46 protein-coding genes and 1 other RNA gene (2 of these 47 only partly in view) are annotated in these 57,671 nt (G+C 43.3%); 20 read left to right on the top strand and 27 right to left on the bottom strand.

All coding sequences use genetic code 11. The features are described from left to right. Positions 1 to 897, bottom strand: the 5' portion of a protein-coding gene (gene fahA, locus JRG66_RS15330; protein WP_265163632.1) for a fumarylacetoacetase. The gene continues 393 nt to the left of window position 1, outside the view; only the first 897 of its 1,290 coding nucleotides appear in the window; the start codon lies at positions 895 to 897; its stop codon lies off the left edge, out of view. Positions 898 to 1,007: 110 nt separating this feature from the next. Here fahA and glyA point away from each other — a divergent pair, with 110 nt between their 5' ends. Beyond that, on the top strand, positions 1,008 to 2,282 hold the full coding sequence (gene glyA, locus JRG66_RS15325) for a serine hydroxymethyltransferase (RefSeq protein WP_265163631.1): 1,275 nt from the start codon (positions 1,008 to 1,010) through the stop codon (positions 2,280 to 2,282). Between the two features lie 422 nt (positions 2,283 to 2,704). Here glyA and JRG66_RS15320 read toward each other — a convergent pair whose 3' ends face one another. Together JRG66_RS15320 and JRG66_RS15315 are read right to left on the bottom strand one after the other, a co-directional pair. Further along, on the bottom strand, positions 2,705 to 3,115 hold the full coding sequence (locus tag JRG66_RS15320; RefSeq protein WP_265163630.1) for an acyl-CoA thioesterase: 411 nt from the start codon (positions 3,113 to 3,115) through the stop codon (positions 2,705 to 2,707). Continuing rightward, a complete protein-coding gene (locus JRG66_RS15315; RefSeq protein WP_265163629.1) occupies positions 3,115 to 4,176 on the bottom strand; it encodes a glutaminyl-peptide cyclotransferase in 1,062 nt (353 codons plus the stop codon). Before JRG66_RS15315 ends, JRG66_RS15320 begins: the two co-directional genes overlap by 1 nt. Before the next feature lie 87 nt (positions 4,177 to 4,263). Between JRG66_RS15315 and ffs the strand changes: the two genes are divergently transcribed. From ffs to fsa, 3 genes are all read left to right on the top strand, one after another. Then, positions 4,264 to 4,362: signal recognition particle sRNA small type (gene ffs, locus JRG66_RS15310), an RNA gene on the top strand. Between the two features lie 39 nt (positions 4,363 to 4,401). Continuing rightward, entirely contained in the window at positions 4,402 to 5,214 is an 813-nt protein-coding gene (locus JRG66_RS15305; protein ID WP_265163628.1) for an SDR family oxidoreductase, read from the top strand. A gap of 62 nt (positions 5,215 to 5,276) precedes the next feature. Next, positions 5,277 to 5,930, top strand: a complete 654-nt coding sequence (gene fsa, locus JRG66_RS15300) for a fructose-6-phosphate aldolase (RefSeq protein WP_265163627.1) — start codon at positions 5,277 to 5,279, stop codon at positions 5,928 to 5,930. 209 nt (positions 5,931 to 6,139) lie between these two features. Here fsa and JRG66_RS15295 read toward each other — a convergent pair whose 3' ends face one another. Continuing rightward, positions 6,140 to 7,582, bottom strand: coding sequence for a TlpA family protein disulfide reductase (locus JRG66_RS15295; RefSeq protein ID WP_265163626.1), 1,443 nt, complete (start codon positions 7,580 to 7,582; stop codon positions 6,140 to 6,142). 149 nt (positions 7,583 to 7,731) lie between these two features. On the opposite strand from JRG66_RS15295, the gene JRG66_RS15290 reads away from it, so the two are divergent. Next, positions 7,732 to 9,357 (top strand): ABC-F family ATP-binding cassette domain-containing protein, encoded by a 1,626-nt coding sequence (locus tag JRG66_RS15290; protein WP_265163625.1) that lies wholly within the window; start codon positions 7,732 to 7,734, stop codon positions 9,355 to 9,357. 112 nt (positions 9,358 to 9,469) lie between these two features. On the opposite strand, the gene JRG66_RS15285 is transcribed toward JRG66_RS15290, so the two are convergent. The 3 genes from JRG66_RS15285 to JRG66_RS15275 form a co-directional block, all read right to left on the bottom strand. Beyond that, entirely contained in the window at positions 9,470 to 9,664 is a 195-nt protein-coding gene (locus JRG66_RS15285; RefSeq protein ID WP_265163624.1) for a hypothetical protein, read from the bottom strand. A gap of 4 nt (positions 9,665 to 9,668) precedes the next feature. Continuing rightward, positions 9,669 to 9,911 (bottom strand): putative signal transducing protein, encoded by a 243-nt coding sequence (locus tag JRG66_RS15280; protein ID WP_265163623.1) that lies wholly within the window; start codon positions 9,909 to 9,911, stop codon positions 9,669 to 9,671. Between the two features lie 76 nt (positions 9,912 to 9,987). Next, positions 9,988 to 10,713: a hypothetical protein gene (locus tag JRG66_RS15275; protein WP_265163622.1), complete on the bottom strand. Its 726-nt coding sequence runs from the start codon at positions 10,711 to 10,713 to the stop codon at positions 9,988 to 9,990. 197 nt (positions 10,714 to 10,910) lie between these two features. On the opposite strand from JRG66_RS15275, the gene JRG66_RS15270 reads away from it, so the two are divergent. Further along, entirely contained in the window at positions 10,911 to 11,498 is a 588-nt protein-coding gene (locus JRG66_RS15270) for a DUF4136 domain-containing protein (protein ID WP_265163621.1), read from the top strand. Between the two features lie 65 nt (positions 11,499 to 11,563). Here JRG66_RS15270 and pheT read toward each other — a convergent pair whose 3' ends face one another. Next, positions 11,564 to 13,990: a phenylalanine--tRNA ligase subunit beta gene (pheT, locus tag JRG66_RS15265; protein WP_265163620.1), complete on the bottom strand. Its 2,427-nt coding sequence runs from the start codon at positions 13,988 to 13,990 to the stop codon at positions 11,564 to 11,566. Between the two features lie 169 nt (positions 13,991 to 14,159). After that, entirely contained in the window at positions 14,160 to 16,265 is a 2,106-nt protein-coding gene (gene recG, locus JRG66_RS15260) for an ATP-dependent DNA helicase RecG (protein ID WP_265163619.1), read from the bottom strand. Between the two features lie 76 nt (positions 16,266 to 16,341). On the opposite strand from recG, the gene JRG66_RS15255 reads away from it, so the two are divergent. Further along, complete coding sequence (locus JRG66_RS15255; protein ID WP_265163618.1) at positions 16,342 to 18,375, top strand: M1 family metallopeptidase; 2,034 nt, start codon at positions 16,342 to 16,344, stop codon at positions 18,373 to 18,375. A gap of 538 nt (positions 18,376 to 18,913) precedes the next feature. Here JRG66_RS15255 and JRG66_RS15250 read toward each other — a convergent pair. Together JRG66_RS15250 and JRG66_RS15245 are read right to left on the bottom strand one after the other, a co-directional pair. After that, positions 18,914 to 19,888 (bottom strand): DUF438 domain-containing protein, encoded by a 975-nt coding sequence (locus tag JRG66_RS15250; RefSeq protein WP_265163617.1) that lies wholly within the window; start codon positions 19,886 to 19,888, stop codon positions 18,914 to 18,916. Between the two features lie 199 nt (positions 19,889 to 20,087). Continuing rightward, positions 20,088 to 20,564 (bottom strand): glutathione peroxidase, encoded by a 477-nt coding sequence (locus tag JRG66_RS15245; protein WP_265163616.1) that lies wholly within the window; start codon positions 20,562 to 20,564, stop codon positions 20,088 to 20,090. Positions 20,565 to 20,751: 187 nt separating this feature from the next. Between JRG66_RS15245 and JRG66_RS15240 the strand changes: the two genes are divergently transcribed. Together JRG66_RS15240 and JRG66_RS15235 are read left to right on the top strand one after the other, a co-directional pair. Continuing rightward, on the top strand, positions 20,752 to 21,996 hold the full coding sequence (locus JRG66_RS15240; protein WP_265163615.1) for a peptidase U32 family protein: 1,245 nt from the start codon (positions 20,752 to 20,754) through the stop codon (positions 21,994 to 21,996). Further along, positions 21,996 to 22,226 (top strand): ferredoxin, encoded by a 231-nt coding sequence (locus JRG66_RS15235; RefSeq protein WP_265163614.1) that lies wholly within the window; start codon positions 21,996 to 21,998, stop codon positions 22,224 to 22,226. Before JRG66_RS15240 ends, JRG66_RS15235 begins: the two co-directional genes overlap by 1 nt. A 113-nt stretch (positions 22,227 to 22,339) precedes the next feature. Here JRG66_RS15235 and JRG66_RS15230 read toward each other — a convergent pair whose 3' ends face one another. Then, positions 22,340 to 25,021, bottom strand: a complete 2,682-nt coding sequence (locus JRG66_RS15230; protein WP_265163613.1) for a phosphoenolpyruvate carboxylase — start codon at positions 25,019 to 25,021, stop codon at positions 22,340 to 22,342. 214 nt (positions 25,022 to 25,235) lie between these two features. Between JRG66_RS15230 and JRG66_RS15225 the strand changes: the two genes are divergently transcribed. The 5 genes from JRG66_RS15225 (at position 25,236) to JRG66_RS15205 (ending at position 34,065) form a co-directional block, all read left to right on the top strand. Then, positions 25,236 to 25,739, top strand: coding sequence for a cupin domain-containing protein (locus JRG66_RS15225; protein WP_265163612.1), 504 nt, complete (start codon positions 25,236 to 25,238; stop codon positions 25,737 to 25,739). A gap of 199 nt (positions 25,740 to 25,938) precedes the next feature. Then, positions 25,939 to 27,498, top strand: a complete 1,560-nt coding sequence (locus JRG66_RS15220; RefSeq protein ID WP_265163611.1) for a glycogen synthase — start codon at positions 25,939 to 25,941, stop codon at positions 27,496 to 27,498. Positions 27,499 to 27,989: 491 nt separating this feature from the next. Beyond that, on the top strand, positions 27,990 to 29,528 hold the full coding sequence (locus JRG66_RS15215; protein WP_265163610.1) for a SulP family inorganic anion transporter: 1,539 nt from the start codon (positions 27,990 to 27,992) through the stop codon (positions 29,526 to 29,528). 291 nt (positions 29,529 to 29,819) lie between these two features. Continuing rightward, on the top strand, positions 29,820 to 31,256 hold the full coding sequence (locus tag JRG66_RS15210; protein WP_265163609.1) for a TonB-dependent receptor: 1,437 nt from the start codon (positions 29,820 to 29,822) through the stop codon (positions 31,254 to 31,256). Positions 31,257 to 31,569: 313 nt separating this feature from the next. After that, positions 31,570 to 34,065 carry a glycogen/starch/alpha-glucan phosphorylase gene (locus JRG66_RS15205; protein ID WP_265163608.1) on the top strand — a complete coding sequence of 832 codons (2,496 nt, stop codon included), beginning with the start codon at positions 31,570 to 31,572 and terminating at the stop codon, positions 34,063 to 34,065. 34 nt (positions 34,066 to 34,099) lie between these two features. Here JRG66_RS15205 and JRG66_RS15200 read toward each other — a convergent pair whose 3' ends face one another. The 4 genes from JRG66_RS15200 to JRG66_RS15185 form a co-directional block, all read right to left on the bottom strand. Further along, positions 34,100 to 34,888, bottom strand: a complete 789-nt coding sequence (locus JRG66_RS15200) for a PhzF family phenazine biosynthesis protein (RefSeq protein WP_265163607.1) — start codon at positions 34,886 to 34,888, stop codon at positions 34,100 to 34,102. A gap of 91 nt (positions 34,889 to 34,979) precedes the next feature. After that, a complete protein-coding gene (locus JRG66_RS15195) occupies positions 34,980 to 35,984 on the bottom strand; it encodes an LLM class flavin-dependent oxidoreductase (protein ID WP_265163606.1) in 1,005 nt (334 codons plus the stop codon). Between the two features lie 226 nt (positions 35,985 to 36,210). Next, positions 36,211 to 38,757 (bottom strand): ABC transporter permease, encoded by a 2,547-nt coding sequence (locus tag JRG66_RS15190; RefSeq protein WP_265163605.1) that lies wholly within the window; start codon positions 38,755 to 38,757, stop codon positions 36,211 to 36,213. After that, positions 38,744 to 39,427: an ABC transporter ATP-binding protein gene (locus JRG66_RS15185; protein WP_265163604.1), complete on the bottom strand. Its 684-nt coding sequence runs from the start codon at positions 39,425 to 39,427 to the stop codon at positions 38,744 to 38,746. The genes JRG66_RS15190 and JRG66_RS15185 overlap by 14 nt, the downstream gene beginning before the upstream one ends. A gap of 60 nt (positions 39,428 to 39,487) precedes the next feature. On the opposite strand from JRG66_RS15185, the gene JRG66_RS15180 reads away from it, so the two are divergent. Continuing rightward, a complete protein-coding gene (locus JRG66_RS15180) occupies positions 39,488 to 40,201 on the top strand; it encodes an arylesterase (RefSeq protein ID WP_265163603.1) in 714 nt (237 codons plus the stop codon). Positions 40,202 to 40,257: 56 nt separating this feature from the next. Here JRG66_RS15180 and JRG66_RS15175 read toward each other — a convergent pair whose 3' ends face one another. Together JRG66_RS15175 and JRG66_RS15170 are read right to left on the bottom strand one after the other, a co-directional pair. Next, a complete protein-coding gene (locus JRG66_RS15175; RefSeq protein ID WP_265163602.1) occupies positions 40,258 to 40,725 on the bottom strand; it encodes a DinB family protein in 468 nt (155 codons plus the stop codon). 198 nt (positions 40,726 to 40,923) lie between these two features. Continuing rightward, a complete protein-coding gene (locus JRG66_RS15170; protein ID WP_265163601.1) occupies positions 40,924 to 42,003 on the bottom strand; it encodes an endonuclease/exonuclease/phosphatase family protein in 1,080 nt (359 codons plus the stop codon). A gap of 251 nt (positions 42,004 to 42,254) precedes the next feature. Here JRG66_RS15170 and JRG66_RS15165 point away from each other — a divergent pair, with 251 nt between their 5' ends. Then, the gene (locus tag JRG66_RS15165) at positions 42,255 to 42,920 is read left to right on the top strand and encodes a DNA-binding response regulator (protein ID WP_265163600.1); all 666 of its coding nucleotides are present in this window, start codon (positions 42,255 to 42,257) and stop codon (positions 42,918 to 42,920) included. 193 nt (positions 42,921 to 43,113) lie between these two features. Here the strand turns inward: JRG66_RS15165 and JRG66_RS15160 are convergent, their stop codons facing one another. From JRG66_RS15160 to JRG66_RS15130, 7 genes are all read right to left on the bottom strand, one after another. Further along, on the bottom strand, positions 43,114 to 43,863 hold the full coding sequence (locus JRG66_RS15160; protein ID WP_265165469.1) for a LytR/AlgR family response regulator transcription factor: 750 nt from the start codon (positions 43,861 to 43,863) through the stop codon (positions 43,114 to 43,116). 31 nt (positions 43,864 to 43,894) lie between these two features. Continuing rightward, the gene (locus tag JRG66_RS15155) at positions 43,895 to 44,206 is read right to left on the bottom strand and encodes a 2TM domain-containing protein (RefSeq protein WP_265163599.1); all 312 of its coding nucleotides are present in this window, start codon (positions 44,204 to 44,206) and stop codon (positions 43,895 to 43,897) included. Continuing rightward, on the bottom strand, positions 44,206 to 45,531 hold the full coding sequence (locus tag JRG66_RS15150; RefSeq protein ID WP_265163598.1) for a 2TM domain-containing protein: 1,326 nt from the start codon (positions 45,529 to 45,531) through the stop codon (positions 44,206 to 44,208). Before JRG66_RS15150 ends, JRG66_RS15155 begins: the two co-directional genes overlap by 1 nt. 74 nt (positions 45,532 to 45,605) lie before the next feature. Continuing rightward, the gene (locus JRG66_RS15145) at positions 45,606 to 46,244 is read right to left on the bottom strand and encodes a hypothetical protein (RefSeq protein ID WP_265163597.1); all 639 of its coding nucleotides are present in this window, start codon (positions 46,242 to 46,244) and stop codon (positions 45,606 to 45,608) included. A 1,140-nt stretch (positions 46,245 to 47,384) separates the two neighbouring features. Beyond that, entirely contained in the window at positions 47,385 to 48,875 is a 1,491-nt protein-coding gene (locus JRG66_RS15140) for a GFO_1087 family putative carboxy terminal peptidase (RefSeq protein ID WP_265163596.1), read from the bottom strand. 415 nt (positions 48,876 to 49,290) lie between these two features. Continuing rightward, positions 49,291 to 50,013 (bottom strand): DUF3307 domain-containing protein, encoded by a 723-nt coding sequence (locus tag JRG66_RS15135; RefSeq protein ID WP_265163595.1) that lies wholly within the window; start codon positions 50,011 to 50,013, stop codon positions 49,291 to 49,293. After that, positions 50,010 to 50,609, bottom strand: a complete 600-nt coding sequence (locus JRG66_RS15130; protein WP_265163594.1) for a SatD family protein — start codon at positions 50,607 to 50,609, stop codon at positions 50,010 to 50,012. The genes JRG66_RS15135 and JRG66_RS15130 overlap by 4 nt, the downstream gene beginning before the upstream one ends. Before the next feature lie 199 nt (positions 50,610 to 50,808). Here JRG66_RS15130 and JRG66_RS15125 point away from each other — a divergent pair, with 199 nt between their 5' ends. Both JRG66_RS15125 and JRG66_RS15120 read left to right on the top strand, forming a co-directional pair. Next, complete coding sequence (locus JRG66_RS15125; protein WP_265163593.1) at positions 50,809 to 52,185, top strand: hypothetical protein; 1,377 nt, start codon at positions 50,809 to 50,811, stop codon at positions 52,183 to 52,185. A 355-nt stretch (positions 52,186 to 52,540) separates the two neighbouring features. Then, the gene (locus JRG66_RS15120) at positions 52,541 to 53,284 is read left to right on the top strand and encodes an energy transducer TonB (protein ID WP_265163592.1); all 744 of its coding nucleotides are present in this window, start codon (positions 52,541 to 52,543) and stop codon (positions 53,282 to 53,284) included. A gap of 109 nt (positions 53,285 to 53,393) precedes the next feature. Here JRG66_RS15120 and asnB read toward each other — a convergent pair whose 3' ends face one another. Together asnB and JRG66_RS15110 are read right to left on the bottom strand one after the other, a co-directional pair. After that, positions 53,394 to 55,085: an asparagine synthase B gene (asnB, locus tag JRG66_RS15115; RefSeq protein WP_265163591.1), complete on the bottom strand. Its 1,692-nt coding sequence runs from the start codon at positions 55,083 to 55,085 to the stop codon at positions 53,394 to 53,396. A gap of 191 nt (positions 55,086 to 55,276) precedes the next feature. Next, on the bottom strand, positions 55,277 to 56,263 hold the full coding sequence (locus JRG66_RS15110) for a GlxA family transcriptional regulator (RefSeq protein ID WP_265163590.1): 987 nt from the start codon (positions 56,261 to 56,263) through the stop codon (positions 55,277 to 55,279). Between the two features lie 157 nt (positions 56,264 to 56,420). Here JRG66_RS15110 and JRG66_RS15105 point away from each other — a divergent pair, with 157 nt between their 5' ends. Further along, complete coding sequence (locus JRG66_RS15105; protein WP_265163589.1) at positions 56,421 to 56,792, top strand: nuclear transport factor 2 family protein; 372 nt, start codon at positions 56,421 to 56,423, stop codon at positions 56,790 to 56,792. Continuing rightward, positions 56,789 to 57,671, top strand: the 5' portion of a protein-coding gene (locus JRG66_RS15100) for a VOC family protein (RefSeq protein ID WP_265163588.1). 38 nt of this gene lie beyond the right edge of the window; only the first 883 of its 921 coding nucleotides appear in the window; its start codon is at positions 56,789 to 56,791; its stop codon lies off the right edge, out of view. The genes JRG66_RS15105 and JRG66_RS15100 overlap by 4 nt, the downstream gene beginning before the upstream one ends.

The following is a 57,671-nucleotide window of genomic DNA, read 5'->3' as shown; positions in this document are numbered from 1 at the left end:
TGTAGATTGCAGGTAAGGCAATAGTTCCTTTTCGGGTTTCGGGCTTTCTACCCTAAATGGCTCCAGGGCGTCTAAAGTAACAATCCATGGAGAAATGGAAGAAGCAAAGTTCTTGGCCAGGAACGGCCCCAGGGGCACATATTCCCAGGTTTGAATATCGCGGGCGCTCCAGTCATTAAAGAGTACCATCCCAAAAATATAATCTTCGGCTTCTTCAATAGGAATGGGTTCTCCCAGGTGGTTGGCATCGGTTGTAATAAATGCCATTTCCAGTTCAAAATCTACTCGTTGTGACGGCCCGAATACAGGCTCGGGGGCATCTTTAGGTTTGGTTTGTCCCTGTGGGCGGTGAATGGGGATGCCACTGGGAACAATTGAAGAGCTTCTTCCGTGGTAACCCACAGGAATGTGAAGCCAGTTGGGCAGTAGTGCATTATCGGGATCACGGAACATGGTGCCCACATTGGTAGCGTGCTCTTTGCTCGAATAAAAATCGGTGTAATCGCCAACCTGTACCGGCATTTGCATTTCAATCTCATCTAGCGTGAAGAGAACCACCTGCCGGTGTTCTTCATTATCACGCAGGCTATCATTGCTACTGTCAAAAATTTCAGCAATACGGTTCCTTACAAGTCGCCAGGTCTTTTTTCCGTCAGAGATGAAATCGTTCAGCGTATCCTGAAGAAAAATATCATCAGTAAGGGGAATACCTTCAAAATAACCCAGCTGGTGCAGGGCACCAAGGTCTATAGCGGTATCTCCAATACGGGTTCCAATGGTGATAATATCATCTCTTGTAAGAAAAACTCCAAAGGGTATATTTTGTATGGGGAAATCAGAGTTTTCGGGTACTTCCAGCCAGGTTTTTCGTGTAGGGTCGTTAGCTGTAATGGACATAATAAATGTTGGTATTTTGTTAAAATCAATTCGAACCAAATATATTATTTTCTTTATAAGAACCGAATGTATTTGCTATTTTTGAGTATTATTTAACGTAAAAAATGCATATGCAACGGGATAACGAATTATTTGATTTAATTGACGCAGAAAAGGAAAGGCAACTAAATGGTTTAGAGCTAATTGCCAGTGAAAACTTTGTAAGTGAACAGGTGCTCGAAGCTGCCGGTTCTGTGCTTACCAATAAATACGCCGAGGGCTACCCCGGAAAAAGGTATTACGGGGGCTGTGACGTGGTAGATGAGGTAGAGAACCTGGCAATAGAGCGATTAAAAGAGCTTTTTAACGCCGAATATGCCAACGTACAGCCGCATTCCGGATCTCAGGCCAATACCGCCGTTTTCCATGCCTGTATGAAACCCGGCGATAAATTTCTTGGGTTTGACCTTTCTCACGGCGGACATTTAACTCACGGTTCTCCCGTTAATTTCTCCGGAAAACTTTACAATCCTGTCTTCTACGGAGTAGATAAAGAAACCGGACTTATAGATTATGATGAAGTTCAAAAAATAGCTGAAAAAGAAAAGCCTAAAATGATCATTGCCGGTGCCTCGGCCTATTCTCGTGAAATAGACTACAAGCGTTTTAGAGAAATCGCCGACAGTGTGGGGGCAATTCTTTTTGCAGATATCGCACACCCGGCCGGGCTTATAGCAAAAGGTTTGCTAAGTGATCCTATTCCTCATTGCCACATCGTTTCCTCAACCACTCATAAAACCCTGCGAGGGCCTCGCGGCGGGATTATTATGATGGGAAAAGATTTTGACAATCCTTTTGGTGAAACCCTTAAGAACGGAAGCCCTAAAAAGATGTCTATGCTGCTTAATAGCGGAGTGTTCCCCGGAAACCAGGGTGGGCCTTTAGAGCATATCATCGCAGCCAAGGCTGTGGCTTTTGGGGAAGCCCTTACCGATGAGTTCCTTCATTATACGGTACAGGTCAAGAAAAACGCCAAACGTATGGCCGAATCCTTTATGAAAAAAGATTACCAGGTGATCTCGGGAGGAACCGATAACCACATGATGCTTATCGACCTGCGCAATAAAAATATTTCAGGAAAAGAAGCCGAAGAAGCTCTTGGAAAAGCCGACATTACTGTAAATAAAAATATGGTGCCATTTGACGATAAGTCTCCTTTTGTAACTTCAGGAATAAGGATTGGAACCCCGGCGGTCACTACCCGCGGGCTCAAAGAAGCCGATATGGATACCATCGTTGACCTTATTGACCGCGTGATCACCAATTACCAGGATGACGAGAAGCTGGAAGCTGTAAGACAGGATGTGATTAACCTTATGCAGGGCAGGCCTCTCTTTCAAATGTAAGAATAAGCTGAAAAATTAAATATAACGCTGCCTTAGGTCTCAAAAATGGGATTTTTGGGCAGCGTTTTTTTATTTCTGAAGTAGTAGTGTTGTCCTATTAAATAATATACAGGAGCTAAGGCCACGAATACACTAATATTATGGCCTCATTTAAAGGTGTGGAAAGGTGGCTTTCAGTTTCTGAAATAGGGAAACTTAATTTCTGAACCAGAATTGAAAATTGTTTTAATCAATGGGGGCAAAGTTCTGGCTCTAGATCCTTGCAGCCTGCCTTCCGTTAGGCAGTCGAAGCGATTTTGACTCCTTCCCTAGATAACGTTGTTCCTGAAACTATAATATTTCCACGGAATTGCAGTTGGGAATAGTTAAAGACTTCCTTATTTCCTTCCGAAGCAGTCGTGAATAGCTGAAAATCGAGCGTGTTATTCTCTTTTATGGAAAACCGTGCGCAGGTCTTCGGTGATTTTGGTGGGTTTCTTCGAATTGGCATCAAGCAGGCACCACATGGATTTTGCGGCCACTAAGATCTCTCCGCTTTTAGCACTTTTGATGTTGACAAACCTTTCCGAAGTGACAAAAGTGGTCTCTCCCACGTAGGTTTCAATAATGAGTTCATCTCCCAAAAAAGCCTGTTTTTTGTAATCTATTTCATGGCGGATCACCACCCAGATAAAGTCCTTTTTTAACTGGTCTGTCGCTCTTACTTCCCAGTGCTCCTTGGCAATATCCTGTATCCACTGCACATAACGCACGTTGTTTACATGGTTGAGGTCGTCAAGGTCTTCTTCTGAAACCGTTCTTTTGTGGGTGTATATTTCTGCTGGTACTACCATTAGTTCTTAATTATTTTTACTTCAAAAAGGGTGTCCCAGTCTTTCCCGGTAACGTAAAGTTTCTTGCTCACCGGGTCATATGCAATGCCGTTGAGCACATCGTTCACCGGGTCAAGATCGGGAGTGTTGCCAAGCTGGTCGCGCAGACCAGAGAAGTTGATCACTCCTTCTATGGCGCCATTTTCAGGATTAATTATCGCAACCCCGTCTTTTTGATAGGTGTTGGCGTAGATCTTTCCTTCAACCCATTCCAGTTCGTTGAGCTGCGTGGCAATGGTACGATTTGTAACGGTTTGGATAAAATCTGTTTCGGGCAAGGAGGGGGAAGCAGGATCTAAAAACCATATTTTTTCGGTACCATCGCTTTTGTACAGCATACTGCCGTCATTTGCCAGCCCCCAGCCTTCTTTACTTTTTTCATATTTAAACTCGCCTGCCTTTTCAAAAGTATCAACATCATAAATAAAACCCACGCCTTCTTTCCAGGTAAGCTGGTAGATCTTATCGTTTAAGATGGTAATTCCTTCAGCAAAATATTGAGAAGGGATATCGATCTTACGCTGTACCTCGCCGGTTTCCAAATCAACCAGCCTTAGGGATGAACTCCCGTAGTGGCCGGTACTTTCGTAGAGTTTACTGTTATAGAACTCCAGGCCCTGGGTGTAGGCATCGGCCTGGTGTGGGTATTTGTTAATGATCTCGTAAGTATAAGTGGCAGGGGCAGCGTTGTTAAAAAGGGTAATTTCCTGTTGCTTTTCACTGGTCTCATTATTATGGTAGATACGGGCGGTAAGCTGCCATTTGCCCAGCTTTTCATCATTAAAAGTGTGGTTAAGGGGTTCTTCGCCCAGGGTTTTTGCCAGGCGTTGTTCTCCCAGAAAGTATACAACAGAATCTTTTTCGCCGTTTACCTGCGCCTGCAGGCTTTCTCCCAGCTTAAATTCTTTCTTGTTTTCTTCAATTTGTAACGAATAATTATTTTCTGATTCATTGGAGTCGCTTCCGCAGGAATGGAGGATTGCACTCAATGTCATCAAAAAGAGAGGGTTATATACCTTCATGTTTCACAGTAATTTTTATGGAAGCTAATTTAAAGAATTCGGCTTAAAAATTACTTGCAAAAAGCATGAAAGGTTGTATATTTGCCCCGGCAAGTCCCACACAACCAGCTCCTGCTGAATCCCCCAGGGCGGGAACGCAGCAAGGGTAAGCGGTCGTAGCGGTGTGATGTGGGTAGCTTGCCATTTTTTGTTTCCAATAGTCACGATTTATCGCATCTTTGCAGCATGACAGAAACAACTTCAAAAGTGGTGCTCGTAACAGGGGCATCTTCAGGAATTGGAAAAGCCATTGCCAATTTTCTTCAATCAAAGAACTATACCGTTTTTGGAACCAGCCGCAATCCGTCGGGGCGAGATTCTGCATTTCCTCTGGTCGCGTTGGATGTTACCAGACCTGAAACCATTACTGCTGCCGTTGCAGAGGTGATTGCTTCCGCAGGAAAAATTGATGTCCTTATTAATAATGCAGGCGTGGGAATTACCGGCCCTATTGAAGAAACGCCCGATGAGGAGATCAAAAAGGCCTTTAATACCAACCTTTTTGGGCCTATCAATGTCATTAAAGCCGTCTTACCTCATATGCGGGAAAACAACTCGGGACTCATTATAAATGTGACTTCCATCGCAGGTTATATGGGCCTGCCTTACCGCGGAATATATTCGGCTTCAAAAGGAGCGCTGGAGATCACTACCGAAGCTTTTAGAATGGAGCTGAAGGATTCAAATATCAAAATGACCAATATTGCCCCCGGAGATTTTGCTACTAATATTGCGGTAGGGAGGTATCATGCGCCGGTTATAAAAGGTTCCCCTTATGAAAAGCCGTATGGGGAGACCCTAAAGATTATGAATGAGCATGTAGACCACGGGAAAGACCCACAAATGATGGCTAAAGCGATCTATGCGATACTTCAGGAAAAAAATCCCAAAATCCATTATAAAGTAGGGGAGCCGCTGCAAAAGTTCTCTATTGCTCTCAAACGCATTCTCCCCGATAAAATTTATGAGCGCCTACTCTTAAAGCATTATAAATTGTAGTTTTGCAGGAGGTTGAAAAATGGCATTTTTCAGCAGTATTTAATCATTTATAACAACACACTATGAAATTTTTTATTGACACCGCGAACCTTGACCAGATAGGGGAAGCCCAGGACCTTGGGGTTCTTGACGGAGTGACCACCAACCCTTCTCTAATGGCGAAGGAAGGCATCACCGGCAAAAACAACATCATTGCCCACTACAAGAAAATTTGCGAGATCACTACCGGGGATGTTAGCGCCGAAGTGATCGCTACCGATTTTGAAAATATAGTAAAGGAAGGCGAGGAGCTGGCCGCTTTACACGAGCAGATCATTGTAAAAGTGCCTATGATCAAAGACGGTATTAAAGCTATTAAATACTTTAGCGATAAAGGCATCAAAACAAACTGTACTCTGGTATTTTCGGCAGGCCAGGCGCTTTTGGCAGCCAAAGCCGGGGCAACTTACGTTTCGCCTTTTATCGGGAGACTTGATGATATCTCAACCGATGGTTTGAACCTTATCATGGAAATTCGCCAGATTTATGATAACTACGGTTTTGAAACTGAAATCCTCGCTGCTTCGGTAAGGCACACCATGCACGTGATTGACTGTGCTAAAATTGGTGCCGATGTGATGACAGGCCCACTTTCGGCCATCACCGGGCTGCTCAACCACCCGCTTACCGATATTGGTCTTGAGAAATTCCTGGCCGATCACAAAAAGGGGAACTAAACTTCCAAAAATGACATTTTTCAAAGCCTTTTTTCTTCGGAAGAAAGGCTTTTAAATTTAAATATTCGGGAATCCTCAAATTTTAATCTGGAAAGAAAGAGGCCGGGGTTTTAAGTTTCTGTTCCTGAAAAACTCTCGTTAAAAGCCATCTGATGTGAAAATAAGGTCTAAAAAATGGCATTTCAGAGGCCTTTTTCTTCGGAATAACTTTAATTCAGGAATTCCAGAAGCCTGGATTCAAATTCGGGGGAAGAAAGGTAAACGTCGCCCACTTCTACTACCGAAGCATCGTTCACAAATAACATTTTACTCAGGAAATATTGAAAAACTTCTTTGTTGATCCTGGCCGGCGCCAGCTGAAATTCGGTGGCAGGGTCGTAGCCGTTTTGCCTTACGGCAACTCTCCAGGCGGGTTCTTCAGAAAGGTCGAGGTTGATTCCTATAAAATCTACTTCGGGATATTTTTTTCGGTATAGATCTATTACCTGGTGTTCATTCTGGTAACTTTCATCATAAACAGACCAGAGAAATATCACCGTGGGCCTTCTTATAATATCATCTGTAGAGACGAGCTCTCCCTCCATATTGAGCAGGGGAACTGCTGCCAGTGAGGTGCCGGGAAGATAAGCCAGTTGTACCGTGGCCAGGTTTTTCAGTTTTTCAAGATTTTTATCGGGGAATTTAAGAGCTTCCAGTTCGTCGAGAATCGAGGCTATATTTTCCTTGTTTTCTGCCATGATGATACCTCTTACGGCAATTTTTTCCAGTAACTGTTCCCTTATCTTTGGCACTCTAATGAGTTCACCGGCTTTGCGAAGGCGGGCTTTTACATTGGCAACATCGGTAAGGCTGTAGCAGTCGGCTCCGTCTAAATCACTGTCGGCACACCAGGCCAGGGAGTAGTTGATAAGGTAATTCTCCAGTAGCCTTTTATAACCGGGGCTGCACTGTATGTTCACACAGTTAAAATCAATCTCTTCCCTGTAATCGTGAAAATTGGAAGGGAATTGCCGGGAATAGTCTTTGTAATACTTGTTGACCAGATAGGTGTAGCGTTCCCGAAGGTCGTAATTCTCATAATTGATGACCTCCCGTGCCAGTTGGTTGAATTCGTCTGAAAAATTTTTCTTTTCTGAAATTGCGGCCAGGTAAGCAATTCGATCCTGCCTTATAGAATCGGCTTTTTCGAGAAAAACCTGAGGGGTGTATTCGTGAAAGTTCAGCAGGAGTTGAGAGTTGCCTTCATCTTTCAGGAACATTTCAGCCATAAAATTGTTCTTCGCATTGCCTTTTCCGCTGAAGTGGAGCGATTCATCAAAAGCCATTGTGTTAGCCCTAAGCAGCAGGCTGTCTCCCGGAGAAATATAAATATTCTGAACTTCGGGCTTATGCTGAAGGATATACAGGCCTTCTTCGGCATTTTCAATTTTATAGCTAAACCTGTTCTTTTCGTCCAGTTTTATGGTGTCAAGAATAAATCCTTTATGTTTTATAATGACGTGATCTATAGTTGGGTTCACTATTTCGCCACCCACATAGGCATAAGAAACTGTTGGGTTAAAATTCTGGCAACCGGAAATAAAAAAACTGAAGCCTATAAATGCCAGGGCTGGCAAGGCGTAACGGGAAATATTTAAACTATTTTTTTTCAAAATTCCTGGGGGACAAATAGCGGATAGCAAATGTAGACCCAGAGCGACAACAGGTATGTTAACTCCTCGTTAAATAGAGAATTATAAAAGTTAATCTTTTAAGGGATAAGCTTAAATACCTACTTTTGCAAAAATTTAGAAAAGACTATATGTTATCAGTTTCAAATTTATCTGTACAGTTTGGGAAAAGAGTGTTGTTTGATGAAGTAAACACCACCTTTACCCAGGGGAACTGTTATGGAATTATTGGTGCCAACGGTGCCGGGAAATCTACTTTCTTAAATATTCTTAGCGGCAAGACAGAACCTACTTCGGGGCATGTGCATCTCGAACCCGGGAAAAGGATGTCTGTACTTGAGCAGAACCACAATCTCTATGACGAATTTCCTGTTCTGGAAACGGTGATCATGGGCAATAAACCGCTCTATAACATCAAAAAAGAGATGGATGAGATCTATGCCAAAGAAGATTTTAGCGATGCCGATGGCGAAAGAGTAGGAGTGCTGCAGGTTGAATTTGAGGAAATGAACGGATGGAACGCCGATAGTGAGGCTGCTGCCCTGCTTTCAAACCTAGGCATCAAGGAAGATAGCCACTACACCCTGATGAGCGATCTTGACAATAAGCTTAAAGTAAGGGTTCTTTTGGCGCAGGCACTTTTTGGGAACCCTGATGTGTTGATCATGGATGAGCCTACCAACGACCTTGATTACGAGACCATCAACTGGCTGGAGAACTTCCTGGCCAATTACGATAACACGGTGATAGTGGTTTCGCACGACCGTCACTTCCTGGATGCGGTTTGTACCCATATATCCGACATTGACTTTGGAAAAATTAACCATTACAGCGGGAACTATACTTTCTGGTATGAGTCTTCACAACTGGCTGCACGTCAACGTTCTCAGCAGAACAAGAAAGCTGAAGAAAAGAAAAAGGAACTTGAGGAGTTCATTCGCAGGTTTAGTGCAAACGTAGCCAAATCTAAACAGGCTACTTCCAGGAAAAAGATGATCGCAAAGCTTAATATTGACGATATTAAGCCTTCAAGCCGAAGGTATCCTGCGATTATTTTTGAAAGAGAAAGAGAAGCCGGGGATCAAATTCTAAATGTAGAAGGCCTTGAAGCTTCGCTGGAAGGGGAAACTCTTTTTAAAGATGTAAATATTAATCTTGCGAAAGGAGATAAAGTAGTGGTGTATTCAAAAGATTCACGAGCCACTACAGCTTTCTACGAGATACTCAATGAAAAGGAAAAAGCAGTTTCGGGTAAATTCGGTTGGGGAATTACTACCAACCAGTCTTACCTGCCGCTAGATAACTCCGAGTATTTTGACAATGACCTTACTTTGGTAGACTGGTTGCGCCAGTGGGCTAAGACAGAAGAGGAAAGGGAAGAGGTGTATATTCGCGGTTTTCTTGGTAAAATGATCTTTAGCGGCGAAGAAGCCCTTAAAACTGCCCGGGTACTTTCTGGTGGGGAAAAAGTGCGCTGTATGTTAAGCCGTATGATGATGATGAGGGCGAACGTGCTCATGCTCGATGAACCCACAAACCACCTCGACCTGGAATCTATTACGGCCTTTAACAACTCCCTTAAAAACTTTAAGGGTACGGTGCTGTTCACCACTCACGATCATGAATTTGCCCAAACAGTTGCAAACAGGGTAATTGAATTAACTCCTAACGGCGCTATAGACCGTTACCTTACTTTTGATGAGTACATGAGCGATCCTAAGATTAGGGAGCAGCGGGAGAAAATGTATTCCAAATAATAGAATAAGCAAGAAGCTGTCTAAAAAGTTTACAACTTCCTTTAATATTTATTTCTGAAATAAACTTTGAAGAATAATACGTTAAGCTTTTTGGGCAGCTTTTTTATTTTTTTCAGACTTCTTTGTCTTTCCAGAAGAATTTGTACAGGTCAAAGCCCCCAAGCACAATAAAGCCAATGGCAATGATGATCCTGAAGGTGGTGTACTCTGCACCCGTAAGGAAGGTGTAGATGCGGTAGCCCCCATATCCTATAAAGGCAATACCAACAACGAGACTGAAATAATTTTTTCGGGGAGCAGCAGTCATTTAATTAATCACTATCTGGGAATGTTTCTTTAGTGATGCGCAGGGCCTTTTCATAATCTTTAGTTTTGGCAAAGAGCAAAACCTGACCGGGCAAACCACCTCCAAAACCGGCCCGTAAGCCCGAGTCAAAATCATTTCGTACCCGGGTGGCTATGCCTTCCTCTTCAAGCAGGTTTTGCAGGTGCTGTACATTTACTTCACTCCCGGTATAAACTCTTTTATATTCTTGTTGTTCTTCTTCGTTCATAAAGGTATATTTTCCTATAAATTTAATAATAGGCGAACGACTTCAGGAGGATTTAATTTGAGTTTAACATTTGGGATCAGGCATTGTAAAATTTGCTGTTCCAGTTGCCCGAACTAAAGTTTTTCCCGAGGCTTATTCCGTAGAAAAAAATAAGCGCAACGGTAGATTTGAACGAATACATGTAAAGGATGAGGAACTGCGAGCTCTCCCTGAACTGGGAGAAGAAAATTTCCCGAATGCCAAAGGTGAGCAAAAAACTGGCGAGGAAGCAAAAGATCAACAGGTTCTCAAGGTTTTTAAGCGGCCACATCATCAGTTTTCTTAGCGGATGCATGTCTGTGCCCCATTTGTGGAGCAGGTAGTGGTAGCCGTTGCCTAAAGGTGCAAAAAGCATGGGGTCATCGGCATTTTCTAGCCTGAAATATTTTGCGGGAGCAAGCATTTTAAAGCCTTTTAAAGAAGTTTGGTGCTTTTTTTCAGCTTCCTGTACCGCTTTAATGGCTTCAGCCGGTAGTTCTCCCTTAAAATAATGGGTGTCGAGAAAGCGCAGCCTAAAGTCAATACAAATCTTTTTGATCTGGTTTTCATGGAAGATCCTGTTGGTTTCCAGCAGGTCAAATTCCAGTTCATTCTCAAAATTATCTTCGGAATGGCCTTCAGAAATTCTTCGCAAAATCTCTTCTTCGGAATTTTCTTCTCTCGTTAATATCTTCCTTACTTCTTCCAGGACCTGCTGTTCTTTCATCTCTTTCCGGCGAAGCAGCTCCATCTTCCTCTGAAGGTTAACTCTCTCTAGCAGCATTATTTTCCGTTTTAGCGGCTAAAAATAGGGAATAACAGCATAAGATGCAAAAAATAGCCTTTTTGGCTATCTGTTAAGTAATTCTATTGTTAAAATTAAGAAGGGATGGTTAAAATCATTTTAAACCTGCGCTTCTTTTAATCTATTCCCCACAGATAGGCTAACTTGAAAGAAAACAACCCTAAAACCATTCAAAAATGAGATTTTTTCGACACTTTTTTAGCCTGAGTCTTTTAAGCGCAATTCTCCTTGTGGGCTGCGGTCCAAAAGTTGACACCAACAAAAGAACAGCTCAAAGCCTCGACAGTTTTGAAAGCTATGCCTTTTTGCCCAACCAGGATACCATACAAACTTCAAGTTATGACAATGCGCAGGTAAACGAAATTGTTATTGATGAAATCCGCCAGAATATGGACGATCTCAATTACAGGTTAGATCGCAATCAACCCGACCTCCTGGTGTACTATCACCTGATGTTAGATGAAGAAATGGCGGTAAATGCCAACCCTGTGTACACCAATTACAGCTATTACCGACCAGGGTTCTATGTTGGGCCGTACTACAGAAATTATGCGTACAACAATTATTTTACCGTTCCAAGAATTGCGGGAAACTCAGTTCAACAGGTGCCTTATAAGGAAGGTACGATCGTGATAGACCTCATTAACCGCCGAACCAACGAAATTGTGTGGCGCGGAAGGGCCGAAGATGTCATCACACCCGGTAATCTCGATGAAGAATTAAGGGCCTACGTAAATGCCATTTTTGAGAGGTTACCAAAATAAGGAAGCATATAAAACCTATTAAAACCTGAAATAAAAAAGGCTGTTCAACGAACAGCCTTTTTGTGTTACCTGAGCTCTGCACCCAGTTGTTTTTCCAGGTTTTGTTGCAGCTTACTCATTATTTTATCAATCTGTTTATCGGTAAGGGTTTTTCTTTCATCCTGAAGCATAAAACTCACCGCGTAACTTTTCTTTCCTTCCGGAAGCTTTGCGCCTTCGTAAACATCAAAGAGGCTGACTTCTTTAAGAAGGTCTTTTTCAGTCTTAAAAGCCAGCTCATAGAGCTCTTCAAACTTAACAGCCTTATCCAGAAGCAGGGCAAAATCACGCCTCACCGCCTGAAATTTTGAAATTTCCCTGAATTTGTTCTGCTGGCTTTTAGAAGTTTCCACCACCATATCCCAGTTAAAATCGGCGAACAGCACTTCCTGGCCGATGTCGAAATTCTTCAGGATCTTTCTTTTGACCACCCCAAATTCTACCAGTTTCACATTGTTAAAGCTGAAAGAAATTCCTTCAGAAAAAACATCATTTTTGACGGGTGAGGTTTTAAGGTTCCTTATTCCGAGTCTTTCAAGAACCGATGTAACCACACCTTTCAGGTAGAAAAATTCCCCTTTTTGAACCGCCCCGGTCCAGGTTTCCTTATTCCTGTTGCCTGAAATGAAGATAGAAAGGTGTTTCTTTTCTTCCCGGCCGCTCTTGTAGTTGTGGTAAGTCTTTCCGAATTCAAAGAACCTGAGATCAGACCTTTTGCGGTTCAGGTTGTAGCTTACAGCTTCAAGGCCCGAGAACAGTAAAGACTGGCGCAATACCGAGAGCTCCTGGCTAAGCGGATTCAGCATTTTTACAGCGTAATCTTCCTTCAACTGCTCGCTAAGGCCCAGGTGGGCAGGAGTAGTGAGGGAGTTTGCCATGGTCTCGAAAAAGCCCTGGCCTACAAGTTGCCCGGCGATCAGATTCTGAAGTTTATAATCTTCAAACCTCGTAGAATTGGCCACCGATGCATTGATCTTATCTCCAAATTCAATATTGTTGTACCCATAAACCCGAAGGATCTCTTCAATCACATCGGCTTCTCGCTTTACATCTACGCGGTATGGCGGGATTGTGAGCCCCATTCCGGTTTCGGTGACGTTGTTCACCCGTATTTCAAGAGAGGCGAGTATAGATTTGATAGTCTCTTTCGACAAGTTTTGCCCCACCAGAGAGTTGATCTTCTCAAAAGTGAGGAAAACAGGGAAGTCTTCTACTTTCTTTGGATAATAATCGTCAATATCACTGGAGACGCTCCCTCCAGCCAGCTCCTGAATGAGCAGCACGGCTCTCTTAAGAGCATATTCGGTGATGTTTGGGTCTATTCCTCTTTCATATCTAAAGGAGGCATCGGTGTTCAAGCCGTGACGCTTCGCAGTTTTTCTAACGGTTACCGGATTAAAATAAGCACTTTCAATAAAAAGATTGGTGGTGCCAGAAGTTACCCCACTGCTTATTCCGCCAAAAACCCCGGCTATGGCGAGGGGTTTTTCGGCATCACAAATCATAAGGTCTTCTTCGTGCAACTCCCTTTCAACTTCGTCTAGTGTGGTAAATTTTGTTCCTGCCGCTAAGGTTTGTACAATGATCTCGTTCCCCGAGATCCTGTCGGCATCAAAAGCGTGTAGGGGCTGTCCCAGTTCGTGCATCACGTAATTGGTAACGTCTACCACATTGTTTTTTGGAGCGATTCCAATTGCTTTCAACCTGTTTTGCAGCCATTGTGGCGATTCAGAAATCTCCACGCCGGTAATGGTGACCCCGCAATACCGGGGAGCAAGTTCGGGCTTGACAATTTTCACCGGAATCCTTCGGCTGCGGCTGTCTACATGAAAACTGCTTACCGATGGGGTGATCAATTCCTGGGGTTCTCCCTGTTGCTGCAGCCCGGCTTTAAGGTCGCGCGCTACTCCCCAGTGGCTCATGGCATCGGCGCGGTTTGGTGTTAAACCTATTTCGAACACGTGATCATCTTCAACTTCAAACAGGCTGGCCGCAGGGGTTCCCGGCTCAATCTCTGCATCGAGCACCATGATGCCGTCATGGCTTTGCCCAAGGCCCAGCTCATCTTCGGCACAAATCATTCCGTGGCTGCTTTCGCCCCTTATCTTGCTCTTCTTGATTTCCCAGGGAGTGCCTTTCTCGTCGTATAAAGTAGTGCCAACAGTGGCAACAGGTACTTTTTGGCCTGCGGCAACATTAGGTGCGCCGCATACAATTTGAACCGGTTCGCCGTTCCCCAAATTTACGCGGGTTACTTTGAGCCTGTCGGCGTTAGGGTGCTGTTCGCAGGTAAGCACTTCTCCCACCACGATGCCTTTAAGGCTGCCTTTTACACTTTCAAATTCATGAATACCTTCTACTTCAAGGCCGAGATCTGTGAGTAGTTCCCCTGTTTCTTCGGGAGTTCGATTAACTTTTATGAATTGTCTAAGCCAGTTATATGAAATCTTCATTGAACAAATTTTTCGAGCTGCAAAGATAGTATTACGATTGATTTTGGCATAATAAAAAAGGGAAGTCCGCCAGCATGAACCTGTAAAGTTTTATTTCTGAAAATTGAAACGCTCGCCGGGCTTTCATTTTTTCTTCGGAAGTATTCTCAAACTGGCTACAATTCTTTGATTAACTGATGTAATTCCAGATGTTTTTTTCTTTCACCAGCTGGGAATAAGTGTATTTCACCACTTTGTTTTTTTCCTGTTCCAGCCCCGGATCTTCTTTGAGGACTTGCAGGGCGTAATGCCGGGCAGTTTTAAGAATATCGTTATCTTTTACAATGTCGGCAATTTTAAGGTTGAGCACACCACTCTGCTGGGTGCCCATCAGGTCGCCGGGGCCTCGAAGCTTTAGGTCTACTTCAGCAATTTCAAAGCCGTCGGCAGTGCGCACCATGGTTTCAAGCCGGGTTTTGCTGTCGTTTGATAGTTTATGCCCCGTCATTAAAATGCAGAAGCTCTGTTCGGCGCCACGGCCCACACGCCCCCGTAGCTGGTGTAACTGGGAAAGCCCGAACCGCTCTGCACTTTCAATGATCATCACACTGGCATTGGGCACGTTTACACCCACTTCAATTACCGTGGTGGCAACCATGATCTGGGTTTCACCTTTAACAAACCTGTCCATCTCATAATCTTTATCGGCCGGTTTCATCTGGCCGTGCAAGATGGAGATCTGGAACTCGGGCATTGGAAATTCGCGGGCAATACTTTCATAACCGTCCATAAGGTCTTTGTAATCCATGGTTTCAGATTCCTGGATGAGCGGGTACACAATATAAACCTGCCGGCCTTTTCTGATCTCATCCCGAATAAAAGCAAAAACCTTCAGCCTGTTGCTGTCATAGCGGTGTACCGTTTTGATCTCCTTCCTGCCGGGCGGTAATTCATCAATGACCGAAATATCCAGGTCTCCGTAGAGGCTCATCGCGAGCGTTCGCGGTATTGGGGTGGCCGTCATTACCAGCACGTGTGGCGGCAGGTGGTTCTTCTTCCAGAGCCTTGCTCTTTGTGCCACGCCAAACCTGTGCTGCTCATCAATTATGGCCAGGCCAAGATTCTGAAATTTTACCTTTTCCTCTAGCAGTGCATGCGTGCCAATAAGGAGGTGTAGTTCTCCATTTTCCAGTGCGGCATGTATCTCTTTTCTTTCTGAAGTTTTTGTTGAACCTGTGAGTAGTTTTACACTGATTCCCAGATTAGTAACAAGTTCCGATATTCCATTAAAATGTTGGGTGGCAAGGATTTCGGTGGGGGCCATTAAACAGGCCTGGAAGCCATTGTCCAGCGCCAGCAGCACGCTCATCAAAGCGACAATTGTTTTGCCCGATCCCACATCCCCCTGCAGCAAGCGGTTCATTTGGGCACCGCTGCCCAGGTCTTTACGGATCTCCCTGATGACTCTTTTTTGTGCATTGGTGAGCTCAAACGGAAGATGATTTTCATAAAACTCACTAAAGTGCGAACCCACTTCTTCAAAAGGAAATCCTTTGATCTTTTTTTTCCGAATTAAATTTTTGATCAAAAGTTGCAGCTGTATGTAGAACAGCTCTTCAAATTTTAAGCGGAACTGCGCTTTTGACAGTAACTCCTGGCTCTTCGGAAAATGCGCGTTAAAAAGGGCTTCGGCTTTGGGCAGCAAATGCAGTTCTTCTATAATGTCCTGCGGAAGCGGATCAATAAACTTATTGCCGCCCTCCAAAAAAAGTTGCTGTACACAACGGCTAAAAACGCGGTTTGTAATGCCAGCTTTCCCAAGTCTTTCGGTAGATGGGTAAACAGGCTGCATGGCGGTGCGCAGGTTCTTTTTATAATCTTCCACCAGTTCCATTTCTGGGTGTGGCATGCTAAAAAGGCCGTTGTACCAGGAAGTTTTCCCAAAGATCACGTAAGGCGTGTTGAGCTTCAGGTTTTCACGAATCCATTTTTGGCCGCGAAACCACACCAGTTCCATTTTTCCGGTATCGTCAACAAAATCGGCTACCAGGCGTTTTCCTTTTTTTTGTTCCACCGTCCGCAGATGTACTATCTTTCCTACAACCTGCACTTCCGAAGAATTCCTTTCCAGCTGGCCAATCTTGTAAAACCGGGTTTTATCGAGGTAGCGGTTGGGGAAAAAGTTGAGCAGGTCGCCATAGGTGTGCACTCCAATCTCCTTCCGCAGAATTTCGGCCCGGTTTGGGCCTATGCCTTTTAGATAGTCAATGGGCGTATGCAGCAGTGATGGATTCATGGAAACGAAGATAAAAAAAAGCCTTTTAGGAAGGTAAGTTTTTAGAGGTTTGCGCCAGGTGGTGTATCTTTGAACAATGAAGAGTTCCCTTTTTTTCGTTTTGGCTGTACTTTTTAGTGCTGCGACCCATGCACAGCAGCCGGCGGCCGTAGATTTTAAACATCTCAATGCCGAAGTAAGTATTTACCCCTCAAAAAAGGCAGTTTCAGGAAAAATTCTTTTCAAATTTGACATTTTAGAGCCTGTAGATTCGATTTTTATTGATGCCCGAAAAATGGCATTTTCGGAGGTGCTTCTGAATGGGAAGAAATTCGACTTCGGAAGTGATCAAAAGAGGTTCTGGATCACCGGGAATTTCTCTCCCGCACAAGATCAGCAACTTCAGCTGAAGTATTCGGCCACACCGGCTCAAACCCTGTATTTTATTCCGAAGAAACCCGAAGGAGCAGGGCAGCAGGATTACCAGGTCTGGACGCAGGGCCAGGGAAAATACACTTCGCACTGGCTTCCCAGCTTTGATGACACTTCCGAAAAACTGGAATTTGACCTCACATACATTTATCCTTCAGGAAAAACGCTGATCTCTAATGGAAGTTTAGTGGCTTCAGAAAAGATCAGCGATACGCATACGCGTTGGCAGTTTGATATGAAAAAACCCATGAGCAGCTATCTGGTTGCAATGGCCGCCGGTGATTTTAAAGTGTCAGAACATATTAAAAATGATGTTCCCATGTTTTTTTATTATCCCGCAGGCATGGAAGAGAGGGTAGAGCCCACCTACAGGCATACCGGCTTTATGATGGACTTTTTTCAGAAGGAAACGGGCGTGGCATACCCGTGGCAGAATTACAAACAGGTGCCTGTTCGTGATTTTTTGTACTCCGGGATGGAGAATACCGGCACTACTATTTTTTCAGATATTTTTCTGGTAGATTCCATTGGCTACAACGACCATAATTATGTGAACGTGAATGGGCATGAACTGGCCCATCAATGGTTCGGGAATCTCGTGACCGCCGCTTCACCCGATGATCACTGGCTGCAGGAGGGTTTTGCGACCTATTACGCCCTACTCGCCGAAAAAGAGATTTTTGGGGAAGATTATTACTACCGGAAGCTCTTTAAAACCGCGGAAGAGCTAAAGGATTTAAGTGACAGGGGCAAGGGGGAAGCCGTAGCTGCCAAAAATGGGAGTTCTTTAACCTATTACCAAAAGGGGGCCTGGGCTTTGCATATTTTGAACGAGAAAATAGGAAAAAAAGCTTTTAGAACAGGGCTGAAGAATTTTCTTGAAAAATATAAATATGCCACTGCCGGCACTCAGGAGCTTATTGATGAAATGGAAGCTGCCAGTGGGCAGGATCTCTCGGATTTTGTTGACGATTGGCTCCGGCAATCAGCATTCCAGGGAACACAGGCGCTGGAATCTTTGAGGAAATCTCCTTTTATTCAGAAGTATTTGGAGCTGGCTGCGGTAAAGCCATTGCCGGTTTCAGAAAAGCGAAGTTTGTTGCTACAGGCCCTCAGTTTTCCGGTAAATGATTATTTGGGGCAGGAGGCCGTACTGCAACTGGCATTAGAAGATCCAGCACTGGTGACCGACCTCTATAAAAAGGCATTTTCAAGCGGAAATCTTTATACCCGCCAGGCAATAGCTTTTTCTTTACAGGAGGTGCCGCAGCAACTGAAATCTGAATACGAATCTTTGCTGAACGATGAGTCTTACCTCAGCCAGGAAATGGCGCTCTACAACCTGTGGATGTCTTTTCCTGAAGACAGGGAGGTTTACCTGCGTAAAATGGCTGAAACAGAGGGTTTTCTCGACAAGAACATCCGAAGCCTTTGGCTAACGCTTGCCCTCGCTACCCCCAATTTTGAAACCAATTCTAAAAGCCGCTTCTTTGAAGAGCTGAAAGCTTACACGGCGCCGCATTACCGTTTCCAGGTACGCCAAAATGCGTTTGGCTTTTTGAACCAGTTAAATGCTTTTGACGAGGAGAGTTTAGCAAACCTTCAGGATGCAACTTCTCACCCGAACTACAGGTTCAGGGAATTCGCAAAGGAGCTATTGAAAACTTTAGAGGAATCAGAGGGAATTGGTAGTAGGTAGGCTTTAGTCGATAGACGGTAGGTCTTTGCCTGTAATTTGGGGTTCGTTGAATTAGGAAGGCGGTTTGCAAATAAGTCACCCGTAAAACTATTATCAAAGTAAAGCATACCAGAACAGCCTGGAGTCACAAAAATATGCAAAGCCAGCCTGCCGGCTTTCGGGAATAGAGGAAATTAGTTACAGCTTAAAACGCTGTAAAAAATATATTTTTATAATAAGTGTATTTTAAGAATGAAGCTTTTCAGTAAAAATATAGATCGTTAAGGAGCAGTTAAAAAACTGCCTTAAACATTATTCAAAGAAGTTTTGATAATCTCTGGAGCCTGTCTGGAGATTATTAATTTCTTGAATGTTTTTTTTGATCTTCAATCGCTGCTTTCGGTTATTTATCAGTAGGAGGATGAGTAATAAAATAACTATTCCGGCAATACCAGTAAGAAAGTATTCCATAATCGTTTCTAAGTTATGACTGTAAAGCTAACTTAAAAAATGCATAAAAGCTTTATGGAAATTCTTAAAATATTGTTATTCAGCTTAATTAATTCCAGTCCAGCAATCTTTTTTCACCCTCAATGTTTTTAATTTCAGTAATATCCTGTGACATTTCTATAACGCCGCGGTAGTTCTTTTGAAGGTCGCGCACTGCAAAGTACCTGATGTAAATTAATCGACCTTTAAAGTTTATCCAGAAGGAAGCTTCATTTTTGGTCCCTTTTCTAAATTCTTCCAGGATCTTTAGTACCGTGCCCACACTTTTTGGAGGGTGGCAAAATTTCACTTCCCGGCCAATAATTCCGGCACTTCGTGGGAAAACGCGTTCTTCACCGCGATTGTAAAAGATCACCCTGTCATTTTCGTCAACATAAGTGAGATCCAGCGGCATCGTTCTCAATAAAAGGTTTACCTGTTCAACAGTCATGTAACCCTCATCGTAATGTGAAGCGTTTTCAGTATCAAAAGAAAGTTCTCTTTTGGTGTGGTCCTGTGATGGGTGAATGTATTCCTCTTCTCCTGTTTCGGGATATTTTGGAGGAATAGCAGGGAGCATCCAGCCAATTTCTTCCTCGCCCTTTCTCACTTTTTTCCAGTCTTCTTCAGAAAGTAATTCCAGCGCATTTGGAAAAAGCACATTGTCTTCAACCAGCAGGAGCCTGAAAATACTGCTTACCAGGTACTGCGCATCCTGCATTGCTTCAGCAAATTCACGGGCTTCAATCTTTTTTCTAAGCAACCTGAACTGCTCGCGGATGGTATCGTGAAACGACCACATATTCTTGGAAGGGCCGGTCCAGCCTTTTTGCTCCAGCACCGGGAATAATTGATTTTCCTTGCGTTCAAACCGCCGCTCCACCTGCTGTAACTGGTTAAAAATATTGTAGAATTTCTGATTTTCGGTCTTAGGGTTGGTGTCCAGCAGTTCCCGGCCCAACTTCTGGATCAATTCTTTTTCTTCGGAATATATAGAAACGGGGTGGCCCTTTGGTAATGCTGAAATTTCAGTGCTCTCTGTCATGATTCGAAATTTTCAGCAAAGAAACCGGATAAATTTATCCTAATTTATGACCCAGGTCACATGAAAGCTGAATTAGAGCAGATCTTCCGCAGAAGTTTTTCAGAAAAGAGGTGCCTAAAATGACATTTTGAGACCTGCTGCCTGGTTTTGAAAAGCTTTTCAGGGTTGTAAACCCTAAATATTAGGTGTTAGAAGATGATTAAAGTAGCTTCTCAATATCTTTCTCTAAATTTTTAGGTTTTGTAATTGGTGCAAACCGCTCTACCGGTTTTCCGTTGCGGTCTATGAGAAATTTGGTGAAATTCCATTTGATTTTGCTGCCCAGGAGTCCGCCTTTCTCCTTTTTCAGGTATTTAAAAAGCGGGGCGGCATGTTCACCATTTACATCTACTTTAGAAAACATTGGAAAAGTAACCCCGTAATTTACCACACAGCCTTCAGCAATAGATTTTTCGTCGCCGGGTTCCTGGTTTCCGAACTGATTACAGGGAAAGCCAAGAATTTCCAATCCCTGATCTTTATATTTCTGATAAAGGGCTTCCAAACCTTCAAACTGGGGGGTAAAGCTACATTCTGAAGCGGTATTTACAACGAGCACTACCTTTCCTTTATATTTTTCCAGGTTCACTTCATTCCCCTGCAGACTGAGAACTGTAAAATCATAAAATTTATTCATAGAAACAGTTTTTGTAAAGGTAAGAATTTGAGAGTAGTAAATTTTACATCCTACGATTCTGATCTATATGGAGAATGGCTTAATGTGACCGGGATCATATTTTGCTTCCAAAAATGACATTTTCTTTGCCGCTTAATTCTGCCGGGCGGGAAAGGCTGCTGCGGCTATTTTTTATTGGAGAAAGCTCATGAACAAGAATTCAGCAAAAATGGAATTAATGGCTCCCGCAGGAAATTTTGAATCTTTGCAGGCAGCTTTAGACAATGGTGCCGATAGCGTGTATTTTGGGGTGGAACAGCTTAACATGCGTGCCCGGGCATCTATCAATTTCACGATGGACGATTTGCCTGAAATTGTGAAAAGGTGCGAAGCCAAAGGGGTGCGTAGCTATCTTACCCTCAATACGATTGTTTACGACCACGATCTTTCCCTTATAAAAAACCTGCTTTCCGCAGCAAAATCGGCCGGAATTTCTGCAGTGATTGCCAGCGACCAGGCGGTGATCTCTTCGGCCAGGAGCATGGGGCTGAATGTGCACATTTCGACCCAACTCAACATTACCAATATAGAAACCGTAAAATTTTACAGCCTTTTTGCTGAAACCATGGTTTTATCAAGGGAACTCAGTTTGAGGCAGGTAAAGAAAATTACCGAAGAGATCCAAAAAGAGCAAATTAAAGGCCCGTCTGGTGAGCTGGTAAAAGTGGAGATTTTTGGTCACGGCGCACTTTGTATGGCGGTTTCTGGGAAGTGTTATTTGAGCCTGCACTCACATAATTCTTCGGCCAATCGCGGGGCATGCAAGCAAAACTGCCGGAAAAAATATACGGTCATTGATCAGGAATCGGGTTTCGAGATCGAGATTGACAATGAATATATGATGTCTCCAAAAGACCTTTGTACCATCAACTTTTTAGATGAAGTAAGAGATTCGGGGGTACAGATTTTGAAGATTGAAGGCCGCGGCCGTGCACCCGAATATGTGGCTACAGTGACAAAAGCTTACCGTGAAGCCATAGATTCGCTGAAAGACAAGACTTATTCCGAAGAAAAGGTGAATGACTGGATGGAGCAGCTAAGTAGCGTTTACAACCGCGGATTTTGGAGCGGGTATTACCTGGGCCAGAAAATGGGGGAATGGAGCAGGACTTCGGGCTCCCAGGCTACACAAAAGAAGGTTTATGTAGGCAAAGGAGTACATTACTTTCCAAAAGCAGGAATAGCCGAGTTTAAAATTGAAGCTTACGATATTAAAAAAGGTGATAAAATTCTGGTCACAGGCCCAAGTACGGGAGCCCGGGAATTTGAACTGGAAGAAATGTTCGTGAACGACCTACTTTCAGAAAAGGCTCAAAAAGGCGACAGCTGCACCATAAAACTTCCTTTTAGGGTAAGGCTTTCCGACAAACTTTATAAAATGGTGGAGGCGTAATGGTTATTGTCACGCTGCAACGAAATAAATGCATTGGCTGCAACTACTGTGTTGAGCTGGCACCGGGGCAATTTCAAATGTCAAAAAAGGACGGAAAAACCGTCTTGTTAAAATCTGTTGACCGCAAGGGGTTCCATACATTAAAATTGGCAGATCATTCTATACAGGAGCCTTGTGAGGCCGCGGCAAAGGCCTGCCCGGTAAAGATCATTTCAGTGAAAGACAGATAATTAAAAAAGCTGTCTAAAAAGCTATTTTTGACCATCCTGGAATTTTTCAGGGAAGGGTTTTACAACTTTAGAGACAGCTTTTTGGCTTCAGAAGGGAATAATTTCCGAAGAAATCAACCGGTATTTTTTAGTCCGCTGGCAAGGGCAGTGGTAATCTGCAGGAGGTGTGTCACCAATTGATCATTTTTGGTACTGCCTTTGGTTTTTCTCCATTCCTCCAGGTTTTTGATCTGCAGGCGGTGAAGCGAAATCAAAGCATCATTGCGGCGGGTAAGGTTATCAAGCAGGCTTTGCCTTCTTTGTTGGCGGGTGCGGTCAAACATAGCCTCAATTTCTTCGAGGCCTTTTTGATGTTCAGCTTTAATAGTGTTGGTGAGCTCGTCTCTTACCCGGTCATCTTTTACGAGAGCGGCATAGGCTTCCATTACTTCCGGTTCGGCATTCATGATGTTGGTTTCCACCTGTATCAATATGTACCTCAGGAAAGGCCATTCCTGTGAAACTTCTCTCAGCTGCCGGTAGTGATCGGGGTTTTCAGATTTTAACCTTTGCAGCGCATGCCCAATTCCAAACCAACCGGTAATATTGAACCTGGATTGGTTCCAGCTAAACACCCAAGGGATGGCCCGTAAATCGTTAAGCGTTCTTGTGCCGGTTCGGCGGGCGGGGCGGGAACCAATTTTACTCAGTTCCAGCACGTCTATGGGAGTTGCTTCGCCATAGAAGTTGAGGAATGACGGGTGGGCGATAAGCTCCTGGTACCTCTCTTTGGAATACTCGGCCAGCTGCCTTAAAGCTTCAATAGGATAATTCTTTTTGGCAGCCGGGTACATCCTGTTTCCGGTTTGCAGTGCCGATCCCGAAAGCAACATTTCGAGGTTGTAAGTGGCGGTGAGCATGTTGGCGAACTGCTGGGCGATGGTCTCTCCCTGCACCGTTAATTTGATCTCGCCACTCATGCTGCCCGAAGGCATACTTTCGAGGAAACGGTGGTATTTACCGCCCCCCCGGCTTATGGTGCCGCCAATACCGTGGAAGAACCTGAGTTCTTTCCCAAGCTTATCGGCCGTTTCGGTAAGGGTTTTTTCGGCGCGGTAAATATTCCAGCGGCTGGCAATAATTCCGCCGTCTTTATTACTGTCGCTGTACCCCAGCATGACTTCCTGCGGCCTTTCACGATCGTTTGAATACGCAGGGTGGGTGAGGAAGCTTTCCAGAATTTCTCCGGAAGCTTTTAAATCGTCAATAGTTTCAAACAGGGGCACTACCTGGAAGGTTTTCCTGTCAATTCCAACTTCCCTGAAGAAGAGATAAACCAGCAGAAGATCGCTTAGCTGCCGGGTCATGCTCACAATAAAGGAACCTACGCCGTGTGGGCCGTACTTGTCGGTATGTTTTTTTACCACTTTGTAACTGTCCAGCACCTGGTCTGCTTCGGGGCCAAATGAACGCCCTGTAATAGCAAAAGGTCTTTCGTGCTGCAGTTCTTCAGAAATAAATTTTATGCGTTCCTCTTCACTCCAGCTGCGGTAATCGGTAAGATCGGGAAATGCCACTTTAAGGATCTGTTCCATGGCCTTGTCGTGAAATTCGCTGTTTTGCCTGATATCCAGCCTGGCGAGGTGAAAACCAAAACATTCCACCATACGCTGCACGGGGAACAGTAAATCTTCAACAATGCGTTTGGCCCCTATGCCAAGCAGGCTTTCCCTGAGAAGTGACAGGTCTTCCAAAAGGTCTTCGGGGCGCCTGTAGCTGTTCTTGAGGTCATCATCGGCCCTGGTGTGTTCGAGTTTGATGGAGATAAGGCTCACAAATTGTCGCCATGGTTCATGCGGGTTTCTGTCGAGGGCTTTAGCGCCTTCTTCCCCCAGGCTTTGTGACATATCTTCAATGGCCTGCTGTAGCGCTTTTGAGGCTTTATTGCTTATGCCCGAAAAGCTCATCCCGGCAGCAAGGTGGTCAAGTTGCTCGTGTACCAGGCTCAAAGCCGCTTTACGATGTTCTGTCAAAGTTGACTTTGTAACCGATGCCGTAACATAAGGGTGGCCATCGCGGTCTCCACCTACCCAGGTTCCAAACTGAAGGCCTGGAAACCTAAGGGTTTCAGGGTTAAAGCCCATGTTGCTCCAGCTCTGTTTAAGCTGAATGTCGCTTTTCTTTAATACCTGCGGAAAAACCTTTCGGAAGTAATGGATCACATTGCTCCTTTCCATTTCTACGGTGGGCTTTTTGAGATAAACTTCCCCCGTGCGCCACCATCTTTCCAGAAGGGTTTTGATATCCTGGGCAATCACATTCCTCTCAACGAAAGAGTAGGAGGTGTTTTCAAGCTTAATAAGGTTCAGGTAAATTTCCCTGTGCAGTTCAAGGATAGAAATTCTCTTGGTCTCTGTAGGGTGCGCGGTAAGAACCGGGATTAATTTCACCTTTGTGATGATCTCCTGCATCTGGTGCTCACTAAGCCCCTGAGATTTCCACCGCTGAAAAGTTTCGCTCCAGGAACCACGAATAGATTCCATCCCGTTGCTGTCGGTCAACTTTCGGCGGTATTGTACTGCGGCATTTTCTTCTACCAGGTTCATGAGCTGCAGATAGATACTAAGTACCTGGATTTGCTTTTCTTCGAGTGCCAGGTTGCTGGAAAAGGCATCCTTGAGATCTTCATGTCTTGTTAACAGGCTGGCAAGTTCATGCTCTCCCAGGTCTTTGAGAACCTGCTGGAAGCAATCTGTAAGAAATTGCATATCCTGCTCAATTTTGGTAAATACTTTCGTATTAGGGGTACTGTTCATTTTCATAGGGTTTTGAATACTCTATTTGAACTCCCAATGTAGGGAATTGTTAAGGAATTTTGGCCTTTTTGGGCCATAAAAATTCGGCTACTGCCTTTATTTACGGGCTTTTCAGGAAAAATGCAGGCTTGGGCGATTTTGTTCTGTTTTCGAAAACGTTATAGGAGTTTCTGTAAATTTCCTTACCTTTTAGATAGACCAGAAACTATGTTCTATGGAGATCAAATCTTATCAATTTAAAGGTGACAAATCAATTCCTAATAATAAACTTCCTGTTATTATTTATAAAGGAATTTTTTCAGCAAGAGGAAATGAAGGGGCAAAGTGGCTTGAAGATAAATTTGCTGAAAACAACTGGAAGAATTCATGGCGCAACGGAGTTTTTGATTATCACCACTACCACAGCAATACACATGAAGTGCTGGGTGTATATTCTGGAGAAGCCTTGCTACAGCTGGGGGGTGAAAAAGGGCAAAAACTGAAGGTCTTTGCAGGAGACGTGATTGTGATTCCTGCCGGGGTTGCCCATAAGAACCTTGAAAGCAACGACTTTGCCGTAGTGGGAGCCTATCCCGAAGGCCGCTCGCACGACATGAACACAGGCAAAGAAACTGAACGGCCAGAGGCAGATGATAGCATTGCAAAAGTCCCCATTCCCGGGTATGATCCAATACAGGGAAAAAATGGGGAGCTCATAAAACTGTGGAAAAAACTTTAATTGATCTTTTTTATTGGTTGTCAGGTAAATACGACGTCCTTTTTGCAGCTTTTTGACGCATCACATGAATTAATTACAACTAAAACGATTGAAGCAACGTTTTTTTAATACTAATTTAACCTTTTGATATGATGGCACTTAGGGTTTAAAAATTACTTTCGTCAGGATCAAACTACGCAAGTATTTAAGGGCTCTATATATGAATAATTTTCTTTTTGTTGCTTCAGAGAATGATGCTATCGCCAACTGTAAAGTGGGCGGGGTAGGAGACGTCATTCGCGATGTTCCAAAACAGATTTCAGAACGTGGAGACAGGGTGCACGTGGTTGTTCCTTCCTATTCCAGGCTCCATGAAAACGGAACCTTTAAGGCTTCGCTTCAGCTAAACTTACGCGGAATTTCTTATACGGCCCAGCTTTACGAGGTACCGGCCAAAGAAGAAGATAAAAATATCACCCATTATGTTATTCACCACCCCGAAATAGAAATGGGAAACCTGGGGGGCATTTACCATCATGACCCTTTTGAACCTTTTTATAGTGACGTGATTAAGTACACTATTTTTTGTACGGCTGTTGCCGAAGCTATCAAACAAAAGCACTTCGGAAAACTGGATATCGTGCACCTGCACGACTGGCATTCCAGTTTGCTGCTTTTCCTGAAGAATTATCATCCACAATATACCTGTCTTAAAAAGAACAGGTTTGTTTACTGTATCCACAACCTGGCATTGCAGGGAATACGGCCTTTTGAAAACAACTATTCTTCACTTCAAACCTGGTTTCCACAACTGGAAATTGATCGTGAAGCCCTTAAAGATCCAAGATATGCCGATTGTTTTAACCTGATGGCTATTGGGATCAGGTTTGCCGACGCCGTTCATACCGTATCACCTTCATATAAACAGGACGTGCTTTTGCCCAGTGCTGCGCCCGAATTTATAGGTGGCGAAGGCCTGGAAAAGGATTTGAGGCAGGCCGACCGGGAAGGGCGTTTTCACGGCATTTTAAATGGATCAGATTATCGGCCTGAGACTCTGGTTAAAAAGAACAGGTTATTCCCGAATATTGCGACTGCCATTTTCAAACAACTTCAGAAGGAACAGGACAGGGAAAAAGCCGCATTTTTGGCACATACAGGAGAAAAGATCGTTCCCTTCTTAAAGAAAAAACCAAACTTTATAAGTGCGAGTGTGGCGAGGCTTACTGAACAAAAGTTTTATTTCTTTAAGCGCTCTCCCGAAGCCCTTTTGGAAATTCTTGACAGGCTCGAAGAAGTCAATGGCATTTACGTACTTTTAGGTACGGGAGCGGCCGATTATGAACAGCTGTTGCGGGATATAAGTTATAAAAGGAAAAATTTCATTTTTATCAACACCCAGTGCGAACAGGTAGTAAACTCCATCTACCGGGATTCTGACCTCTACTTTATGCCCAGCCTTTTTGAACCCTGCGGAATTAGTCAGATGCTCGCCATGAGAAACGGGCAGCCCTGCCTGGTGCACCACACCGGCGGACTCAAAGATACGGTTCAACACGTGCATACAGGTTTTGCTTTTGACGGAAAAACCTATGACGAGAAGGTCTATAACATGGTTGAAAGTTTCAAAGAGGCGCTGTATTTCTTTGAAAATGAAAAAACCGTGTGGAAACAAATTGGTCATAACGCCCGCAAAATGAGGTTTACCTGGAAAAAATCTGTAGATGAATATTACAAGCTCCTCTACACTTTTAATCCGGCAGATGTAAGGGTAGCCTGATCAGAATTTCTGAACAATTAGCTGTTCCCAGAAAGTGTTTTTCAATATTATCCTGATGGATTCGGAAATAGTATCCGTGTTTTCCTGAATTTATCTAAGAATGAGAATTTTTATTTCTAATCGGGAAAGCTTCAGCTTCCAAAAATGGCTTCTGCAAATGCCATTTTTGGAAGTTTAGCAACAAAGGGGGCAACTTCAGGTTAGTTTATACCTCATTTCCAGCTGCTTTTTTCTGAAATACAAAGTCTTATTCTCATTTTGAGGTTTTTTTGCCTTTCCGAAAACCTTATAGGTGATTTCCTGGGCAATCTTTTTCTATTATCTTTTGTTAGTATCAGGAAAAGTATATTTTTGCCGGCTCTTATGACGAGCACAAACAAAATATCCGTTTCACCGGTTACTCCGCCCTGAGAATATATCTTTTTCTCGCTTTTCTCCCATTAATCACATCGGGAGTTTCTTTCTATTATTAATTTTTTGATACCATTTAGATGAAAAAGATCTTCAACCTGTTTGATTTTTCACAAAAAGTAGATTATAAAATTGAAATACTTGCCGGGCTTACGGTGGCCCTCGCACTTATTCCCGAAGCCGTGGCCTTCGCCATGATAGCCGGGCTTTCCCCTTTAACCGGACTTTATGCAGCATTTGTGATGGGGCTTATTACTTCCCTTTTTGGAGGTCGTCCCGGCATGATCTCGGGAGCAACCGGGGCAGTAGCGGTCGTGATCGCTGCACTGGCAGTCTCCCATGGGGTGGAATATGTATTTGCCACGGTTATCTTAGCCGGCATCCTGCAAATTTTGGCAGGAATCTTAAAGCTTGGTAAATTGATTCGAATGGTGCCGCATTCGGTAATCTTTGGCTTTGTGAACGGTTTGGCGATTATCATTTTTACTTCTCAGCTAGATCAGTTTAAAACATTGAACGAGGCGGGGGAACTTGTATGGATGACCGGTGAAAGCCTCTACATCCTGCTGGCACTTGTATTGCTCACCATGCTTATTATATGGGGCCTTCCAAAGCTCACAAAAGTATTTCCGTCTTCGCTTGCCGCCATTCTTGCGATCTTTGGGATTGTAGCGGCTTTAGGAATAGACACCAAAACTGTGGGGGATATTGCTTCTATTAAAGGAGGATTTCCGCCGTTTCACATACCTATGGTGCCCTTTACCTGGGATGCCATCGCCCTTATTTTCCCTTATGCCGCTATCATGGCGGGCGTGGGGCTTATTGAAAGTCTGCTAACCCTTAACATTGTTGATGAGATCACCGAAACCCGCGGGCATGGCAATAAAGAATGTGTGGCACAGGGAACTGCCAATATTTTATCGGGCTTCTTTTCAGGAATGGGAGGCTGCGCCATGATTGGTCAAAGTCTTATTAATGTCTCTTCGGGGGCAAGAGCACGACTTTCAGGAATTATTGCAGCGGTGATGCTCCTGGTATTCGTAATGTTCGCGGCCGATATTATTGAACTTTTGCCAATGGCCGCGCTCACCGGTGTGATGATCATGGTTTCGATTGGCACTTTTGAATGGGCTAGTTTGAGAACCTTCCGCAGAATGCCCAAGAGCGATGTGCTGGTTATGGTGCTGGTAACTTTTGTAACGGTGGTACTCCACAACCTGGCACTGGCTGTGCTTGTGGGGGTAATCATTTCGGCCCTGGTCTTCGCCTGGGACAATGCAAAAAGGATTCGCGCCCGCAAATATATGGACGATAAAGGCGTGAAACATTATGAGATCTACGGGCCTCTTTTCTTCGGAAGTGTTGCCGCCTTCAATGAAAAATTTGATGTTCTGGGAGACCCTGAAGAGGTCATTATAGATTTTTCTGAAAGCCGTATTGTTGATATGTCGGGTATTGAAGCTGTAAACAAACTTACCGAACGTTACCTCAAACAGGGAAAAAAACTTCACCTGAGGCACCTTAGCCGTGACTGCCGACAGCTTCTTAGAAATGCCGATGAGATCATTGAAGTCAATATCCTTGAAGACCCCACCTATAAAGTGGCAGTAGACAGATAGCGTAAACTTCAAAAAACCTTTTCTTTCCCTCTTGCAGTTTAAAAATACTGTGAGAGGGATTTTCTTTTAAAAATGGCATTTTTGGAAGGTATTTTGGAAGAAAGGTACTTCAGCTAAATTGTTTTTTTCTGAAGTATTTACCTTCCGGCGGAAATTGCTTTTTGGAAAGTTTTTGACGTTCTTCAGCAGAAATTTTCAGCATTATTGAACAATATTCTGAAAGAAGCTCGTCAAAAATTACCTTTTTACCAGATTTAATTCCTAAATTAAATTGAAAAGTAATTTTTTGATATGAAGTACAGAGATATAGATGATTTGGAGTTTGATCCTGTGCCCTCAATTGCCAATAAGGCGCTGCGTATAAATCTCAATGAGAATATCTACGGCACTTTTGCCGAGATAGGTGCCGGCCAGGAGACCGTGCGCAACTTTTTTAGAGCGGGCGGGGCATCGGGCACCATTGCAAAGACGATGAGTGCTTACGACAAAGATTTTAGCGACGCTATTTACGGTATTGAATCTGATGCCCGTTACGTGACCGAGGCCAGGCTAAAAAGCATGCTTCGGTATGAAACTAATCTTATTGAGCAAAGGATTTCCAGGGAAAAACATCCCGAAAAACTTTTCTTCAGCTATGCCAATACCGTTGCTACCATAGATTTTGCCAAGAAATACAAGGGCCACGGCTGGCTGGGAATCCGTTTTCAAACCCAGCCTGAAGAAGAATTCAGCGAGATCATCATTCATGTGCAGTTTCATGAAAACAATGCCGGCCTGCAGCAAATCACCCTGGGAACTATGGGAACAAACCTCATCTATGGAGCCTTTTATCAATATGATGACCCCAAGGTACTGCTGCAGCATTTATACGACCACCTCAACAATGACCAGGTAGAGATTGATATGATCAATTTTACGGGCCCTGTTTTTAAAGATGTAGACAACCGGCTTATGAGTCTGCAACTGGTCAAAAATGGGATGACCCAGGCAGTTATGTTTGCTTCAAACGGAAATAATGTACTTCCTGCCAACGAACTTTACAAAAAGAACATTCTCACCCTTAGAGGCAGCTACAGGCCTGTTACCAAGGTGAACATGAATATGTATGAACAGTCTCTCAAACTGTTTCTGAATGAGAAAAAAGTCAATAAAGATAAAACCGAAGTCATTTTTGAGATCACCCTGTCTAACCTTCGATCAGAAGGTGATATTGATGAAAAGGATTTTCTAGACAGAGCCGATCTCCTGGGCTCTTTGGGACAAATGGTGATGATCTCCAATTTTCAGGAATATTATAAGGTGGTAGAGTACTTTTCACAGTACACAGCCGAAAGAATGGGGCTCACCATGGGAATAAACACTTTTGTGGCGCTTTTTGATGAAAAGTACTACCGGCATCTTAGCGGCGGAATTCTTGAAGCCTTCGGGAAACTGTTCTTCCGGGATTTAAAGATCTACCTGCACCCGCTTAAAGATCCCGAAACCAGAGAGATCATTACCAGTAACAATCTTCAGGTACACCCGCGCATGAAAGAGTTGTTCAAGTTCTTTAAAGACAACGGCAGGGTAGTGGATATTACCGATTACGACCCTGAGATCCTCGATATCTATTCCAGGGAAGTGCATCAAATGATCGTTGACGGGAAACCGGGCTGGGAAGAGATGCTGCCCCCAAAAACCACCAAAATGATCAAGGAAAAGTGCTTATTCATGGCGGCTAATGAATAAAGCCTGATGAGGTTTCAAAAATGCCATTTCTGGAACCTTTTTTCTTTAATTTTTAAAATCCCTGATATCACACGCTTTTTCTCATCCATATCACTCGGAATTCATTTAAAAAAATATTCAGTAAGAAATTGAATCTGTGAAATATAATTCTGTAGGTGAAGTTATTCGTTCAGCATAAGATTGTTGGAACGTGAAGAAAAGAGAGAGAACTGATAATACACTTCTATTAAGTAAAACTCCTAAAATTATCTTATAAGATAGTTTTTTGTATCAGCATATTTCATTTTTTTCTTATTTTTTGGAAAAAGCAGCTATGAAAAAACACAATCGATCTATAGAAAGCTATTTTGAGTCATTAGGTACCGGCGCAGGTGAAGTTGGTTTAAGCAAGGAAGACATTACCAAAGACTTTTTACACAAGCTGTTCTACCATCTGGGAAGGGTGCCGGCATTGACCACCAGTAATGATATTTATACTGCGATGGCACTCACCATTCGCGACAGGGCACTACGAAAATTTGTGCGTTCAATCGAAAAATTCACTCAGCAGGACGCTCGTGGTATCGCTTATTTTTCTGCGGAATATTTACCGGGACCTCACCTTGGTAACAATTTACTGAATCTCGAGATTGTAGATGAAACCAAAGCCGCTTTGACTGAACTAGGGCTTGATTTGGATGAACTCCTTGACGAAGAAGAAGAACCCGGGTTGGGAAATGGCGGTTTGGGAAGGCTTGCCTCCTGTTTTATGGATTCTCTGGCTACTTTGGGGATTCCTTCAATAGCATACGGGATACGCTATGAATTCGGAATTTTTAAACAGGAGATCAGGGAAGGCTGGCAAATGGAAACTACAGACAAATGGCTGCACAACGGCAATCCCTGGGAAGTGATGCGCCCCGAAATCTCTTATGTGGTGAAATTTGGAGGAAGAACAGAACACAGTACCAACGGCCAGAATAGATACCAGGTAGACTGGCTGCCCGAATCGGAAATTAAAGGTACGGCCTACGATACTCCCATATTGGGCTATCAAAGCAACGGGATCATTATGAGACTTTGGAAAGCCGAAGCTGTGGAATCCTTTGATTTTTCGGTGTACAACATGGGAGATTATTACAGGGCAGTAGAGAAAAAGCTGCGTTCCGAAAATATCACGAAAGTGCTTTACCCCAATGATGAAAATCTTTCAGGAAAGGAGCTCAGGTTGAAACAACAGTACTTCTTTGTGTCCTGTTCTTTACAGGATATGATCAACCTTCACACCACCCAGGGCAGGGAGTTGAAGAACTTCCATGAGAAATTCGCCATTCAGTTGAACGACACCCACCCGTCTATCGCTGTAGCCGAACTCATGCGCCTCTTTGTAGATGAACACGAGATGGAATGGGATGAGGCCTGGGACATTACACGAAACACTTTTGCCTATACCAATCACACCCTTCTTCCCGAAGCCCTTGAAAAATGGGCTGTTTCTCTCCTCGGAAGGATTCTGCCAAGGCACCTGGAGATCATTTACGAGATCAACAGCCGGTTTTTGGAAGAATTGCGGGATAAAGGTTTTAGCGGAGACCAAATTGCCCGCATGTCTCTCATTGATGAGAACGGGGAGCCATCAGTGAGAATGGCGCACCTGGCTACCGTGGGTAGTTTTAAGGTAAACGGGGTTTCTGAACTGCATTCACGCCTGCTAAAATCTCAGGTGCTCAACGATTTTGCCGGCTTGTGGCCTCAAAAATTCACGAATGTCACCAATGGGGTAACGCACCGCCGTTTCCTTGCAATGAGCAATCCGGGTTTGGCCAATCTTATTTCAGAAAAAATAGGAGAGGGGTGGCTTACCGATCTCACCAGCTTTAAGGAACTCGAAAAACTAGCTGAAAATGAAGATTTTCAGAAGAGATGGCGGGAGGTAAAGCTTCAGAATAAACAGGCTCTTACCCAGTTTATTAAAGAACAAACCGGCGTGACCGTAGATCCTGAGATGCTGTTTGATGTGCAGGTAAAAAGAATTCACGAATACAAAAGACAGCACCTCATGGTGTTGCATATCATTGACCTTTACCTGAGGATAAAAGATGGGAAGACAGAAAACATTGCAGCTTCTACCTTCATTTTTGCCGGAAAGGCCGCCCCGGGTTACTTCCTGGCAAAACTGATCATTCGGCTCATTACGGCCGTTGCCGAGCTGGTGAATGAGGATGAGGAGGTGAACAGGTTCATAAAAGTGGTATTCTTACCCAACTTTAATGTGAAGCAGGCCCAAAGGATTTATCCTGCGGCCGATCTTTCTGAACAAATCTCCATGGCCGGAAAAGAAGCTTCGGGCACGGGGAATATGAAATTTGCCCTTAACGGCGCCCTCACCATTGGGACTTTAGACGGGGCGAACGTGGAAATACGCGAAGAAGTGGGAGAAGAGAATTTCTTTTTGTTTGGACAAACCACAGAAGAAATCCAACAAACCCGCAACGAAGGATACCGGCCATACCAGTATTACGAGGAAAACCCTAAATTAAAGAAAGTGCTGGATTTTCTCTCTTCTGAAGAACTTACCAAAGGTGATACCGAATTGTTCAAGCCGCTTTATCACAATTTGCTGCAGCAAGACCCCTATCAGCTTTTAAAGGATTTTGATTCATACTGTTCAAAAAAGGAAGAGGTCTTTAAGTTGTGGAACGATAAAAAGGAATGGACCAAAAAATCTATTCTGAATGTGGCCAGGATGGGTAAATTCTCGTCAGACCGTTCCATAAGGGATTATTGTGAAAAAATTTGGAACGTGAAACCGGTGAAGCTTAAAGAGTAAATCTGAATTTCCTGTAGAAGAAAGGGTTGAAATGCTACTCTGTCCAGAGTTTGCCTACATAGTAGGTGCGGGCCTTACCGGCAACTTCCACCCTTTCCTTTTTATCTGTACAAAAAAGTTTTCCGCCTCTTTCTGAAAGTTGCATGGCCGTCATTTCCTTTTTGCCGAGTTTTTCACTCCAGTAAGGGGTGAGCGAACAATGGGCAGAACCGGTCACAGGATCTTCAAAGACCGAAGCGCCCGGCGTAAAAAAACGGGAAACAAAATCGCAGTTGCTGCCCTTTGCTGTAACGATCACGCCGCCTGTACCAAGCTCCAGCTCATCAAAATGAGAACGATCTATCTTAATGTCTTTTACCTCCTGCTCGTTTTCGTAAACCAGTACATAATCGCGGGCTTTGAGGGTTTCCTGTGGCTGAATGTTGAGCGAATCCTTTAAAAGTTGTGGTATTGTTGTGGCGACCGGTTTCCTGGCCGGGAGGTCTAAACGGTAAAGATCTCCGTCTGCCTTTACCGTAAGATTTCCGCTTGCGGTCTCAAAAATAACATTTTGGCCAGCATATTTCCTGATCTCTTTTAAAGCATGCGCTGTGGCCAGCGTGGCATGGCCACAAAGATCCATCTCCATTTCGGGGGTGAACCACCGCAGGTGGAAAGTGTAGCCCAGATCCACGAAAAATGCCGTTTCAGCGACTGCGTTTTCGCGGGCTATTTTCAGCAGAAGTTCATCAGGCAGCCACTCAGACAGAGGTACCACGCAGGCTGGATTTCCGCTAAAAAGCCGGTCTGTAAAAGCGTTGATCTGGTAAAGGTGTAATTGCATGATTAAAAATAACAATTAACGGGCAGGGTTACTGCATTTCAGGAGAAATTTTCACTGCTTATACCACCATACCCCTCAAAAAGGGCAAAAATCAAATGCTTTTCATAATTTCAGAAAAGATTTGATAGGATCTTACCCGGTCTTTGTGGTCAAAAATGTGGGAAGCGACCATGAGCTCATTAACACCGGTCTCCTTCAGGAATTTTGAGGTTTGTTCTTTCACCGTGGCTTTACTTCCTATAAAAGCATATTTAAGCATTCGCTGAAAGGCAGGATTTGCTGCCATATCTCTCAGTTCCTGTGTCATTTTAACAGGGGGCTGCATGTAATCGATATTGCCTGTCATCACGCCCAGCATCATCTTGATGAGGGTTGTTGAGATATTTTCGGCTTCTTCATCGGTATCGGCTGCTATTACGTTTATACAGGCAATAGTGTAAGGCTTGTCGAGGTATTTTGAAGGTTGAAACCTGTTGTAATAAATATTGAGTGCCTCAAAGAGCTGTGCGGGAGCAAAATGGCTCGCAAAGGCATAAGGCAGACCTTTTTCAGCAGCCACATGGGCACTGTCTGTACTCGAACCCAGCACATAAATAGGCACATTCACTCCTTCGGCTACCGTGGCCCGCACCTGGGAGTTGCTGTTTTCTGCTGAAAAATACTGCTGGATCTGGCTGATTTCCTCCGGAAATTTATACACTGCCTGCATGCGGTCACTCCTTATGGCATGTGCTGTTACCTGATCTGTGCCCGGTGCCCTGCCCAGGCCAAGGTCTATCCTGTTGGGGTAGAGGGAACCCAAAGTCCCAAATTGTTCAGAAACTATAAGGGGAGAATGGTTTGGCAGCATGATTCCGCCGCTCCCCACCCGAATTTTCTCAGTGCCCCCGGCGATATGGCCAATAAGCACGGCAGTAGCCGAACTGGCTATGCTCACCATGTTGTGATGCTCTGCCAGCCAAAACCTGGTATAGCCCATCTCCTCAGCTTTTTGGGCCAGGTCAAGGCTGTCTTTAAAGGTTTGTTCAACAGAGGAGCCGGCACCAACGCTGGCAAGTTCGAGTATAGAGTAGGGAATGGAGTTATTTTGAGACATAACAATTTCAGTTTTATTCAAAGATCGAAATTATACAAAGAAAAAAAGAGACTGAAAAATAGCTTTTTTCAATACCCCAATCGACTATACCCTGGCCGGCAGAACTTCAGGTATTGCAGTCTAATTTCTTCCAGCCTACAAAAGCGCTTGTTTTAATTCTTTAGCATATAATTTCTTCGGAAATACTTCCGCAGCAGTTTAACTTTCGGGTTAGACTGAAGGAGATTTAATAAGATTCCTTTCTCAGCACTTCAAGGGGCGGACTTTTAATGACGCTAATGCTGTTGGTGAGCCCAATGACAACCACCAATAACGTGATTCCCGGAAACAGCACAAAAAATGGGAAAAGTGAGGGTGCGAAAACGGCATCAAATAAGAGCCAGGCCAGTAACTGGCTGCTAAGGAGCGAAAGCAGGATGCCCGACAAACTTCCCAGAGCCCCTAAGTAGAAATATTCGAGCGCAAGTATTTTAAGGATCTGGGAACTTCGGGCTCCAATGGTGCGCAGCAAAACACTTTCTCTTATCCGCTGAAATTTACTGGTGCGCACGGCACCCAATAGCACAATGATCCCTGTAAAAATGCTGAAAAAGGCCATAAAATTGATAAGCCAGGCAATTTTGTTCAGCAGATCTTCTACTACTGAAATTATCTGCCGAAGATCGAGTATGGAAATATTCGGAAAAGCGCGCACCAGCTCCTGTTGCAGGGCGGCACTGGCATTCTCATTGGGTACTTTGGTGGTGATCACCCGAAACTGCGGAGCATTTTCCAGTACTCCAAGCGGAAAAACTATCGTGAAATTGGGTTCCATATCGCTCCAGTTTACCGCCCTTATGCTGCTCACTTTGGTATTCATCATGACTCCCTGTACGTTAAAGGATATGTTATCTCCAACTGTCACCAGTGCATCTTCAGCAAAATTGTCACTTATTGATATAGGGATGAGGCTGGAACCACCAACTTCAGGAATCCATTTTCCGGCTGTAAGGGCTTCAGAATCCTTCAGGGAATCCCTGTAAGTAACCCTGAATTCATGGTTGAGTACCCATCTATTGACCCGGGAAGTAGAATCTTCGCGTATCTGGTTCACAGTCTTCCCGTTGATGCTTTGTACCCGCATGGTCACAATAGGAATGTTGTTGAGCACAGGGTGACCGCTGTGTTTAAGAGTTTGTTCCACTTCCTTTTCCTGGCCGGCCTGTACATCGAGCAGGATCATGTTGGGACTGTCTTTTTGCGCGTCTAGCGAAGCCTGTGCCAGTAAAAGGTCTTTGGTGAAGTAGAGCGTGCTAATAAGAAAAGTGCCCACCCCAATGGCCAGTACTAAGGTGAGGGTCTGGTTTTGAGGCCTAAAAAGGTTCTGCAGGCTCTGCCTTGCCGGGAAACCCCATCTGCTGGGAAAGTTATTCCTTATAAGTTTCATGAAAAGCCTGGCAATCGCGGCCAGGATTGAAAAGGTCGCTATAATCCCAAGAACAAAAGCCAGGGAATACTTCCAGTTTTGCAGCAGCCAGTAGGAAAAGATCAGGATAAATAGAAAGATACCCGCGAGTACGGCAAGCCTTGCCTTTCCTTTTTTATCATTGTTATTGGGCTGTACTCGTAGCGCCTGTAAGGGTGAAACGTAAAGTGTGCCGATGAGCGGAATCAGGGCAAATAATACCGCCATAAAAAGTCCCAGTAAAATGCCCAAAATAATGATTTGAGGTTTGAATGTCATCTGGATACTTACCGGTAAAAGGTCGGCAAGGAGTAGTGGGAACAGCTGTTGTAAAAGCAAGCCAATAATGGTTCCGATGATTCCGCCGAGAATTCCCATTCCGGCGATTTGCAGAAGAAAGATCATAAATGACTGTCTTCTTGTTGCTCCCAGGCATTTCAAAACGGCAACCGATTTCAGTTTGCCTTTGATGTAAATGTTTATTGCGCTTGCAATCCCCACACAACCAAGCAGCAGGGCTATAAAAGCAACCAGGTTGAGAAATTTTCCGAAGTTATCATAACGCCGGCCCAGTCTCTGGCTTGTAGAGGTATGGGTGTCAAGATCGGCTTCCAGCTTGTCGAGTTGCGGGTCAAGTACTTCATCCAGCTGCTCCAGGTTGGTTTGAGCCTTAGTAGTGAAATAATAATCGTAAGAAATACGGCTCCCGGTTTGGATAAGGCCCGTTTCTTCAACAATGCTATGAGGAACAACAACAGGAGGCGCAACCGAACTGAAGAAAGAATTACTGCCGGGAATAGACCTTAAAGCACCGGCTATAGGCAGCGTTACGTTTCCAATTTTAATGCTGTCACCGGGGCTTAGGTTTAGCTGCCGCATCGCAGTGGCGTCAACCAGAGCACCAGTATCGACCTGATAGTTCTTTCCTGCCTCTGCAGGCGTGGTCACAAGCTCCCCATAGAACGGGAAATTACCTTCAATAGCTCTTACCTGCACGAATTTTGTGCTGCCATTGCCCGGGAAGGCAGCCATAGAGCTAAAGCTTATTTCCCGGGCAGGTGCCCCTCCCAAAGAGTCAATGATGGCAAGTACTTCTTTAGAGGGAGCCTGGTCGAGGTCAATTTTATAATCGGCGCCCATCATGGCTTTAGATTGCAGGGCGATATTATCTTTCAGGTTTTCTCCAAAAGACTGGATAGCCACCACGGCTGCTATTCCCAGAACAATAGAGGCCATGAACAGGCTGAGCTTGCGGCCACTGGCTTTTCCATCGCGCCAGGCCATCTTTAGAAGCCACTTAAAAGTGCTGCCGGTTTTAATGCTGCTCATGAGCCTCCACTATTTTTCCACCCTTTAAGCGCAGAGTGCGCTGTGTCATTTTTGCAAGTTCAGGGTCGTGGGTTATAATCACCAGCGTAGTGCCCGCCTGCCTGTTGAGGTCAAAGAGCAGTTCAATGATCTTTTCTCCGGTTTCGGCATCCAGGTTTCCAGTGGGCTCATCGGCGAAGAGGATGGAAGGCCGGTTGGAAAAAGCCCTGGCTACTGCTACCCGCTGTTGCTCACCGCCCGAAAGTTGTGAGGGGTAATGATCAAATCTTCCGCCAAGGCCTACTTTTTCCAGTAGGTCTTTTCCGACTTCGGAAGCATTTTTTGCTCCCTGCAGTTCCAGCGGTACAGCCACATTTTCCAGGGCCGTTAAAGTGGGCAGCAACTGAAAATCCTGAAAGACAAATCCAACTTTTTTATTCCGAAGTATTGCGCGCTCATCTTCGGAAAGAGTAGAAAGTTCGGTGCCGCAAAGTTCAATATTTCCCGAATCGGCACGATCAAGGCCGGCGCAAAGCCCCAGTAAAGTGGTTTTTCCGCTGCCCGAAGGGCCTACAATTGCAAAGGTCTCCTTTTCTTCAACATCAAAACTCATGTCGTGCAGCACGGTGAGCAGCCTGGAGCCACTGGAATAGCTCTTTTTGAGGTTGCGCACGTTCAATATTTTTGTCATCTTTAGTTCGCTTTCAGAAAAAGCAAAATAAGAAATGATTTTCACTTCAAGCCTGTAGCCATGAGAAACCTGTTGTTTTTGCCATTTTTGACACTCCTGTTATTTTCTTCGTGTAAAGAAAATTCAGATAAGGAAAACAAAGCTGCACCTAATGTTGCTTCGGAAGTTGAAAATGAAACCGATAATGCTGAAGCTTCCGAAGAAACACAAGATACCGGCACGATCCTGTTTTTTGGAGACAGTCTTACGGCAGCCATGGGCCTGGATTTGGCTGAAGGTTATCCGGCAGAAATTCAGAAGATCATCGATTCTCTGAAACTAAATTACGAGGTTGTAAACGCAGGGCTCAGCGGGGAGACCACCGCAGCCGGACGAAACAGGATAGACTGGGTGCTCAACCAGGATGTTGATGTGTTTGTACTGGCCCTGGGCGCAAATGACGGACTTCGCGGAATTCCGGTAACCGAAACCCGGAAGAACCTGCAGGCCATTATCGATAAGGCGCGGCAAAAAAATCCCGATGTGGAGATCGTGCTGGCAGGAATGCAGATCCCGCCAAACCTGGGAGCAGAATATACTTCAAATTTTAAGGAACTCTTTCCTGAACTGGCAGAGGAAAATAACATACACCTCATTCCTTTTTTACTCGAAGGAGTGGCCGGAGACCCTGAACTCAATCAACAGGATGGGATTCACCCCACGGCCGAGGGTTATGATATTGTAGCCATGAACGTGTGGGAAATACTCGAACCTGTGCTGACAGAACAGGAATAAGTGTCAAAAATGCCATTTTTGAAATTCCCGACTTTTTCCAGGGACACCAATGATTTTTAGTCCCAAATTTGCGGGCGTTGCAGCTTCATTGCTCGTAAATAGGAAAGAAATTGTCCTGCGTGAACAGATTCGTGATAGCCTATTCTTAACAAATATTTTCCCAGAATTTTCTTTTCCCCATTTCCGGGATGGGTAATAAGGGTTTCGCTTAGTTCTGTATCTGAAAATTTTGCTATACTCGCTAAAAAGGATTTTCTATAGGGTTCGGCAAATTCGAGTTCGTCAGATACACTAAGAAAGGGGCGGTTTTTCCAGGGTGTCTCATAGTTCAGCATACTTTTATTGTTGATTATGATATTCCAGCCATAATCGGCTTCCAAAACGTGCCTGATCATCTCAATGGCAGTCATCGCATTTTCGTCGGGTTTCCAGTTGTAAAGGTTTTTGGGAAGTGCGTTCCAAATTTTTATGCTTTTAAGCCTTATTTCTGTAAGGTTTAGAATGATGAGTTCAGATAGGTCCATTTTCTTACATTTTAATAATGCTGTTTTGGTAAGACTAAACTTTTGGCTCCCTAAAATTGGGATGAAGCCAGGCTCTTACTTTTCAATGTGCCGGCTCTTACTTTATAAAAGTAGCTATGGAATATACCTTTTAAAAAAGCCATTTTTAAAGGGTCTTCTTACACAAAGAAACACCTGAAAAATTTAAAATGCCGCATGTTAATGCGCATCAGGCTGCTTGCCCTTATCAATTTTTTCTTCGGCCCATTCCTTTTCCTCTTCATCGGGCTCTTCAGTCTCGCCATTGCCATTTTTTTCTACATCTTCGGGTTGATAGACGAGCTTGATAAATATAGGGAAGTGGTCTGATCCCATTTTTTCCAACCGTTTCAAACTCAGCAGCATAAAATCACTGCTGTGAAAAACGTGGTCCAACGGCCATCTGAAAACTGGATATTGTGCGTGAAAAGTATTGAAAAAGCCGCGGCCAATACGCGGATCCAGGAGTCCGCTTAAACTAAGGAAGAGCTTTGTGGTCCTGGACCAGGCAACGTCATTGAGATCTCCAAAAACCAGGGTAGAATTCCTGCCATCTATTTCTTTTCCTACCAGCAGGAGCTCTGCATCGCGGTTGGTTGAAGTATCATCTTCAGAAGGGCTTGGGGGCTTGGGGTGAAGACAATGAATATTGACCTTTTCACCCGACTTTAACTTTACTTTTCCGTGGATGGAGGGAATTTCTTCTGAAATAATATATTTAATATCAATATCCTCCAGCTCAAGTTTGGAGTAAAGGTGCATTCCGTAAAGGTTTTTCAGCGGAATTTTTACAGTGTAAGGATATTCTTCCTCAATGCGGCTTAGCTGTTCTTCCCAGGTTTTATCAGTCTCCAGTGTGAGCACAAGGTCTGGGTTCTCCCGAATAATGAGCTTTACGAGTTTGTCGTACTTCGTGTTGGTAGTAAGCACATTGCTCACCAGGATAGACAGCTGCCTGTCAACTTCTTTGCCTTTGTATTCCATAACCTGTTTAGAGGCCAAATACGTGTAGGGATAGATCTTTGCAGCCTGGTAAATAAAACTTAATCCCAGAACTACAAGCATGGCAGTTTCCCAAATCGAGCTAAAATCAAAAGCTACGGCATCAAAGATCATAACTGCGAGTATGAGCACACTAATCTGCAATCTTGGGAAATCAAAATCCCTGATCCACCATTGATCAAACCGGCTAATAGATGCGGCTGTAGGGAAAAGGATTATAAAACTAAGGATATAAGCAGCTACTTCTGCAATATTCATAATGTTGGTTAAGATAGAGTTTCAAAGATACTGTTTTGTGCGTATTTGTAAACCCGTGCCGGTGTTTTCTTGCTGAATTCTTTTAAACTCAGCATTATAGAGGGATGGAACAGAAAGTAAAGGGCTACAGGAATCTCAAACGTTTTCGTTTTTTTTGCAGAATTACGGTTTTCCGTAATAGAAGCTGAATACTTTGTTTTAATTTTGAGGCAAAGAAAGTTAAAACAGTGGGTTTACCTCTTCAAAAAGCGATGTTTCAAAGAGTACTGGTAGCAGAGGATATTGACAGTATTAATCTGGCAGTTTCAGGTTTACTGAAAGACCTGGGGATATCAAGTGTTGAGCATGCGCAATACTGCGAAGAAGCCTGGTTGCTTTTTAAAAAAGCGCAGCGGGATGGCAATCCTTTTGAACTTCTTATTTGTGACCTTTCTTTCAGGTTAGATCACCGGCCAGAGAAATTTAAGTCGGGCAGGGAACTTATTTCCGCTCTTAAAGAAGAAGATCCCGATTTAAAGGTTTTGGTCAATACCATAGAAGATAATCCGCAAACGGTTAGGGGGTTGTGGGAATCGGGCGATATTGACGGGTATGTGAGCAAAGACAGGCACGGCATGCGCGATCTTAGGGAGGCCATACACGCTGTAAACAAGGGTAATAAATACAATTCAGTGCGTATAGAAAGGCTTCTGAAAGATGATAATATGTTGATTTTGGGGGATTGGGAAATGGAGCTTCTTTCGGCAATTGCCACGGGCTACACGCAGGATGAAATTGAAGGCGATTTCAAAAAGCGGGGGATCACACCAAACAGCAGAAGTTCTATAGAAAAAAGGTTAAAAGAATTGCGCGAGGATTTTGGTGCAAATACCACCCCACATTTGGTGGGAATATTAAAAGACCTTAAGTTAATATAAATTACAGTTTTAAGAAAGGCCGTCATTTTCTGCCACACTTTTCGGGAATGTAGGGTAACCGGAACGTTAGTAGAGAAGGCGGCTTCTTCTTTTCCCGAAGTTTTTATTGCATCTACAACAACTTGCTTTCCTGTTATTCCCAACATTCTTCCAGCTCTTCGGAATTTAAAGCCTTTGATAATAAGGATGCTAATTACTGAAGCCAGTCTTTAAAATCTTTTACCCGCTCCCGGCTTACAATGATCTGTTCGCTGTTGTAATCTTTCAGTTTTACTTCCAGGCGTAAATTGGAATAAGTAAGTATATCTGAAATGGCATGGATTGAAATAATGAATTTGCGGTTAACCCTGAAGAAGTTTTGAGGGGCTACTTCGGTTTCAAGCTTATCAAGGCTGGAGTCGAGCAGGTAACTTCTATTGGTATTAGTGTGTAGGTAGGTGGCTTTATTTTCGGAATAGAAACAAACGATTTCAGAAATATCAATGAGCTTTAAATGCTGACCCATCTGAATGGAAAAACGCTTTTTATAATCTGAACCTGCAATATTGAGCAGGGTTTTTAAAGCCCTAAAGTCCATTTGCTTTTGACTGGCAAAGCTGTTCTTTTTAAATTTTTCAAGGGCAGCGGCAAGCTCTTCATCATCGAGCGGTTTGAGCAGATAATCAATGCTGTTGAGCTTAAAGGCCTGCAGCGCATACTCATCATACGCGGTGGTGAAGATAATGGGAGCATTGACTTCGGTATGTTCAAAAATCTCGAAGGAGAGTCCGTCGCTAAGCTGGATGTCGAGGAAGATAAGGTTGGGGTGTTCATTTTTCAGGAACCATTCGGCAGCATCTTCTACAGAATGCAGCGTGGTAATGACATGGACTCCCATTTTTTCCAGCATGCGCTGTAAACGGCGGGCAGCCGGTTTTTCGTCTTCAACAATAACAGTTTTAATCATGTCTCAAAAATGGCATTTTTAAGGAATTTTATTCCCAGGATTTTTGTTTTTCCTTTTCCATAAGTTCCTTTATCTTTTTTTCTTCCCAGTTTTTTCCGAAGAAAATATTGGGGCCAAAAACATTCCACCAGTGAAAGAACAGCCCAATTCCCCAAAAGAATGCAGTGAAGTAATTTTCCGGTTCCTGCAAGCCATTAAACAGGCCTTCATCTATTGAACTCACTGCAATAATAGCAATATTCACAAACAGGAATACCAGCAGGTGAACATAAAAATCCTTGATCCTTTTTACCTTCTTTTGGGCAAGTTTGTACTGGTAAGATTTATCATTTGCTTCCATTAGTTCCAGTTTTGTGTACGTTGTTGTTCTTTTTCCATGAGTTCCTGTATTTTTCGCTCTTCCCAGTGGGCACCGTAACCAAAAACCGAGAAAGCGTGAATAGTGAGGCCCAGTCCCCAACCCGCCATGGGAAACCAAAACCATTGAAATTCCCAGTATGTTTGGTAGTTGATAAAGATGAGAAAAGGAATGACGAGGCAGTAGGAGAGGAGGTTTCCATAGAATTCCTTGATCTCTTTTACTCGTTGTCTGGCTTTGAAATAGGCGGTGTTTTCTGAAAAATCTTGTGTTTTCATAATGTTGATTTGTTTGGTGAGCACCGGAATTTTTACACTGAATTTATCTGAGTCTTTGATTATTCGTATTTCCCGTCGCGTTATTAATGCGTATCGGTTTATGATATTTTGCAGGCCAACTCCTTTACGCTTTTGAAGAACTTCTTTTTGCTGAAGGTTATTCTCCAGTACCAGGTAGCCGTCTTCTTCAAAAATCCTGATATGCAGTGGCTTATTGTCGCTTACCACATTGTGTTTTATGGTATTTTCGAGCAACAACTGCAGGGATAAAGGCACCACCCTGGCTTCGGGGGAGGATAATTCTTTGGGCACTTCATAAAAAATACTGTTCTCAAACCTCATTGACAACAGGTTCATATAGGTGACAGCAAAGTTCAATTCTTCCTGAAGACCTACCAGTTCTTTGTCTTTTTGTTCAAGAACGTATCTATAGATCTTGGAAAGTCCCGTAGTAAATTTTTGAGCCTGTTCGGGGTTTTCATCTATAAGTGAAGTAAGTACATTTAGGCTGTTGAACAGAAAATGCGGATCAATCTGGTTCTTTAAACTTTCAAACTTTGCTGAAGCAGTGCCTGCAATGATCTTTTGCTCGGTTACTTTTTTTTCCTGAATGGCCTTATAGAAATAGATGAGGTGGAAAGAGAGGGAAACAATAGTGGTTAAAAGTAATGGGAAAAGATAGTACCCGGCCCTTTCATTAGTCAGGAATTCAGTAATACTATCTCCCTGGAAGACGGTTTGATCTACCATCCTGCAAAAAAAGAAGCCTATCATGGTGAGGATAATAGAACCAGCGACAGCCAATACTAGCTTTTTAAGGTAAGCACCTTCCCAACCTATTTTCTTCTCAAAAAAGGCAAAATAGAGGAAGTTTATTGCAGTAAGTACAAAGGAGTAAAAAAAGTAGGTGCCCCACAATTGCACGTCAAGCAGCCGCTCCCAGTCATGGGCTCCAAAAATGGCATTTATAAGGAGGATCCCTATACAAACAATAACAGAGGTCTTTAAAATTTTGAGAAATTCTTTCATTTTGACTTAAACTGTTTAAGTTTAATTAATTTCCGGCTTTTTTGCAGTTCTAAAAGAAGTTTTTTTGTAGGGAACTAATTTTCGCTGTCGCAGGTTTTGGCAATAAGCCTTTGTAAACGCTCTTTTCCCCAGGTGGGGGCTTGGGTAGGAGCATCGTCTTCATTTTCGAACAGGGCTAGTCCTGCTTTTAGGTCTGGGCAATATATTTTCGGATCTTCACCATAATAAGGGGCAGATCCTATTTCCCATTCGGTTTTGGAAAGTACAAGCCGGGGGTTTTCAGGTGCTATTTTAGCAGCTTCAGCATAAATTCCGGTGATCACGGGAGCCAGGGTCATACCGTAGGTGTCGGGATCAATGATGAGCCGGGAAGTGTGCAGCATCGCCTGCAGGACCATTAATTCTACCTCATCTCCTTCCAGTTCTTTGGCTTTATTTAGTAAGCCCTGAGCTTCTCTCAGCAACTGTTCTTTCTTTGTTTTGTTGGTCATGTCAAAACTTTCCACAATCTTTATTTGAGAGGAATAATAGTACGGAAGCCACTTTTTTCCTTCGGCAGTAGCAATGTGTTCAAAAAGCTTTGCTGCCTCCTGTGGTTTTTGATCCTGCCACAGCTCGAGGGCCGTGGTGAGTTCCTGCTCATAATGAGTCTGGGCCTTCATTCCCATGCTGCTGCACAGGAAAAGTACGATGGTAATGATGAAAGTTTGCATAATTGTGAAGTGTTAGGTTAGTATGATTTTAATCTTATTCGAAATTGGGGGTTTTAAGGCAAAGCTGAAATTGAATCTTACTGAACTGTGAAAAATCAACGATGAATTGATAATCTCAGCCTTTTCTAACCGATTACTTCTTTAATCACTGCTACTGGTTTAGAAAAAGCCAACGAAAAGATACTGTCGGCTGCCTAAGGTCGCCTGCCTCTCAAAAATGGCTTTTTGGTTAGGCTTTTTTGAGTAATTGTAGTTGAAGATTTGGGCTCCCAATACCTTTGAAACTGAGAAATTATTTATTGGCTAAGCAGGTAAAAGCTAAGTAAAAGCCTACCTGAATACACAACTACATAACAATGTTTGGTGGCAAAGCGGGCAGTACGCTACAAATTACCGAGTGAAACTTTCGGGGATAATTTTTAGAATTTTTTTGAAACAATGAAGCTGTAAGAGAACCGGTATTCGGTGTTTTTAATGCTTTTATTGTCCCTGTAGAAAAGATAATAATGCAGACTTTATCTTTTTTAATAAAAATGAAGAGCCCGTGGTTTTTGCAGCACTAATTATTACAGAATGGTGAAATTTTGAAGATGAGTTGTGATCAGGTGGATGTTCAGAGTAAGAACCACAGAATGAAGATCAGGGTTCCCAGGCAGATAATTCCGGTGAAAATTAATTGCCCTTTCAGAAAAAGCCAATCCCAGTTGATTTGTGAAAGGTAGGTTTCAAAAAAAACTTTTCGGTTTAATCGTTTTTCACTTGCTTTCATAAATGTGGTATTTGGTTGTAGTTATAGAAGCAATACCGGTTCCATACTGCTGAAAAAACTGACAAAAATGTACAGTAAGACTTGTGAATTAAAACAAAAACATTACTAAATCCCTTATTTCACAGGGGTTTGGAGAGGTGTAAGTGACTTCTTTCCCTCAAATCTCTTCGGAAATGAGGTCTTTTTAACTGTGGATTTCACAAAGGAATTAACAGATAATTGATGATTAATTCCCCAAAAACCTGTGGAAAATGACATTTTTGAGCAGCTGTAGTTTCCGAAGTATCCATAAAAAAAGAGGCTTCCGTAGAAACCTCTCTTAAATAATGTTATAGTTCTAAAACTTCAGAGCATTTGTTTTAAGGCTCTTGTTATTTTCTTCTGAGGATATCCGGCAGCTTATCGAGGTACATTCTCTGGTAATAAGGTTCAAACATTTCCCCGTCTCCCACAATTTTAAGGTGATTTTCAGACCTCTTTTGTTGTGCGCTGGCGGCAGACATGGTTGAAATACCCTGAATGTGGTGCAAAGCTGCCTGAAGAAATGGTTCCTTCGGATCTCCCAGCGTACCCATGTTGTTCAGGTCTTCCCTCATTTCTATATCCGGGCTAAGGCCGTTAAAATAATCGGATTTTCCATTGGCGTTGGCCGATTTCAATACAAGCGGCTGCAAGGCGTAAGTATGGTTCTCATTGATTTTGGAATCTTTGGAAAAGTCTTCACTGTCATATAAGGTTACTGAAGCCTGGAACTTTCCGGTAGTGGTTTCTCCAATCTGGACCACATTGATATAGGGTTCAAGCCCGTTAATGATAAGTTCGCTGGCCGAAGCTGTGCTGGCCGTAGTTAAAATATAAACTTTGGTAAGCTTAAGGCTGTTAATGGTTTCGCCGGTCCTTATCTTACTGTCAAAAAGGTTTAGCAAACGTTCGGGGGCATTTTCTTCAAAATAATTCTGGTAGGTCTCATTCCACATTTCCTGCATAAATACTTCGCCTTCAAATTGACCCGTGATCATGCTGGCGAGATCTACGGCCGACTCTACATCGCCACCGCCGTTATACCTAAGGTCGAGCACAAGCTCATCAACTCCCTTGCTTTTAAGTTCTGCAAAAGCCTGGTTTAGTTCGTCGTCAAAATTCCCGATAAAACTATTATACATAAGGTAACCCACCTGTATTCCATCTACTTCAAGGGTTTTTACGAGCTGAACCGGGTTTGCCGTGTAGGAAGAGTGGTTAAGAGTTACTGTTTCGTCGGTAAGGACGAGCGTGTTGTTTTCCACATTTCCGATGTTTATGGTAAGCGAGTTAGAATCGAGCAAAGACTCGAGGTTGTTTAAAGTAATTTTTTTTCCGTTGATTTCTGTAAAAACCGTTCCGCGGGTAAGACCGGCATCAGCAGCAGGGGTGTTTGGGATCACGTATTGCAGGAAACCAAATAAATAACTGGTGCCGCTAATTGAGCCCAGGCCAAAATCCATTCCGGCGGTACTACTGCTTACGCCGTTGAACTGGTCTTCAAGAGCCTTGTAATCATCGGTAATAAAGCTGAACCTGTCACTTGAAGATTTGAGGTCTTCAAAAAGGGCTTCCGGAGTGCTGAACCCGGCCAGGTAGTCTAGCTTGGCATCTTCTGTATCAAAATAATCATCGGCGAGCACGCTAACATCCGATTTGTAGAGGTAGATCTCATTCATTCCGGAGTAGACAAACTCTTCAACCTCAAGCTCTGCTGTCTCTTCAGTTTCCGTGGGTTTTTCAGAAGAAGGATCTTCTTTTAAAACGTCGTCATCCTTGGAGCAGGACGTGAAAATGAGGGCGATAAAAGCAAATAGGAGGGGGAAGTTGTTGATCTTCATATATAAGTGAGTTTTAGCAGTTAGTTTGGCAGCTTAAAAAAGCATTTCTGGCTACAGTAAAGCAGCAACCGTGCCATATTAAGTTAAATGGTAGATTATAAGGCTATTACGGGTTTAAGCTGTAAATAATTAAAGATTTTTCTGCTGAATGTTATACAAAACCTTCAGAAGTACCTTTTTTTATTTCTGAAGTCATGTTACATCATTTAAATGATATTCAGCAAAAAAAGGTAATTCAAAAATGCCCTTTTTGAGAAGTCATGTTCAGTTTAGCTTATTCTTTTTTTGTTCTTCCTGTTCTCTTTTGTGCACCTGTTTTCTAAGCTTAATTACAGTGTAAACAATTACGGCAATTAATACGATCCCAGTCACAACAGCAAATCCCCATGCGGTACCCGACATATTTCTTTTTCTTCTAAAATAGTGAAATATCCTGAAAATATAAATAAACGATGCCGGTGACTATTGAGAGGGAAAAACTGAGCAGGGTGCCTATAAGTACATACTCTGTGAGCTTTCGGTCTTTAGCGCGGGAGAGGTCGCTAAAACGCAGGATCGATTTGGCAGCTATGAGCCAGCCAATTGCCGGCCATTGTTGAAGGACGATGAACGCAAAGACCAGGAGGCGCTCCAGCATCCCAATATATTTCCCAGCCTGGGGCAGGGAATCGTTTTCTTTGTCTTCGGGTAAAACCCAGCGGCTCATAATTAACCTCATGAGAATTGCGGCAACCGGGCCAAGAAACACCAGGCAGCTAACAAAAAGCAGCGGCCCGGGTTGAAGTAATTCGAAGAAGGCTATGCTAAAAGGGTGATAGCTGTAGGTTACACCGGCAATCACCAGCAAATGCGCCAGCTGGTCAAGTAGGAACAACCTGCTTTTGTGATCACTAGACTCTAGGTGCAGTTTGAGTAGGTCTATAAAATAGTGGCTGACTACAATGACGATCAAGGCCGGCCAATATGAAAGGTCAAAGCCCAGCAAAGCGAACATTATTAAAAAATGTACAGCAACATGAGCGTAGAGCAGCGGAGAACGCTGCTTTCTTTGCCTTTTTTGAGCCACCCAGCTATCGGGTTGCAGCAGGAAATCACCCAACAGGTGAGCCAAAAGCAATTTTAGGGCAAATGCGCTCATAAACGTTTAATTTTTGATCTGTAAAAACTCTCAAGCTGCATGATCTCGTCAAAACCGCCACGTTTAAGCGCTTCACTTAAACTGCTTTGAGATTTTTTTAAATGTTTTGCGAGTTCTGTCTGGTTTTTTGCGGGATGCTCAAGAAATGCAGCAATGGTTTTGGCTACAGTAACGCTCCAGTTGTTCATGCTAAGTAGGGCAAGCTGAAAGAGCAGGTCAAAAATTTCATCTTTTTCGGCCTCTCCTGTGCGAATTCCCAGGTTTTGTTTTTTAAGCTCCTCAAAGCATTCTCCCGAACGAATAAAAGCCGAACCATTAGATTCACTGATTTTTTCGGCTTTATATTCCTGTTCTCCAATGCCAATGGCCATTCTCACATCGAGGTCTGGGAGTTGCTTTATTCCTGCTTTAATTTGGAGTGCTGCATATAAAGCTTCTTCGGGTTGTAGGAGGAGCTGAAAACTGTCTCCCCGGCTGATTTCCCAGCCTTGAGGGGCTTCTCCATAATGCCCAAGTATCTTTTTAAGTACCGGGAGCCAGTGTGCTGCCGACTCGCTTCTTGAATTTACTATATCTCCTGTAATGACTGCTATCATAAGGGAAATATCGGGTTAATATCCGATATATGCAAATATAGGTTTTATACCCGATATTTTAAATTATCGGATTATTATCCGATAATATTGAAAAAGAACTATAAGTTTGGACTGAATTTATTTTTATTAAAAGTAGATGAGCAGCGATAAATATGTCAGGCCTATTATTATCTTTAACAAACTTTTAATAATTATTTCAGTGAAATCAATTTTTACTTTTTGCTTTCTCCTGGTCTTTTCCATTTTATCTGCAACTCCCAAACCTCTTACTGAGGAGTTGGTGATTCGGCTTCAGGAGGATGAGAAACTTATAGGAACATTTTCAGGAGACATAGATCAGCAGACATCTTTGCACCTGCTGGTGACAAAGAATAAGCAAGACGACCAATACCTGGTCAAAACCTACTTCATAGATGCCAATAAAAATATATCGGCTTTAGAAAACGCTGTGTTTCCGGAAAAACCTTCGGTAATCTCCTATCATTTAAAGGATGAAGTGCTTACGTTACTACTTCAGCAGGGAAAAAAGAAAGAAGAAAAACTCGAGATACTTGAATTTAGTACTGTTAATGGCGGTTTAAAGCGATTTTCCGTAGAAAACTTTGAAGAACCCTATCTTATTATGAGGGGCAGTGAAAAAACTTTTTTACTGAATAAAAAGGATGAGGAAATAGAGATCATCAGCATTACAGGAGCCCTGGAACCTGAGAAAGCTATACTGGACTTTTCAGGAATAAACCGGGATACAGCTGAAAAATTTTTTAAGAAAAAACCTGAAGGTATCAACACTGCCGAATTTGTAGCGCAGGGTTCTATTAATCCCTCTAAGCTGTATTATACCCACGAAAAACTGGTTTTTGATTATAAATCTGAAAAGGAGTACTTCATTCTTAGTGTGGAGCCTGATACCGGAGAACAGGAAATTTTTAAAGCAGATTTTAGTGATCTTGACAAGGTAAAGGAGGTAAACACTTATATTTATGAAAACAAGGCTTTCCTATTTATGAATAACAGGGAAGATATAATTTTAAGAATTTACGACATAGAGAGCCAAAAATTACTGAGAGAAGTGAAGCTGCGGGAAGAGTTCTCTGCAAATGAAGATCTAAAAAAGCTGATCACAAAAAGTTCCAGGAAAAATTTTAGTCTTACTGCTACTGTAAATACAGGGATAGAAAATACTTTATTGGTTAACCTGGGCGCAGTTCCTACTTATGAATATTTTTATATGTATAACTGGTGGTGGCAGCATACCATGTTTCACAACATGATGATGCAGCAAATATCGATACCAAAGCCACAACTGCCTTTTGGACCAAATACTGCGCAAGACAATGACCTTTACTACTATTCGGCTCCCAGGGCGGTTCAGCTGGTAATGGATAAGGATTTAAAGTTTTTGAAAAATTCGGCTGGCACACCTGTACGCCCGCAATTCGACAAGGACAAATACCTCGATATTTTCAGAAATAATGAAATGCTGAAAGAAGAGACCATCTCTTTTACTACAGGTTCGGTGAGGGCCATTTACTTTTCTGAAAGTACCAAATCCATTCACATCAAGATCTTTGATTAAGTCGGAAATTTTACGATGAAATAAATTCCAAACTTATATTCTTACCTTCTAAAAAAACCTGACGGGAGTCGGGTTTTTTTTTGTGGTGTTTCTTTCCCTTTGCTGCCAATTTGTTCCAGCTGTATGATAAATATCATTCTTTAAGCCTTAAAGAGTGGGTATCTTTAATGTGCTGGTTAAGAAAAGGTTTAAGAAGGAATGATGAGGACCAGCTGCAGTTCTCCTTTTAATAATCCGGAAAAAAATCATTCCCGGAAATTTAAAAAAAGAAGAATGAGCGCCTTCCAAAAGTGAGTTCCAGGGGAGAGATCCTCTTGATATAATGGTTTAGTAATTAATATCTAAATCTACTGTTATGCAAGTCAAAAAGAACCCAAAGGCAGATCTTGGAAAAAGGAGCATAATATTTTTTCAGGTGGGACTTATTGTAATGCTCAGCCTAACTTATTTTGGTTTGGAATGGAAATTCTACGGCAGCGAAGATGTAGACCTTCAGGAAGTACAGGTCACAGATTTTGAGCAGGAAGACATTCCAATCACCCAGCTAAACACCCCGCCGCCACCGCCACCTCCACCGCCGCCACCAATGCCCGAGGTGATAGAAGTTGTTGAAGACAAGATGGAGGTTGAGGAAACAGAGATACGCTCTACCGAAACCAGCCAGGAAGATAAGATAGAGAAGATCATTGAGGTAGAAGAAGTGGCCTATGAAGAGGAGGAAGAAGAGATTGAAAAAGTACCTTTTATGGTCGTGCAGCAAATTCCCACCTATCCGGGTTGTGAGGGCATCAAAAATAAAGACGAACAGAAAAAATGTATGTCTCAAAAGATCGATGCCCATGTGAGAAAGCATTTCAACGTAAGGATAAGTGAAGAACTGGGGCTTACCGGGATGAACAGGATCTATGTGGTCTTTAAGATCAATGAAAAAGGAGACGTGGCCGACATTAGGGCGCGTGGCCCTAATAAAAGGCTGGAAGAAGAAGCAGCCCGTGTAGTAAGGCTGTTGCCAAAGATGATTCCCGGCAAGCAAAGAGAAAAACCGGTTGCTGTAGAATATTCACTGCCTATCATGTACGAAGTACGAGAGCAAATTTAAATTCTTTATAGTATGATGCAAAAAAGAACCCCTTCGAGGTTTTCAGCTCGAAGGGGTTTGAGTTATCCAAAAATGGCATTTAACAGCAGTATTATTTCCTCAAAAATGGCTAAATGGCTGCATTTTTTTCCTCTTTTTTGTAGGCATCCGAATGTACATTGGCAACAGCCCTTCCCGATGGATCGTTCAAATTCCTGAATGATTCATCCCATTCTAAAGCTGTGGGTGTACTACAGGCTACCGATGGTACAGAAGGTACAGATAGTGCAGCGGCATCACTGGGAAAATGTTCGGTGAATATGGAACGGTAAAAGAACTCTTCTTTACTTTTTGGAGGTTGAACCGGAAACCTGAAATGCGCATTCTTTAGTTGCTCATCGCTTACCTGGCTGTTTACCATTTCCTTGAGTGTATCTATCCAGCTGTAACCCACGCCGTCTGAGAATTGTTCTTTTTGTCGCCAGGCCACACTCTGCGGCAGGTATTCTTCAAAGGCCTTTCTAAGCACCCATTTTTCCATGCGCTCACCGTTTATCATTTTGTCCTTTGGATTAATGCGCATGGCCACGTCCATAAACTCCTTGTCCAGGAAAGGCACCCTGCCTTCAATGCCCCAGGCACAAAGAGATTTATTTGCTCTAAGGCAATCGTACTGGTGAAGTTTATCGAGTTTTCTCACAGTCTCCTCGTGGAATTCCTTAGCATTTGGAGCTTTATGGAAGTACAAATACCCTCCAAAGATCTCGTCGGCACCTTCCCCCGAAAGCACCATTTTAATTCCCATGGCCTTAATGGCACGCGCCATCAAATACATGGGCGTAGAGGCCCGTATGGTGGTCACATCATAAGTTTCAAGCTGGTAAACCACATCTCTAATGGCATCAATGCCTTCCTGGATGGTAAATTTTATTTCGTGGTGTACCGTGTCTAGGTGTTCTGCGACTTTTTTGGCGGCAGCAAGGTCGGGCGAACCTTCAAGACCAATGGCAAAGGAGTGAAGCCGCGGCCACCAGGCAGCATCGGTATCGTCACTTTCAATTCTTTTATCTGAATATTTTTTTGCTAATGCCGAAGTTATGGATGAATCCAGCCCGCCCGAAAGTAAAACCCCATAAGGCACATCACTCATCAATTGCCGGTGTACCGCATCTTCAAGGGCTTTTTTAAGTTCAGCAATACTGGTTTCATTCTCTTTCACATTCTCATAATCCATCCAGTCCCTTTGATACCAGCGTTGAAAACCTTCCTCTTCACTCGACAGATAATGCCCGGGAGGGAAAAGTTCTATTTTGGTGCAATGACCTTCAAGTGCCTTGAGTTCTGAAGCCACGTAAAATGTTCCGTTAGGATCCCAGCCAATGTAGAGAGGAATGATCCCCATATGATCTCTGGCAATCAAATATTCATCCCTCTGGGCATCGTAAACTGCAAAACCAAAGATCCCGTTCATTTCATCGAGGAACTTTGGACCTTTTTCCCTGTAAAGTGGAAGGATTACCTCACAGTCAGATTCCGTCTGGAAATTATACCTTCCTTCAAATTGCCTGCGCAGGTCCCGGTGATTATAGATTTCACCATTGGCCGCGAGAATAAGGTTTTTATCTTCACTCAATAAAGGCTGTTTTCCCGAAGTAGGGTCAACAATAGCAAGCCGTTCATGGGCCAAAATAGCCTTTTCATTACTGTAAATCCCACTCCAGTCTGGCCCCCGGTGCCGCAGGCATTTTGCCATACTCAACAGGCGGGGTCTTAAAGATTCAGAAGGTTCTTTTAATTCGAAAGCACATACAATTCCACACACAATAATCTAATTTTAAATTTGTATACGATGAGTCACAAATATCTAATAAAAATTTATCAAGACTAACTATTATGCGATTATTTTTGCTTGTTTTAGTTAAAATTATTGCTGAAAAATCAGTATTTATGGAGGTTGCACTGTCAAAAATGGTATTTAAAAGGGAACTTTTGAAGGTGTTATGGGCCCATACGTTACACACGCCCCGGTGCCTCCCTGTATTTGTTCCGGTACTGTAAAGGGGAAATTCCCGTGATCTTCTTAAAGGTGTTTCTAAATGATTTTTCGTCGGAATATCCAATCCCGTACATGACCTCATTTACGTTATCCCGGGAATTCTCCAGGCTTCGTTTGGCAGCTTCAACCTTAACCCGTTGTATATAGGTGGTAATGGTGTTGTGGGTTGCTTTTTTAAACCGTCGTTCCAGGCTTCTCCGGCTTAGGGCAAATTTCTTGGCCAGTTCCTCCACCTGTATCTTCTCTTCAAAGTTTTTCTCAATATAATCCTGGGCTTTTTGTACCAATTCATCGTCGTGAGCTTTTTGTCCCTGGAACATGATAAAGGGAGACTGGCTGGCTTTATCTATATCTATCATAAAAGTCTTGGCGGTCAAAATTGCAATTTCCCGACCACCGAATTTCTCCACTAAATACAACAACAGGTTTAGATAGGAATAAGCGCCCCCACTGGTGTAAATTCCATTGTCCTCGGTCATGATCTTATCGTCTACCAGGTTTACCTGGGGAAACATTTTTCTGAAGCCATCTGCATGTATCCAATGTGTGGAACACTGCCTGCCGTCTAAAAGCCCTGTGGAAGCAAGAAAAAAGGCTGCAATGCAAAAGCTCGCAATCTCGGCTCCCTTTTCATGCTGTTGCTGCAACCAGGGTACAAAATCGCGGTTGTTGGAATAAGCAACTTCAGGGGCATCGTGTACCGCCGGAATTATTATAAGGTCGGTTTTGGATATATCGGCAATAAATTTTTCCGGATGGACGCTAAACAGGCCGTTGGTTTGATTTGTGGGATTGGATAATCCCACCAGTTCTATTTTAAACAGGGCAGGTTTCCCTTTTTCAAGAAGAAAGGAATTCACCTGATTAAGGATTTGGTGTGTTCCTACAATGTTGACCAGGCTGGTGTGGCCTTTCGGGATTAAAATTGACACATGCTTAGGCATAAGCTTCAGGGATTAAGTAAGTTATAAATTTACCTAAAAACTTTAAAAGTATCATTTACATAATATTGCCGCATTTCCCCCTACAAGTTGACGTAAATCCCCCTGAGCTTCCTGCCTGGTTTGAGCTAGTTTTACTTAGAACAAAAATTCAGAAGTTATGAGAGAAAGAGAAGAATTCATTAGAGGTTTTAATGAGGCTTTTGCAAAAAACGACCTGGATTTCATTCTTGACAGTATGACCGAGGATATTGAATGGAATCTTGTGGGGGAAGAGATCACAAAAGGTAAAGCTGCTGTGAAGGAATTCATGAAACCCATGGAAAAAGTAGAAACCCTGGAAATGGAACTGGATAAAATTATAAACGGGGAGCATACGGCAGCGGCTTACGGCAGGATGAAGATCAAAGAATCTTCGGGAGAGGTCAAAAGTTTTGGATTTGCAGATTTTTATGAATTAGAAGGAAAAACTAATCCCAAGATCTCAAAAATGACCTCTTTTGTGGTGAAAGAAAAAGATAACCGGTCATGAAAAAGCGAGAACAGAAGATCATCCCAAACCTGTGGTTTGATACAGAGGCCGGGGAAGCTGTAAAGTTTTATACATCCCTTTTTAAAGATTCAAAGATCCACTCCCAAACCCAATATTCTGAAGCGGGACAGGAGATCCACCAAAAAGAACCCGGTTCGGTTATGACCGTAGCTTTTGAGCTGGAAGGTTATCAATTGCTCGCATTGAATGGAGGCCCACCTTTTAAGTTCAACCCTTCAATTTCGCTTTTTGTAGTATGTGATAATGAAGAGGAAATAAACCGGCTCTGGAATGCCCTTTTTGAAGGGGGAGAAGTTTTGTTACCTCTTGATTCCTATGACTGGAGTGAGCGGTATGGCTGGCTGCAGGATCGCTATGGGCTCAACTGGCAGTTAATGCTTAAAGACAGGGAATACCATCCGGAACAAAAGATCTGTCCCTTGCTTTTCTTTACCGGCGCCCGTCATAAAAAGGCAGAAGAAGCGGTGAAATTCTATACTTCGGTATTTGAAAATTCGGCGATTGAAGGAATTCAGAAGTATGAAAAAGACGACAACAATAATTATGCTTTGGGTGGGGTGAAGCACGCACAGTTTCAGCTTTTTGAAGAAACTTTTATGGCGATGGATAGCGGGATGGAAAATGATTTTCCTTTTAATGAAGCTATTTCCTTCATCATTCAGTGTAAAGATCAGCAGGAGATCGATAGGTACTGGGAGTTGTTGACAAAAGGAGGGGATCCACAGGCGCAGCAGTGTGGCTGGCTAAAGGATAAATTCGGTATTTCCTGGCAGGTTGTACCCTACGGAATGGAAAAGCTGCTGAATGACCCCGATAGGCAAAAAGTAAAACGAGCTATGGAAGCCATGATGAAAATGA

The organism is Salinimicrobium tongyeongense (assembly GCF_026109735.1).
GTDB lineage: Bacteria > Bacteroidota > Bacteroidia > Flavobacteriales > Flavobacteriaceae > Salinimicrobium > Salinimicrobium tongyeongense.
Note: the sequence above shows the minus strand (reverse complement) of the source record. Positions and strands in the feature narration are given on the sequence as shown.

Excerpts from the sequence above, each read along its gene's own strand:
- pheT (WP_265163620.1), bottom strand. The coding sequence starts at position 13,990 with ATGAAGATTTCATATAACTGGCTTAGACAATTCATAAAAGTTAATCGA.
- JRG66_RS15195 (WP_265163606.1), bottom strand. The coding sequence starts at position 35,984 with ATGTCTCAAAATAACTCCATTCCCTACTCTATACTCGAACTTGCCAGC.
- JRG66_RS15245 (WP_265163616.1), bottom strand. The coding sequence starts at position 20,564 with ATGAATAAATTTTATGATTTTACAGTTCTCAGTCTGCAGGGGAATGAA.
- JRG66_RS15175 (WP_265163602.1), bottom strand. The coding sequence starts at position 40,725 with ATGGACCTATCTGAACTCATCATTCTAAACCTTACAGAAATAAGGCTT.
- JRG66_RS15305 (WP_265163628.1), top strand. The coding sequence starts at position 4,402 with ATGACAGAAACAACTTCAAAAGTGGTGCTCGTAACAGGGGCATCTTCA.
- JRG66_RS15250 (WP_265163617.1), bottom strand. The coding sequence starts at position 19,888 with ATGACAGAGAGCACTGAAATTTCAGCATTACCAAAGGGCCACCCCGTT.
- JRG66_RS15170 (WP_265163601.1), bottom strand. The coding sequence starts at position 42,003 with ATGAATATTGCAGAAGTAGCTGCTTATATCCTTAGTTTTATAATCCTT.
- glyA (WP_265163631.1), top strand. The coding sequence starts at position 1,008 with ATGCAACGGGATAACGAATTATTTGATTTAATTGACGCAGAAAAGGAA.
- JRG66_RS15320 (WP_265163630.1), bottom strand. The coding sequence starts at position 3,115 with ATGGTAGTACCAGCAGAAATATACACCCACAAAAGAACGGTTTCAGAA.
- JRG66_RS15275 (WP_265163622.1), bottom strand. The coding sequence starts at position 10,713 with ATGCTGCTAGAGAGAGTTAACCTTCAGAGGAAGATGGAGCTGCTTCGC.
- JRG66_RS15200 (WP_265163607.1), bottom strand. The coding sequence starts at position 34,888 with ATGCAATTACACCTTTACCAGATCAACGCTTTTACAGACCGGCTTTTT.
- JRG66_RS15225 (WP_265163612.1), top strand. The coding sequence starts at position 25,236 with ATGGAGATCAAATCTTATCAATTTAAAGGTGACAAATCAATTCCTAAT.
- JRG66_RS15180 (WP_265163603.1), top strand. The coding sequence starts at position 39,488 with ATGAGAAACCTGTTGTTTTTGCCATTTTTGACACTCCTGTTATTTTCT.
- JRG66_RS15280 (WP_265163623.1), bottom strand. The coding sequence starts at position 9,911 with ATGAACGAAGAAGAACAACAAGAATATAAAAGAGTTTATACCGGGAGT.
- JRG66_RS15235 (WP_265163614.1), top strand. The coding sequence starts at position 21,996 with ATGGTTATTGTCACGCTGCAACGAAATAAATGCATTGGCTGCAACTAC.
- JRG66_RS15135 (WP_265163595.1), bottom strand. The coding sequence starts at position 50,013 with ATGAGCGCATTTGCCCTAAAATTGCTTTTGGCTCACCTGTTGGGTGAT.
- JRG66_RS15205 (WP_265163608.1), top strand. The coding sequence starts at position 31,570 with ATGAAAAAACACAATCGATCTATAGAAAGCTATTTTGAGTCATTAGGT.
- JRG66_RS15120 (WP_265163592.1), top strand. The coding sequence starts at position 52,541 with ATGCAAGTCAAAAAGAACCCAAAGGCAGATCTTGGAAAAAGGAGCATA.
- JRG66_RS15270 (WP_265163621.1), top strand. The coding sequence starts at position 10,911 with ATGAGATTTTTTCGACACTTTTTTAGCCTGAGTCTTTTAAGCGCAATT.
- JRG66_RS15190 (WP_265163605.1), bottom strand. The coding sequence starts at position 38,757 with ATGAGCAGCATTAAAACCGGCAGCACTTTTAAGTGGCTTCTAAAGATG.
- fsa (WP_265163627.1), top strand. The coding sequence starts at position 5,277 with ATGAAATTTTTTATTGACACCGCGAACCTTGACCAGATAGGGGAAGCC.
- JRG66_RS15140 (WP_265163596.1), bottom strand. The coding sequence starts at position 48,875 with ATGAAGATCAACAACTTCCCCCTCCTATTTGCTTTTATCGCCCTCATT.
- JRG66_RS15220 (WP_265163611.1), top strand. The coding sequence starts at position 25,939 with ATGAATAATTTTCTTTTTGTTGCTTCAGAGAATGATGCTATCGCCAAC.
- JRG66_RS15145 (WP_265163597.1), bottom strand. The coding sequence starts at position 46,244 with ATGCAAACTTTCATCATTACCATCGTACTTTTCCTGTGCAGCAGCATG.
- JRG66_RS15255 (WP_265163618.1), top strand. The coding sequence starts at position 16,342 with ATGAAGAGTTCCCTTTTTTTCGTTTTGGCTGTACTTTTTAGTGCTGCG.
- JRG66_RS15185 (WP_265163604.1), bottom strand. The coding sequence starts at position 39,427 with ATGACAAAAATATTGAACGTGCGCAACCTCAAAAAGAGCTATTCCAGT.
- JRG66_RS15290 (WP_265163625.1), top strand. The coding sequence starts at position 7,732 with ATGTTATCAGTTTCAAATTTATCTGTACAGTTTGGGAAAAGAGTGTTG.
- JRG66_RS15150 (WP_265163598.1), bottom strand. The coding sequence starts at position 45,531 with ATGAAAGAATTTCTCAAAATTTTAAAGACCTCTGTTATTGTTTGTATA.
- JRG66_RS15315 (WP_265163629.1), bottom strand. The coding sequence starts at position 4,176 with ATGAAGGTATATAACCCTCTCTTTTTGATGACATTGAGTGCAATCCTC.
- JRG66_RS15105 (WP_265163589.1), top strand. The coding sequence starts at position 56,421 with ATGAGAGAAAGAGAAGAATTCATTAGAGGTTTTAATGAGGCTTTTGCA.
- JRG66_RS15215 (WP_265163610.1), top strand. The coding sequence starts at position 27,990 with ATGAAAAAGATCTTCAACCTGTTTGATTTTTCACAAAAAGTAGATTAT.
- JRG66_RS15130 (WP_265163594.1), bottom strand. The coding sequence starts at position 50,609 with ATGATAGCAGTCATTACAGGAGATATAGTAAATTCAAGAAGCGAGTCG.
- JRG66_RS15230 (WP_265163613.1), bottom strand. The coding sequence starts at position 25,021 with ATGAACAGTACCCCTAATACGAAAGTATTTACCAAAATTGAGCAGGAT.
- JRG66_RS15165 (WP_265163600.1), top strand. The coding sequence starts at position 42,255 with ATGTTTCAAAGAGTACTGGTAGCAGAGGATATTGACAGTATTAATCTG.
- JRG66_RS15210 (WP_265163609.1), top strand. The coding sequence starts at position 29,820 with ATGAAGTACAGAGATATAGATGATTTGGAGTTTGATCCTGTGCCCTCA.
- recG (WP_265163619.1), bottom strand. The coding sequence starts at position 16,265 with ATGAATCCATCACTGCTGCATACGCCCATTGACTATCTAAAAGGCATA.
- JRG66_RS15240 (WP_265163615.1), top strand. The coding sequence starts at position 20,752 with ATGAACAAGAATTCAGCAAAAATGGAATTAATGGCTCCCGCAGGAAAT.
- JRG66_RS15285 (WP_265163624.1), bottom strand. The coding sequence starts at position 9,664 with ATGACTGCTGCTCCCCGAAAAAATTATTTCAGTCTCGTTGTTGGTATT.
- JRG66_RS15110 (WP_265163590.1), bottom strand. The coding sequence starts at position 56,263 with ATGCCTAAGCATGTGTCAATTTTAATCCCGAAAGGCCACACCAGCCTG.
- JRG66_RS15155 (WP_265163599.1), bottom strand. The coding sequence starts at position 44,206 with ATGGAAGCAAATGATAAATCTTACCAGTACAAACTTGCCCAAAAGAAG.